The organism is Aeromicrobium phoceense (genome assembly GCF_013868155.1).
In the GTDB taxonomy this organism is placed as follows: domain Bacteria; phylum Actinomycetota; class Actinomycetes; order Propionibacteriales; family Nocardioidaceae; genus Aeromicrobium; species Aeromicrobium phoceense.
The window spans coordinates 1,132,970-1,189,902 of the sequence record NZ_JACEOG010000001.1 but is presented as its reverse complement, the minus strand read 5'-3'; the positions used below and the strand labels follow the sequence as shown (position 1 = coordinate 1,189,902).

Annotated in this window: 54 protein-coding genes and 4 tRNA genes (2 of these 58 running past the window's edge); 9 read left to right on the top strand and 49 right to left on the bottom strand. The window is 69.9% G+C overall.

What is annotated here, in order from left to right:
• Positions 1–806, bottom strand: partial view of an FAD-binding and (Fe-S)-binding domain-containing protein gene (locus H1W00_RS05655; RefSeq protein ID WP_181754426.1) — the 5' end (the start) only. The gene continues 2,029 nt to the left of window position 1, outside the view; the window shows 806 of its 2,835 coding nt (coding positions 1–806); its start codon is at positions 804–806; its stop codon lies off the left edge, out of view.
• Positions 803–1,552 (bottom strand): FCD domain-containing protein, encoded by a 750-nt coding sequence (locus tag H1W00_RS05650; protein WP_181754423.1) that lies wholly within the window; start codon positions 1,550–1,552, stop codon positions 803–805. The genes H1W00_RS05655 and H1W00_RS05650 overlap by 4 nt, the downstream gene beginning before the upstream one ends.
• A gap of 81 nt (positions 1,553–1,633) precedes the next feature.
• Here H1W00_RS05650 and H1W00_RS05645 point away from each other — a divergent pair, with 81 nt between their 5' ends.
• Together H1W00_RS05645 and H1W00_RS05640 are read left to right on the top strand one after the other, a co-directional pair.
• Positions 1,634–2,743: a hypothetical protein gene (locus H1W00_RS05645; protein ID WP_181754421.1), complete on the top strand. Its 1,110-nt coding sequence runs from the start codon at positions 1,634–1,636 to the stop codon at positions 2,741–2,743.
• A gap of 56 nt (positions 2,744–2,799) precedes the next feature.
• Positions 2,800–3,954, top strand: a complete 1,155-nt coding sequence (locus H1W00_RS05640; protein ID WP_181754418.1) for an acyltransferase family protein — start codon at positions 2,800–2,802, stop codon at positions 3,952–3,954.
• Positions 3,955–4,026: 72 nt separating this feature from the next.
• Here the strand turns inward: H1W00_RS05640 and H1W00_RS05635 are convergent, their stop codons facing one another.
• The 11 genes from H1W00_RS05635 to H1W00_RS05585 form a co-directional block, all read right to left on the bottom strand.
• Complete coding sequence (locus H1W00_RS05635; RefSeq protein WP_181754416.1) at positions 4,027–7,851, bottom strand: DNA-directed RNA polymerase subunit beta'; 3,825 nt, start codon at positions 7,849–7,851, stop codon at positions 4,027–4,029.
• Positions 7,852–7,910: 59 nt separating this feature from the next.
• Positions 7,911–11,453: a DNA-directed RNA polymerase subunit beta gene (rpoB, locus tag H1W00_RS05630; RefSeq protein ID WP_206679974.1), complete on the bottom strand. Its 3,543-nt coding sequence runs from the start codon at positions 11,451–11,453 to the stop codon at positions 7,911–7,913.
• Between the two features lie 365 nt (positions 11,454–11,818).
• Positions 11,819–12,211: a 50S ribosomal protein L7/L12 gene (gene rplL / locus H1W00_RS05625; protein WP_181754411.1), complete on the bottom strand. Its 393-nt coding sequence runs from the start codon at positions 12,209–12,211 to the stop codon at positions 11,819–11,821.
• Positions 12,212–12,269: 58 nt separating this feature from the next.
• Entirely contained in the window at positions 12,270–12,905 is a 636-nt protein-coding gene (gene rplJ, locus H1W00_RS05620; RefSeq protein WP_181754410.1) for a 50S ribosomal protein L10, read from the bottom strand.
• Between the two features lie 216 nt (positions 12,906–13,121).
• On the bottom strand, positions 13,122–13,943 hold the full coding sequence (locus H1W00_RS05615) for an SCO4651 family lipoprotein (RefSeq protein ID WP_181754408.1): 822 nt from the start codon (positions 13,941–13,943) through the stop codon (positions 13,122–13,124).
• A gap of 58 nt (positions 13,944–14,001) precedes the next feature.
• Positions 14,002–14,358 (bottom strand): YidH family protein, encoded by a 357-nt coding sequence (locus H1W00_RS05610; RefSeq protein ID WP_181754406.1) that lies wholly within the window; start codon positions 14,356–14,358, stop codon positions 14,002–14,004.
• A gap of 93 nt (positions 14,359–14,451) precedes the next feature.
• A complete protein-coding gene (gene rplA, locus H1W00_RS05605) occupies positions 14,452–15,168 on the bottom strand; it encodes a 50S ribosomal protein L1 (protein WP_181754404.1) in 717 nt (238 codons plus the stop codon).
• A gap of 109 nt (positions 15,169–15,277) precedes the next feature.
• Complete coding sequence (rplK, locus tag H1W00_RS05600; RefSeq protein WP_181754402.1) at positions 15,278–15,709, bottom strand: 50S ribosomal protein L11; 432 nt, start codon at positions 15,707–15,709, stop codon at positions 15,278–15,280.
• Positions 15,710–15,792: 83 nt separating this feature from the next.
• Positions 15,793–16,617, bottom strand: a complete 825-nt coding sequence (gene nusG, locus H1W00_RS05595; RefSeq protein WP_181754399.1) for a transcription termination/antitermination protein NusG — start codon at positions 16,615–16,617, stop codon at positions 15,793–15,795.
• 19 nt (positions 16,618–16,636) lie between these two features.
• A complete protein-coding gene (gene secE / locus H1W00_RS05590; protein WP_181754397.1) occupies positions 16,637–16,858 on the bottom strand; it encodes a preprotein translocase subunit SecE in 222 nt (73 codons plus the stop codon).
• 42 nt (positions 16,859–16,900) lie between these two features.
• Positions 16,901–16,973 (bottom strand) — tRNA-Trp (locus H1W00_RS05585).
• A gap of 137 nt (positions 16,974–17,110) precedes the next feature.
• Between H1W00_RS05585 and H1W00_RS05580 the strand changes: the two genes are divergently transcribed.
• Positions 17,111–18,142: an adenosine deaminase gene (locus tag H1W00_RS05580; RefSeq protein ID WP_181754395.1), complete on the top strand. Its 1,032-nt coding sequence runs from the start codon at positions 17,111–17,113 to the stop codon at positions 18,140–18,142.
• Positions 18,139–18,678 carry a DUF4190 domain-containing protein gene (locus H1W00_RS05575; protein ID WP_181754393.1) on the top strand — a complete coding sequence of 180 codons (540 nt, stop codon included), beginning with the start codon at positions 18,139–18,141 and terminating at the stop codon, positions 18,676–18,678. The genes H1W00_RS05580 and H1W00_RS05575 overlap by 4 nt, the downstream gene beginning before the upstream one ends.
• 18 nt (positions 18,679–18,696) lie before the next feature.
• On the opposite strand, the gene H1W00_RS05570 is transcribed toward H1W00_RS05575, so the two are convergent.
• From H1W00_RS05570 to H1W00_RS05525, 10 genes are all read right to left on the bottom strand, one after another.
• Entirely contained in the window at positions 18,697–19,722 is a 1,026-nt protein-coding gene (locus H1W00_RS05570) for a UDP-N-acetylmuramate dehydrogenase (RefSeq protein ID WP_181756185.1), read from the bottom strand.
• 89 nt (positions 19,723–19,811) lie between these two features.
• Complete coding sequence (gene rpmG, locus H1W00_RS05565; RefSeq protein ID WP_078699153.1) at positions 19,812–19,982, bottom strand: 50S ribosomal protein L33; 171 nt, start codon at positions 19,980–19,982, stop codon at positions 19,812–19,814.
• A gap of 67 nt (positions 19,983–20,049) precedes the next feature.
• Positions 20,050–20,126: transfer RNA gene (locus H1W00_RS05560), tRNA-Met, on the bottom strand.
• Between the two features lie 29 nt (positions 20,127–20,155).
• A tRNA-Thr gene (locus H1W00_RS05555) sits at positions 20,156–20,228 on the bottom strand.
• A gap of 86 nt (positions 20,229–20,314) precedes the next feature.
• The gene (locus H1W00_RS05550) at positions 20,315–21,340 is read right to left on the bottom strand and encodes a quinone-dependent dihydroorotate dehydrogenase (RefSeq protein ID WP_181754391.1); all 1,026 of its coding nucleotides are present in this window, start codon (positions 21,338–21,340) and stop codon (positions 20,315–20,317) included.
• Between the two features lie 39 nt (positions 21,341–21,379).
• Positions 21,380–21,901 carry a class III extradiol ring-cleavage dioxygenase family protein gene (locus H1W00_RS05545; RefSeq protein WP_338072837.1) on the bottom strand — a complete coding sequence of 174 codons (522 nt, stop codon included), beginning with the start codon at positions 21,899–21,901 and terminating at the stop codon, positions 21,380–21,382.
• Positions 21,898–22,761 carry a dihydropteroate synthase gene (folP, locus tag H1W00_RS05540; protein ID WP_181754389.1) on the bottom strand — a complete coding sequence of 288 codons (864 nt, stop codon included), beginning with the start codon at positions 22,759–22,761 and terminating at the stop codon, positions 21,898–21,900. Before folP ends, H1W00_RS05545 begins: the two co-directional genes overlap by 4 nt.
• Entirely contained in the window at positions 22,758–23,687 is a 930-nt protein-coding gene (locus H1W00_RS05535; protein WP_181754386.1) for a glucosyl-3-phosphoglycerate synthase, read from the bottom strand. Before H1W00_RS05535 ends, folP begins: the two co-directional genes overlap by 4 nt.
• Before the next feature lie 21 nt (positions 23,688–23,708).
• Positions 23,709–24,011, bottom strand: coding sequence for a hypothetical protein (locus H1W00_RS05530; RefSeq protein WP_181754384.1), 303 nt, complete (start codon positions 24,009–24,011; stop codon positions 23,709–23,711).
• Positions 24,012–24,101: 90 nt separating this feature from the next.
• A tRNA-Tyr gene (locus H1W00_RS05525) sits at positions 24,102–24,183 on the bottom strand.
• A gap of 66 nt (positions 24,184–24,249) precedes the next feature.
• Between H1W00_RS05525 and H1W00_RS05520 the strand changes: the two genes are divergently transcribed.
• Positions 24,250–24,741, top strand: coding sequence for a YajQ family cyclic di-GMP-binding protein (locus tag H1W00_RS05520; RefSeq protein ID WP_181754382.1), 492 nt, complete (start codon positions 24,250–24,252; stop codon positions 24,739–24,741).
• A gap of 34 nt (positions 24,742–24,775) precedes the next feature.
• Here the strand turns inward: H1W00_RS05520 and H1W00_RS05515 are convergent, their stop codons facing one another.
• The 4 genes from H1W00_RS05515 to H1W00_RS05500 form a co-directional block, all read right to left on the bottom strand.
• Positions 24,776–26,458, bottom strand: a complete 1,683-nt coding sequence (locus H1W00_RS05515) for an alpha-amylase family protein (RefSeq protein WP_181754380.1) — start codon at positions 26,456–26,458, stop codon at positions 24,776–24,778.
• Positions 26,459–26,485: 27 nt separating this feature from the next.
• Positions 26,486–27,448, bottom strand: coding sequence for a TIGR03885 family FMN-dependent LLM class oxidoreductase (locus H1W00_RS05510; RefSeq protein WP_181754378.1), 963 nt, complete (start codon positions 27,446–27,448; stop codon positions 26,486–26,488).
• Positions 27,449–27,628: 180 nt separating this feature from the next.
• The gene (locus H1W00_RS05505) at positions 27,629–28,840 is read right to left on the bottom strand and encodes an MFS transporter (protein WP_181754376.1); all 1,212 of its coding nucleotides are present in this window, start codon (positions 28,838–28,840) and stop codon (positions 27,629–27,631) included.
• A gap of 134 nt (positions 28,841–28,974) precedes the next feature.
• On the bottom strand, positions 28,975–29,709 hold the full coding sequence (locus H1W00_RS05500; RefSeq protein ID WP_181754374.1) for a hypothetical protein: 735 nt from the start codon (positions 29,707–29,709) through the stop codon (positions 28,975–28,977).
• A 194-nt stretch (positions 29,710–29,903) separates the two neighbouring features.
• Here H1W00_RS05500 and rarD point away from each other — a divergent pair, with 194 nt between their 5' ends.
• Positions 29,904–30,842 carry an EamA family transporter RarD gene (rarD, locus tag H1W00_RS05495; RefSeq protein WP_338072836.1) on the top strand — a complete coding sequence of 313 codons (939 nt, stop codon included), beginning with the start codon at positions 29,904–29,906 and terminating at the stop codon, positions 30,840–30,842.
• 104 nt (positions 30,843–30,946) lie between these two features.
• Here the strand turns inward: rarD and H1W00_RS05490 are convergent, their stop codons facing one another.
• The 17 genes from H1W00_RS05490 to H1W00_RS05415 all read right to left on the bottom strand — a co-directional run bounded on the left by H1W00_RS05490 (position 30,947) and on the right by H1W00_RS05415 (position 48,520).
• A complete protein-coding gene (locus tag H1W00_RS05490) occupies positions 30,947–31,933 on the bottom strand; it encodes a polyprenyl synthetase family protein (RefSeq protein ID WP_338072835.1) in 987 nt (328 codons plus the stop codon).
• 38 nt (positions 31,934–31,971) lie between these two features.
• Positions 31,972–33,603, bottom strand: coding sequence for an NADH-quinone oxidoreductase subunit NuoN (gene nuoN, locus H1W00_RS05485; protein ID WP_181754370.1), 1,632 nt, complete (start codon positions 33,601–33,603; stop codon positions 31,972–31,974).
• Positions 33,600–35,135, bottom strand: a complete 1,536-nt coding sequence (locus H1W00_RS05480) for an NADH-quinone oxidoreductase subunit M (protein WP_338072834.1) — start codon at positions 35,133–35,135, stop codon at positions 33,600–33,602. Before H1W00_RS05480 ends, nuoN begins: the two co-directional genes overlap by 4 nt.
• Complete coding sequence (gene nuoL, locus H1W00_RS05475) at positions 35,135–37,012, bottom strand: NADH-quinone oxidoreductase subunit L (RefSeq protein ID WP_181754366.1); 1,878 nt, start codon at positions 37,010–37,012, stop codon at positions 35,135–35,137. The genes H1W00_RS05480 and nuoL overlap by 1 nt, the downstream gene beginning before the upstream one ends.
• A 10-nt stretch (positions 37,013–37,022) precedes the next feature.
• Positions 37,023–37,316 (bottom strand): NADH-quinone oxidoreductase subunit NuoK, encoded by a 294-nt coding sequence (gene nuoK, locus H1W00_RS05470; protein ID WP_181754365.1) that lies wholly within the window; start codon positions 37,314–37,316, stop codon positions 37,023–37,025.
• Positions 37,313–38,164, bottom strand: coding sequence for an NADH-quinone oxidoreductase subunit J (locus H1W00_RS05465; protein ID WP_181754363.1), 852 nt, complete (start codon positions 38,162–38,164; stop codon positions 37,313–37,315). Before H1W00_RS05465 ends, nuoK begins: the two co-directional genes overlap by 4 nt.
• A complete protein-coding gene (gene nuoI, locus H1W00_RS05460; RefSeq protein ID WP_181754361.1) occupies positions 38,161–38,715 on the bottom strand; it encodes an NADH-quinone oxidoreductase subunit NuoI in 555 nt (184 codons plus the stop codon). The genes H1W00_RS05465 and nuoI overlap by 4 nt, the downstream gene beginning before the upstream one ends.
• Positions 38,712–39,980: an NADH-quinone oxidoreductase subunit NuoH gene (gene nuoH, locus H1W00_RS05455; RefSeq protein WP_181754359.1), complete on the bottom strand. Its 1,269-nt coding sequence runs from the start codon at positions 39,978–39,980 to the stop codon at positions 38,712–38,714. The genes nuoI and nuoH overlap by 4 nt, the downstream gene beginning before the upstream one ends.
• Positions 39,980–42,370, bottom strand: coding sequence for an NADH-quinone oxidoreductase subunit G (locus H1W00_RS05450; protein WP_181754357.1), 2,391 nt, complete (start codon positions 42,368–42,370; stop codon positions 39,980–39,982). Before H1W00_RS05450 ends, nuoH begins: the two co-directional genes overlap by 1 nt.
• Complete coding sequence (gene nuoF, locus H1W00_RS05445) at positions 42,367–43,677, bottom strand: NADH-quinone oxidoreductase subunit NuoF (protein WP_181754355.1); 1,311 nt, start codon at positions 43,675–43,677, stop codon at positions 42,367–42,369. The genes H1W00_RS05450 and nuoF overlap by 4 nt, the downstream gene beginning before the upstream one ends.
• Positions 43,670–44,482 carry an NADH-quinone oxidoreductase subunit NuoE gene (nuoE, locus tag H1W00_RS05440; RefSeq protein ID WP_181754353.1) on the bottom strand — a complete coding sequence of 271 codons (813 nt, stop codon included), beginning with the start codon at positions 44,480–44,482 and terminating at the stop codon, positions 43,670–43,672. The genes nuoF and nuoE overlap by 8 nt, the downstream gene beginning before the upstream one ends.
• Positions 44,479–45,810: an NADH-quinone oxidoreductase subunit D gene (locus H1W00_RS05435; protein WP_181754351.1), complete on the bottom strand. Its 1,332-nt coding sequence runs from the start codon at positions 45,808–45,810 to the stop codon at positions 44,479–44,481. The genes nuoE and H1W00_RS05435 overlap by 4 nt, the downstream gene beginning before the upstream one ends.
• Complete coding sequence (locus H1W00_RS16780) at positions 45,810–45,944, bottom strand: hypothetical protein (RefSeq protein WP_276568717.1); 135 nt, start codon at positions 45,942–45,944, stop codon at positions 45,810–45,812. Before H1W00_RS16780 ends, H1W00_RS05435 begins: the two co-directional genes overlap by 1 nt.
• A 127-nt stretch (positions 45,945–46,071) precedes the next feature.
• Positions 46,072–46,785, bottom strand: a complete 714-nt coding sequence (locus H1W00_RS05430; protein ID WP_181754349.1) for an NADH-quinone oxidoreductase subunit C — start codon at positions 46,783–46,785, stop codon at positions 46,072–46,074.
• Complete coding sequence (locus H1W00_RS05425) at positions 46,782–47,336, bottom strand: NuoB/complex I 20 kDa subunit family protein (RefSeq protein WP_181754347.1); 555 nt, start codon at positions 47,334–47,336, stop codon at positions 46,782–46,784. Before H1W00_RS05425 ends, H1W00_RS05430 begins: the two co-directional genes overlap by 4 nt.
• Complete coding sequence (locus H1W00_RS05420; RefSeq protein WP_078699174.1) at positions 47,336–47,695, bottom strand: NADH-quinone oxidoreductase subunit A; 360 nt, start codon at positions 47,693–47,695, stop codon at positions 47,336–47,338. Before H1W00_RS05420 ends, H1W00_RS05425 begins: the two co-directional genes overlap by 1 nt.
• 132 nt (positions 47,696–47,827) lie before the next feature.
• Complete coding sequence (locus H1W00_RS05415) at positions 47,828–48,520, bottom strand: demethylmenaquinone methyltransferase (RefSeq protein ID WP_181754345.1); 693 nt, start codon at positions 48,518–48,520, stop codon at positions 47,828–47,830.
• A 97-nt stretch (positions 48,521–48,617) separates the two neighbouring features.
• Between H1W00_RS05415 and H1W00_RS05410 the strand changes: the two genes are divergently transcribed.
• Positions 48,618–49,865, top strand: coding sequence for an isochorismate synthase (locus H1W00_RS05410; protein ID WP_338072833.1), 1,248 nt, complete (start codon positions 48,618–48,620; stop codon positions 49,863–49,865).
• 46 nt (positions 49,866–49,911) lie between these two features.
• Here H1W00_RS05410 and H1W00_RS05405 read toward each other — a convergent pair whose 3' ends face one another.
• Together H1W00_RS05405 and H1W00_RS05400 are read right to left on the bottom strand one after the other, a co-directional pair.
• On the bottom strand, positions 49,912–50,292 hold the full coding sequence (locus H1W00_RS05405; RefSeq protein WP_181754341.1) for a DUF3037 domain-containing protein: 381 nt from the start codon (positions 50,290–50,292) through the stop codon (positions 49,912–49,914).
• Entirely contained in the window at positions 50,289–51,038 is a 750-nt protein-coding gene (locus H1W00_RS05400; RefSeq protein ID WP_338072832.1) for a HipA family kinase, read from the bottom strand. Before H1W00_RS05400 ends, H1W00_RS05405 begins: the two co-directional genes overlap by 4 nt.
• Positions 51,039–51,250: 212 nt before the next feature.
• On the opposite strand from H1W00_RS05400, the gene H1W00_RS05395 reads away from it, so the two are divergent.
• Entirely contained in the window at positions 51,251–52,420 is a 1,170-nt protein-coding gene (locus H1W00_RS05395; protein ID WP_181754338.1) for a winged helix DNA-binding domain-containing protein, read from the top strand.
• On the opposite strand, the gene H1W00_RS05390 is transcribed toward H1W00_RS05395, so the two are convergent.
• The gene (locus tag H1W00_RS05390) at positions 52,409–53,185 is read right to left on the bottom strand and encodes a GDSL-type esterase/lipase family protein (RefSeq protein ID WP_181754336.1); all 777 of its coding nucleotides are present in this window, start codon (positions 53,183–53,185) and stop codon (positions 52,409–52,411) included. The genes H1W00_RS05395 and H1W00_RS05390 overlap by 12 nt on opposite strands.
• 89 nt (positions 53,186–53,274) lie before the next feature.
• Between H1W00_RS05390 and H1W00_RS05385 the strand changes: the two genes are divergently transcribed.
• A complete protein-coding gene (locus H1W00_RS05385) occupies positions 53,275–54,495 on the top strand; it encodes an NHL repeat-containing protein (protein ID WP_181754335.1) in 1,221 nt (406 codons plus the stop codon).
• Positions 54,496–54,564: 69 nt separating this feature from the next.
• Here the strand turns inward: H1W00_RS05385 and H1W00_RS05380 are convergent, their stop codons facing one another.
• Positions 54,565–56,094 (bottom strand): aldehyde dehydrogenase family protein, encoded by a 1,530-nt coding sequence (locus tag H1W00_RS05380; RefSeq protein ID WP_181754333.1) that lies wholly within the window; start codon positions 56,092–56,094, stop codon positions 54,565–54,567.
• Between the two features lies 1 nt (position 56,095).
• Positions 56,096–56,933 carry the 3' portion of a GMC family oxidoreductase gene (locus H1W00_RS05375; protein WP_181754331.1) on the bottom strand. It continues 743 nt past the right edge of the window, so 838 of the gene's 1,581 nt are visible here — the last part of the coding sequence; the start codon falls outside the window, past its right edge; the stop codon is at positions 56,096–56,098.

Sequence of the window (56,933 nt, the reverse complement as noted above, 5' to 3'; positions counted from 1 at the left end):
ACGACGAGGTGGCGGACCGGGGCGTCGGCGACGAGGTCGACCGTGGCGCCCAGCATCACCGCGAGCGTGCCCTCGGTGCCGGCCATGAAGGAGGCGACGTCGAAGCCCCGCTCGGGCAGGAGGTGCTCGAGGCTGTACCCCGACACCTGGCGGCCGAAGCGGCCGAACTCGGTGCGGACGGTGGAGAGGTTGGCGCCCACGAGCGAACGGAGCCGCTCGAGCCGGTCGGACGCCACCGTGACGTCGCGGCCCACCTGGAACCGCTCCCCCGACATCGTCAGCAGGTCGAGGGCGGCCACGTTGTCGGCGCTGCGCCCGTAGCCCAGCGCGCGGTTGCCGCAGGCGTTGTTGCCGATCATCCCGCCCACCGTGCAGCGCGTGTGGGTGGACGGGTCGGGCCCGTAGCGCAGTCCCACCGGCGCGGCCGCGCGCTGGAGCGTCGCGTGCACGACCCCCGGCTGGACCTGCGCGGTGCGCGTGGCCTCGTCGATGGCGTGGATGCGGTTCATGTGGCGCGAGAAGTCGAGCACGACGCCCGCGCCGATCGCGTTGCCGGCGATCGAGGTGCCGGCGCCGCGGGAGGTGAGCGGGGTACCGGTGGTGCGGCACGCCTCGACGACGGCGTGGACCTCGTCGATGTCGTGCGGGCGGACGACCACGGTGGGCTCGACCCGGTAGAGCGAGGCGTCGGAGCTGTAGAGCGCGCGCGCCAGCGACGAGGCGTCGACGTCGCGCACCCCGGCGCGGTCCAGCGCCGACAGGACGTCGCCGGCGGTGTGCGTGCGCTCGAGGGGAGGCGTGGTCATCGGTGTCCTTCGTCCGCGGATTCCTTCAGTAGCATGCTACTCCCCGCGGCCACGGTCGCGGCGCGGACGTCCTCAGCCCACCCCGGGTCGACGGTCTCCCCCGGTCCCGCCACCTGGCGCATCAGCAGCGTCCCGGTGCGCTCGAGGTGCGCCGACATCCGTGCGGCGGCGGCCTCGGGCTCGCGGGCCGCGCCCGCCTCCGCCACGGGAGCGTGCTCGGCGGCCACCTCGCCCAGCGGGCGCGAGCGCCCGAAGGTGGAGACGCCCCGCGCCTGGATCGAGTCGCGCAGGCGGGTGACCTCCGCCTCCAGCCGTGGATTGCGCACCGCGGACGCCACGAGCGAGTGGAAGTCGCGGTCGACCCGGGTGAAGTCGGTCCGGCGCCCGGCCTCCGCGTGGGCCCGGGTCGCCTCGACGTTGGCGGCCAGCTCGTCCAGCAGGGCGCGGTCGGCGAGGCGCGCCGCCGCCGCGGCGGCCGGCACCTCGAGCAGCAGCCTCAGCTCGAAGACCTCGCGGACGTCGGCCACGGTCACGCCGCGGATGCGCACCCCCCGGTTGCGCTCGATCTCGACCAGACCCAGGTCGGCCAGCCGCAGCACGGCCTCGCGGACCGGGGTCCGGGAGACGTCGAGCTGCTCGGACAGCCGGTAGATGGAGTGCTGCGATCCCGCCGCGAGCTCGCCGCCGACGATCTGCTCGCGCAGCAACGCGAAGACCCGGTCGGTGGCGGTCGTCCGTGCGGTCACGGTCGCCTCGGGACGATCATGGACAGAACCATACGGCGCCACCTTGTAACCTTGGGTGGTCCACATCTACCAAGGGATTCGATGCGCCGTCTGACTGCTGCCATCGCCGCGACGACGGCGCTCCTGACGTTGACCGGCTGCACGTCCGACGGGGGTGTGCCGAGCGCCGACCGCACCACCGTGCCGCCCGAGATCGACTCGCACGAGTCCGGTCCGGCGAGCCCGATCGCCTACGGGCTGAGCGTTCCCGCCGGCGCCACCCAGCTCGGTCCCCTGGTTCGCTACCGCAACGAGCGCCTGATCGACGCCTTCAAGCCCGAGCTCGACGCGGTGCGCGCGGAGCAGGCGCTGGAGGACGCGGAGGAGGCCGAGGAGGAGGGCACCGACACCACGCCCACCCCCACACCGACGCCCACCGTGGACACCCGCCCCGAGGGCGACCTCTTCGAGGACCTCGACGATCCGCCGAAGCCCGACACGTTCGTCTCGCTGATGCGCGTCGACGGCAACCCGACGCTCGTCGTGCGCCGGATGCTCGCCGAGCTCGACGTCCTGCTGCCCGAGTCCGACATCGTCACCGACGACCTGTCCGCGTACTGCCAGGCGAAGGACCGCCGCGTCACGGGCTGCGACCTCGACATCACCGGCACGAGCCCGGGCGGGCGCGACCTGCGCGTGCACCTGACCGTGGATCCCGGACGCGTCTCCACCCGCACCGGCAACTTCGCCTCGCTCGAGCGGCCCGTGATGCGCCTCGACCTCTCCTACGTCGGCGATCCCCGCACCGGCCAGGAGGATCGCACTCCCGAGGAGCTCGAGGACCCCGTCGAGGTCGAGGACACCACCGAGAAGACCGACTGGATCTGGCCCAAGATGGACGAGGACGCCCCGGCCACCGAGCCCGTCATCGACGGCTACCTGCCGCCGTCGAGCGCCACCGTCCTGCTGTCGGGACAGCGTCCGCCGTTCGCCACGATGACCACGCTGCGCGCCTCCATCGCCACGGAGGTCGCCGAGACCTTCACCAGCGAGCGCGTCGAGGGCGCCCTCGAGCGCGACGTCGTGGCCGACCTCAACGAGGTCATCATCACGACGTGGGGCACGAGGGCCGACGGCACCGGCGTGCGCACGGTGCACACGCTCTCCGCGCGGGGCAACTACCTCTCGCTCTTCCTGACGCCTCCGGCCTGATCCCACGCGGAATCGCACGGGCTGCGGCGTGGCCGGGAACTACTAGAGTCGAGGCGATGAGCCGCCTCGATCCGCTGCCGGTCAGCACCTCAGCGCCGAAGGAACGTGTCGCGTACCTCGACAACGCGCGGTACTGGGTCATGCTCCTGGTCGTGATCGGGCACTCGCTCACCGAGCTGGTGGTGATGGACTCCGCGCGGGGCGTCTACACGTGGATCTACTCGTTCCACATGCCGTTCTTCGTGCTGATCTCGGGCTACACCGCCCGGCACTACGTCGGCGACTTCCGCCAGATCCGCCGGATCGTCTCCACCCTGATCGTGCCGTACCTGATCGTCGAGACCGGACTGCAGCTGATCACCCGCCACTACGACGGCGAGCCCGAATACCTGATGATCCTGTCGCCGCAGTGGCTCGGCTGGTTCCTCGCGGCCCTGTTCATCTGGCGGCTCACCACGCCCATCTGGCGGGCGCTGAAGTACCCGATCACGACCGCTGTCCTGATCTCCCTGCTGGCCGGCCTGATCGAGATCCCCAACGTCCTCGCTCTGCCGAAGGTGCTGGGACTGCTGCCGTTCTACGTGATCGGCCTGCACTTCGACCGCGACATGTTCCTGCGACTCGGGCGCACCCGGATCCGCATCGTCTCGGTGGCGCTGCTGGTCGGTGCGTTCGTCGCCTGCCAGCTCTTCGCCCAGTCGTGGGCCGACCGCTGGCCCACCACGACCTGGCTGCTGTGGAAGGCGCGCTACGACGAGCTCGACGCGGCGCCGCTCGAGGGCGTCGCGATCCGCGCGCTGCTGATGGTCATCGCGCTGGTGCTGACCCTCGCGGCGCTGTCGCTCATCCCGCGGGGTCGCTCGTGGACCACGACGCTCGGCGGCCGCACCTTCTACTGCTACCTGCTGCACGGCTTCGTCATCCTGTGGCTCGATCGCCACTACGACCTGTGGGCCCGGATCGAGCCCTACGGCGCGACCGCCGTGCTCGGCTGCATCGTCACGGCGCTCATCGTGGCGAACCTGCTGATGACCAAGCCGGTGGCCACGGTGTTCCGGCCGGTCTTCGAGCCGCGACTGACCTGGATGTTCCGCGACCCCAGCGAGGACACCGACCACTTCCAGGGCGAGCACCCGGACGTGTGGGACCGCGGCCTCGAGCCGGCCTACCCGTCGCGGCACCACCGCCCGCTGGGACACCACCTCCGCTGACCCACCGCCCACCCCGAGCATGACGAAGGGGCCCTGCCGGATCGGCAGGGCCCCTTCGCGTGACTCAGTGACTCACTTGTCGAAGCTGAAGTCGTAGTCGTCCAACGCCACCGGCGCCGCGTCCGAGGCTCCGAACTGGTAGTCGAAGCTGTCGTAGCCGGTGACCGCGTAGGCGTTCTGACGCGCCTCCTCGGTCGGCTCGACCCGGATGTTGCGGTACCGCTCCAGGCCGGTGCCGGCCGGGATCAGCTTGCCGATGATGATGTTCTCCTTCAGACCGCGCAGCGAGTCCGACTTGCCCTGGATCGCGGCCTCGGTGAGGACGCGGGTCGTCTCCTGGAAGGAGGCGGCCGACAGCCAGGACTCGACGGCCAGCGAGGCCTTCGTGATGCCCATCAGGACCGGACGGCCGGAGGCGGGGGTGCCACCCTCGGCGACGACGCGACGGTTCTCCTCCTCGAAGATCGCGCGGTCCGCGAGATCGCCGGGGATCAGCTTCGCGTCACCCTGCTCGATGACCGTCACGCGACGGAGCATCTGGCGCACGATGATCTCGATGTGCTTGTCGTGGATCGCCACGCCCTGGCTGCGGTAGACCTCCTGGACCTCGTCCACGAGGTGCTCCTGCGCCTTGCGGACACCCAGGATGCGCAGGACCTCCTGCGGATCGGGCGTACCGTGCGTGAGCTGGTCGCCGACCTCGACCGAGTCGCCGTCCTGCACCTGCAGGCGCGCGCGCTTCGTGACGGGGTACTCCATCGGCTCGGCACCGTCGTCGGGCGTGACCACGATCTTGCGACCCTTGTCGGAGTCGTCGATCGTGACGCGACCGGCGGCCTCGGTGATCGGCGCCTTGCCCTTGGGCTGACGAGCCTCGAAGAGCTCGACGACGCGCGGCAGACCGTGCGTGATGTCGTCACCGGCCACACCACCGGTGTGGAAGGTACGCATCGTCAGCTGGGTACCGGGCTCACCGATCGACTGGGCCGCGATGGTGCCGACGGCCTCGCCGATGTCGACGAGCTTGCCGGTGGCCAGCGAACGGCCGTAGCACTTGGCGCACGTGCCGGTCTTGGCGTCGCAGGTCAGGACCGTGCGCACCTTGATCGACTCGACGCCGGCGGCGATGAGCTGGTGGATCTCGACGTCGCCGAGGTCCTCGCCCGCACCGACCAGCACCTCGCCCGACTCCGGGTGGACGATGTCCACCGCGGCGTTGCGGGCGTAGGCCGAGGTCTCGACGTTCTCGGCGGCCACGAGGGTGCCGTCGTCGAGGCGCGTCGCGATCACCTTGGGCAGACCACGCTCAGTGCCGCAGTCCTCCTCGCGGATGATGACGTCCTGGCTGACGTCGACCAGACGACGGGTCAGGTAACCCGAGTCGGCCGTACGCAGCGCGGTGTCGGCCAGGCCCTTACGAGCGCCGTGGGTCGCGATGAAGTACTCGACGACCGACAGGCCCTCGCGGTAGTTCGCCTTGATCGGGCGCGGGATGATCTCGCCCTTCGGGTTGGCGACCAGGCCTCGCATGGCGGCGATCTGACGCAGCTGCATCATGTTGCCTCGAGCACCGGAGTTGACCATCATCCAGATCGGGTTGTCCCCGCTGGCCTTGAACATCTCCTCCATCGTGCCCGCGACCTCGGCCGTGGCCTGGGTCCAGATCTCGATGAGCTCCTGGCGACGCTCGTCCTCGGTGATGAGACCGCGGTCGAACTGCTGCTGCACCTTGGCGGCCTGACCCTCGTACTTCTCGAGGATCTTGCCCTTCTCCTGCGGGCTGACCACGTCGTCCATCGAGATGGTGACGCCCGAGCGGGTCGCCCAGTGGAAGCCGGCGTCCTTCAGGTTGTCCAGCGCGACGGCCACGTCGACCTTGCTGTAGCGCTCGGCGAGGTCGTTGACGATGACGCCGAGCTCCTTCTTGCCGACCTGGAAGTTCACGAACGGGTAGTCGTCCGGGAGCGTGTCGTTGAAGATCGCCCGGCCGAGCGTCGTGTCGCGGATCTCGCCGTTGATGCGGATCTTGACCTTGCTCTGCAGCGTGATCTCGCCCCGCTCGAACGCCATCGTCGCCTCGGAGGGCGAGCTGAACGCACGGCCCTCGCCCACGTGACCGTCACGGTCGAGCGTGAGGAAGTACAGACCGATGATCATGTCCTGGGTGGGCATGGTGACCGGCCGGCCGTCCGACGGCTTGAGGATGTTGTTCGTCGAGAGCATCAGGACGCGGGCCTCGGCCTGCGCCTCGGCCGACAGCGGCAGGTGCACGGCCATCTGGTCACCGTCGAAGTCGGCGTTGAAGGCCGAGCAGACGAGCGGGTGGATCTGGATGGCCTTGCCCTCGATGAGCTGCGGCTCGAACGCCTGGATGCCCAGACGGTGCAGGGTGGGCGCGCGGTTCAGCAGCACGGGGTGCTCGGTGATGACCTCTTCGAGCACGTCCCACACGACCGGGCGAGCACGCTCGACCATGCGCTTCGCGCTCTTGATGTTCTGCGCGTGGTTCAGGTCGACCAGACGCTTCATCACGAACGGCTTGAACAGCTCGAGCGCCATCTGCTTGGGCAGACCGCACTGGTGCAGCTTGAGCTGCGGGCCGACGACGATGACCGAACGGCCCGAGTAGTCGACGCGCTTGCCGAGCAGGTTCTGACGGAAGCGACCCTGCTTGCCCTTGAGCATGTCAGAGATCGACTTCAGCGGGCGGTTGCCCGGACCCGTGACGGGACGGCCACGACGGCCGTTGTCGAACAGCGAGTCCACGGCCTCCTGCAGCATCCGCTTCTCGTTGTTGACGATGATCTCGGGCGCGCCGAGGTCGAGCAGTCGCTTGAGGCGGTTGTTGCGGTTGATGACGCGGCGGTACAGGTCGTTCAGGTCGGACGTCGCGAAACGGCCACCGTCGAGCTGGACCATCGGGCGCAGCTCCGGCGGGATCACCGGGACGGCGTCCAGGACCATGCCCGCCGGGTTGTTCTCGCTGCCCATGAAGGCCGAGACGACCTTGAGGCGCTTGAGGGCACGGGTCTTGCGCTGACCCTTGCCCGTGGCGATGATCTCGCGCAGCAGCTCGGCCTCGGCGTCGAGGTCGAAGTCCTGCAGGCGCTTCTGGATCGCCGCAGCGCCCATGTAGCCCTCGAAGTACTTGCCGAAGCGGTACTGCATCTCGCGGAACAGCAGCTCGTCACCCTCGAGGTCCTGGACCTTGAGGTTCTTGAACCGGTCCCAGACCTCCTGGATGCGCGCGATCTCACGGTCGTGGCGATCGCGCAGCTGGCCCATCTCACGCTCGGCCGCATCGCGGACCTTGCGCAGCTCGGCCGCCTTGGCCTCCTCCGCCTCGAGCGCCGCGACGTCCTCCTCGAGCTTGATCGCCCGGGCGTTGATCGCGCCGTTCTTGCGGTTCTCGATCTGGTCGATCTCCTGGCGGATCTTGCCCTCGAGGCTGTCGAGGTCACGATGACGCGCATCGTCGTCGACCGAGGTGATCATGTAGGCCGCGAAGTAGATGACCTTCTCCAGGTCCTTCGGCGCCAGGTCCAGCAGGTAGCCCAGCCGGCTCGGCACGCCCTTGAAGTACCAGATGTGCGTGACCGGGGCGGCGAGCTCGATGTGGCCCATCCGCTCACGGCGCACCTTGGAGCGGGTCACCTCGACGCCGCAGCGCTCACAGATGATGCCCTTGAAGCGCACGCGCTTGTACTTGCCGCAGTAGCACTCCCAGTCCCGGGTGGGACCGAAGATCTTCTCGCAGAAGAGTCCGTCACGCTCGGGCTTGAGCGTGCGGTAGTTGATCGTCTCCGGCTTCTTGACCTCGCCGAACGACCAGTTGCGGATGTCGTCGGCGGTCGCGAGACCGATCTTGAGCTGATCGAAGAAGTTCACGTCGAGCACGGTGTCTTCTTTCCCTTTCAAAGATGGAGCAGAGTCGAAGTGGTCGGTATCGGTGGTGCTCAGAGCTCGTCGACGGACGACGGCTCGCGGCGGGACAGGTCGATACCGAGCTCTTCGGCAGCGCGGAAGAACTCCTCCTCGGAGTCCTTCATCTCGACGGCGGAGCCGTCGGCGGAGAGCACTTCGACGTTGAGACACAGGGACTGCATCTCCTTGACGAGAACCTTGAACGACTCGGGGATACCCGGTTCGGGGACGTTCTCGCCCTTCACGATGGCTTCGTACACCTTGACGCGACCGACGATGTCGTCGGACTTGATCGTCAGCAGCTCCTGCAGCGCGTACGCGGCGCCGTAGGCCTCGAGGGCCCAGACCTCCATCTCACCGAAGCGCTGGCCACCGAACTGGGCCTTACCGCCGAGCGGCTGCTGGGTGATCATCGAGTACGGGCCGGTCGAGCGCGCGTGGATCTTGTCGTCGACCAGGTGGTGCAGCTTCAGCATGTACATGTAGCCGACGCTGATGGGATCGGGGAACCGCTCGCCGGTGCGACCGTCGAACAGACGCGCCTTGCCGTCCGGGCCGACCATGCGGTCGCCGTCGCGGTTCGGACGCGTGTTGGAGAGCAGACCGGAGATCTCGTCCTCGCGCGCACCGTCGAACACCGGGGTGGCGATGTTCGTGTTCGCGGGGGCCGTGTCGGCACCGATCTTGCGCAGGCGCTCGGCCCACTCCTCCTTGTTCTCGGCCGGAACTTCCCAGCCGGCCTTGGCGATCCACCCGAGGTGGTTCTCCAGGACCTGACCGACGTTCATTCGACCGGGCACGCCCAGCGGGTTGAGCACGATGTCGACCGCGGTGCCGTCCTCGAGGAACGGCATGTCCTCGACGGGCAGGATCTTCGCGATGACGCCCTTGTTGCCGTGACGGCCGGCGAGCTTGTCACCGTGGCTGATCTTGCGCTTCTGGGCCACGTAGACACGCACCAGCTGGTTCACGCCGGGGCTGAGCTCGTCACCCTCGGACGCGTCGAAGACGCGCACGCCGATGACGGTGCCGGACTCGCCGTGCGGGACCTTGAGCGAGGTGTCGCGCACCTCGCGCGCCTTCTCGCCGAAGATCGCGCGCAGCAGGCGCTCCTCGGGGGTCAGCTCGGTCTCGCCCTTGGGCGTGACCTTGCCGACGAGGATGTCGCCGTTGCCGACCTCGGCGCCGATGCGGATGATGCCGCGCTCGTCGAGGTTGGCGAGGGTCTCCTCGCTGACGTTCGGGACGTCGCGCGTGATCTCCTCCGGGCCCAGCTTCGTGTCGCGGGCGTCGACCTCGTGCTCCTCGATGTGGATCGAGGTCAGCAGGTCGTCCTGGACGACGCGCTGGGACAGGATGATCGCGTCCTCGTAGTTGTGGCCCTGCCAGGGCATGAAGGCGACGAGCAGGTTGGTGCCCAGCGCCATCTCGCCCTCGTCGGTGCAGGGACCGTCGGCCAGCGGCGTGCCGACCTCGACCCGCTGACCCTCACGGACCAGCGGGCGCTGGTTCGTGCAGGTGCCCTGGTTCGAGCGACGGAACTTCGCCAAGCGGTACGTGGTGTACGTGCCCTCGTCCTCCATGATCTCGACGGAGTCCGCCGAGACCTCCTTGACGACGCCGGGCTTCTTGGCGACGGTGACGTCACCGGCGTCGACGGCGGCACGGAACTCCATGCCGGTGCCGACGAGCGGGGCGTCGTTGCGGATCAGCGGGACGGCCTGACGCTGCATGTTGGCGCCCATGAGCGCGCGGTTCGCATCGTCGTGCTCGAGGAACGGGATCAGGGCGGTCGCGACCGACACCATCTGGCGCGGCGAGACGTCCATGTAGTCGACCTCTTCGGCCGGGCGGAGCTCGGCCTCGCCGCCACGCTGGCGCACCAGCACGGCGTCCTCGGCGAACGAGCCGTCCTCGTTGAGGATCGAGTTCGCCTGGGCGACGATGTAGCGGTCCTCATCCGTGGCGGTGAGGTAGTCGATCTGCGTGCTGACCTTGCCGTCGATGACGCGGCGGTACGGCGTCTCGACGAAGCCGAACGGGTTGATCCGTCCGAACGACGCGAGCGAGCCGATCAGGCCGATGTTCGGACCTTCCGGGGTCTCGATCGGGCACATGCGGCCGTAGTGCGACGGGTGGACGTCGCGGACCTCGTAGCCGGCGCGCTCACGCGACAGACCACCCGGGCCGAGGGCCGACAGACGACGCTTGTGCGTCAGGCCCGCGAGCGGGTTGTTCTGGTCCATGAACTGCGACAGCTGGCTGGTGCCGAAGAACTCCTTCAGCGCGGCCGTGATCGGACGGATGTTGATCAGGGTCTGCGGCGTGATGGCCTCGACGTCCTGGGTCGTCATCCGCTCGCGCACGACACGCTCCATGCGGGCCAGGCCGGTACGGAGCTGGTTCTGGATCAGCTCGCCGACCGTGCGCATACGACGGTTGCCGAAGTGGTCGATGTCGTCGGCCTCGACCGGGACGGTGCCGGCCGGGGTCTCGAGCTCGGTGGCGCCGTCGTGCAGTGCCACGACGTAGCGGATCGTGGCCACGACGTCGTCGAGCGTCAGCGTCTGCTGGTCGAACGCGGCGTCGGTGCCGAGCTTCTTGTTGATCTTGTGGCGACCGACCTTGGCCGTGTCGTACCGCTTCGGGTTGAAGTAGTAGTTCTCGAGCAGGGTCTGCGCGGCCTCGACCGACGGCGGCTCGCCCGGACGCAGCTTGCGGTAGATGTCGATGAGCGAGCGACGCGTGACCTCGGCGTCGACCGTCTCGGTGGTGACGGCGGCGTCGCGAGCCTTCTTCTCGAGCTCCTCGCGCACGATCTCGCTGCGGACCGAGTCCTTCTCCATCGTGATGCGGATGGACTCGTACTGGCCGAACTGCTCGAGGATCGCGTCCTCGGTGAAGCCCAGCGCCTTGAGCAGCATGGTGACGGACTGCTTGCGCTTGCGGTCGAGACGGACGCCGACGATGTCGCGCTTGTCGATCTCGAACTCCAGCCACGCACCGCGCGACGGGATGACGCGCGCCGTGAAGATGTCCTTGTCGGACGTCTTGTCGGGGGTGCGCTCGAAGTACACGCCCGGCGAGCGGACGAGCTGGGAGACGACGACACGCTCGGTGCCGTTGATGATGAAGGTGCCCTTGTCGGTCATGAGCGGGAACTCGCCCATGAAGACGGTCTGGCTCTTGATCTCGCCGGTCTCGTTGTTCATGAACTCGGCGGTGACGAACAGCGGGGCGGCGTAGGTGACGTCGCGGTCCTTGCAGTCCTCGACCGAGTACTTCGCCGGCTCGAACCGGTGGTCGCGGAAGGACAGGCTCATCGTCTCGGAGAAGTCCTCGATGGGGCTGATCTCCTCGAAGATCTCCTCCAGGCCGGACTTGGCCGAGACGTCGTTGCGTCCGGCGGCCAGATCGGCCTCGACGCGCTCGCGCCAGGCGTCGCTGCCGATCAGCCAGTCGAAGCTGTCGGTCTGCAGGGAGAGAAGTTCAGGAACCTCGAGCGGTTCTGCGATCTTCGCGAACGAGATGCGCGAGGTGGTGTTCGTGGGTGCGGCGGTACGCGAGGCGGCCAAGAGAAGTCCTTCCGAAGGAACTCGCATGCGATGAACGTGGCGGTTCTGTACTCTTCAGTTGTGTTGCGCGGCTCACGCCGCCCAACCCGCACGACAGGTGCCGTGCGCGCGCATGCTTCGGGGACCCCGTCAAGTCCTGCACACAGCGGGCAGGACCGTTCAAGGGCATGACAAAGTAGGCGCGAACCTTCATGCTATCGCGACGACACACCGAAATCAACCCCGGGTCTTGACATCGTCGCGATGATCGGGAACGATCGTTCGTTTCCCCTTTGCTCCCGGCGAATTCAGACTCCCCCGGAAACGGCGAAAGCGCCCGTCCCCCGAGGGGAACGAGCGCTCTCGCGCGAGCAGTCAGCCGTGGATCACTTGAGGGTGATCGTGGCGCCGGCGGCCTCGAGGGCCTCCTTGGCCTTCTCGGCAGCGTCCTTGTTGACGCCCTCCAGGACGGCCTTGGGGGCGCTCTCGACGAGATCCTTGGCCTCCTTGAGGCCCAGGCTCGTGAGGCCACGGACCTCCTTGATGACCTGGATCTTCTTGTCGCCGGCAGCCTCGAGGACGACGTCGAACTCGTCCTTCTCCTCGGCAGCGGCGGCGTCGCCGCCACCAGCGGCGGGGGCGCCCGCAGCGGCCACGGCGACCGGGGCAGCAGCGGTGACCTCGAAGGTGTCCTCGAACTGCTTCACGAACTCAGAGAGCTCGATCAGCGTCATCTCCTTGAAGGCGTCCAACAGTTCGTCGGTGCTCAGCTTCGCCATTTTTGGCGTCCTTTCTGCAATGAGACCCCGAGGGGGTCCCGATGGGAATCGGGGCGGTTCAGCCCTCGGTGACGTCGGTCTCGACGTTCTCGGTGGCCGACTCGGCCGCGGGGGCCTCGTCGGCGGGTGCCTGCTCGGCGGTCTCGGCGGCGGGAGCTCCCGCAGCCAGGACCGACGGATCGGCTTCGGCCTTCGCCTGCAGCGCCGCGAAGGTGCGGGCTGCCTGCGACAGCGGAGCGTTGAACAGCCCCGCGGCCTTGGCCAGGTTGGCCTTCAAGCCACCCGCGAGCTTGGCGAGGAGGACCTCGCGCGACTCGAGGTCGGCCAGCTTCGTGATCTCCTCGGCGTCGAGCTGCTTCCCATCGAGGAAGCCGCCCTTGACGACGAGAGAGGGGTTAGCCTTCGCGAAGTCGCGCAGACCCTTTGCCGCTTCGACCGCGTCGCCCGTGATGAAGGCGATCGCGGTGGGGCCGGTGAGCAACGACTCGTCGAGCTCGATTCCGGCGTCCTTGGCGGCGATCTTGGTCAGCGTGTTCTTGGCGACGGCATAGCTCGCGGCATCGCCAAGCGCGCGCCGCAGATCCTGCAGCTGCTTGACGTTGAGGCCGCGGTACTCGGTGAGCACCGCGCCGTTGGACTCGCGGAAGCTCTCCGCGAGATCGGCGACGGCTGCTGCCTTGTCCGGGCGTGCCATGGGTCTCCTTCACTGTCATGCGAAGAACGCCTGCACGAGAAAAGCGCCCCGTGCGTGGGCACAGGACGCTCATGTGAACGCAGGGACGAACCCTGATCTGCACCTGCGCGGGTCGCCCTGACGGGCACTTCGGGTGACTCGTGGGAGACACCACCGGCGGTCTTCGGTTCCGCCAGTCTAGGTGGCGGCCCGCCGTTCCTCCAAATCGGGCCCGGATCAGCTCTTCCGGGAGCCCTCCATGAGGCGCCCCAGGTCGCCCAGCCGGCTGCTGTCGGTGACCTGGTCGGCCGGCGGGGCCTTCACCTCGACGGGCTCGCCCCACTTGGACCAGTCCATCGTCTTCGTGGAGCCCGCGATGTCCATCGTCAGCCGGCGCAGCAGGTCGTCCGAGCCGACGTAGAGGGTGTACTCGAGCTGCTTCGGGGCCTTGGCGCCGAGGCCGGGGCCGCCCGCCTCGTGGTCCTGGAGCGCCTTGGAGGCGTCGAGCACGAGCCGCAGCTTCGTGGTCTCGACGCCGTCGATCTCGCCGCCGGGTCCCTGGTCGTCGAACTCGACGAGCGCGTCGCTGAACACCTTCAGCTGCTTCGTGGGATCGACCTGCCCGGCCATGGATCCGAAGTGCTGGCCGACGGGGTCCTTCGGATCGTTCAGGTCCACCCGGATGAACTTGCCACCGCTGAGCTCGCCCAGCTTGAGGTAGACGATGCCGTCGACGACCCGCAGGTCCATCAGCATCGGTCCGGCGCCCATCGTGACCCGCGCCTCCGTGCCCTCGAGGTCCTCGGCCAGACGGACGTCGCCGCGCATGTCGACCCCGTCGTCCATCTCGACGTGGGCACTGCCGGCGGCGAGCTGGGCCGCCGTGAGCCGCTCGACGAAGTTCTCCTGCGTGAGCGGATCGGCAGCGGCCGCGGCCGCTGCTGCCTTCGCCGGGCTCGACGTGCCGTCGGCGGCGGTGAGATCGGCACCACCGGCACCGCAGGCGGAGGTGAGCGCCAGGATCGTGGCGGCGAGCGAGACCTTGAGCGACTTCCTCATGCCTGCGACAGTACTCGCCGTTTCCTCACCGAGAGGGCGTTCGCCGTGCTCCGCTCGCTCAGACGACGACCACGAAGGCCAGGACGATGGCCATGAGAACGAGCGCGAGCGCGACCACCGGCGCGGACGTGAAGGCCGGCAAGGGCTCGCGTCGGCGCATGGCGCGCTCGACCTTCGCCCAGCGCAGCCACGACATCACCGCGCACCCGGCGGCAAGGGTGAGCAGGAGCACGAGCACGACGGTGCGGGGGCCGTCGGGCCCGGGCAGCTCGAGGCTGTACAGCGCGACGGCACCGGCCATGATCCCGATCGACGTCCGGACCCAGGCCAGGAACGTCCGCTCGTTGGCCAGGCTGAAGCGCGGGTCGGGCTCGTCGCCGGCCTCGTAGACCCAGCGGGGGCGTCGATCGGTCATCGCCCCATCATGCCCGGCCCGCGGGCCCGGGCCCGGGAAAGACGCGACGCCGCCCTCCGTGCGGAGGGCGGCGTCGTCGGCTGAACTGCTGGCTCAGGCCTCGTCGTCGGACGCGAAGTTGCGCGCGCGCGTCGGGTCGACCGGGATGCCGGGGCCGTTCGTGGTGGAGATGGTGGCCCGCTTGATGTAGCGGCCCTTCGAGCTGGCCGGCTTGAGACGCAGGATCTCCTCGATCGCCGTGCCGTAGTTCTCGGCGAGCTGCTCGGCGGTGAACGACGCCTTGCCCACCACGAAGTGCACGTTGGCGTGACGATCGACGCGGAACTCGATCTTGCCGCCCTTGATGTCGCCGACGGCCTTGGCGACGTCGGTGGTGACGGTGCCGGTCTTCGGGTTCGGCATCAGGTTGCGCGGACCGAGGACGCGGCCCAGGCGGCCGACCTTGCCCATCATGTCGGGCGTGGCGACGACGGCGTCGAAGTCGAGCCAGCCGCCGTTGATCTTGTCGACGAGCTCGTCGGCACCGACGAAGTCGGCGCCGGCCTCACGAGCGGCATCGGCGTTGGCGCCGGTGGCGAAGACCAGGACCCGGGCGGTCTTGCCGGTCCCGTGCGGCAGGTTGACGGTGCCGCGCACCATCTGGTCGGCCTTACGGGGATCGACGCCGAGACGCACGACGGCGTCGACGGTCGAGTCGTACTTCTTGGAGCCGGACTCCTTGGCCAGGGTGGTGGCCTGCAGGGGCGTGTACAGGGCGTCGCGGTCGATCTTCTCGGCGACGGCGCGGTACGCCTTGCTGTGCTGTGTCATGACTGGTTTCCTTCATTTCCAAGACATTGCTGTCTGTTGCTACCAGGTGTGGTGCGGGCCCAGCTGGCCCTCCCACGGGGATCGGCGGTCGGAGGACCGCCGAGGGTGATCACTTCTCGACGGTGACGCCCATGGAGCGGGCGGTTCCCTCGACGATCTTCATCGCGCCATCGATGTCGTTGGCGTTGATGTCGGGCATCTTGGTCTGGGCGATCTCGCGCACCTGATCCTTGGTCAGCTTGCCGACCTTGTCGGTGTTCGGCACGGACGAGCCCTTGGAGAGGCCGGCGGCCTTCTTGATCAGCTCGGCGGCCGGGGGCGTCTTGGTGACGAACGTGAACGAGCGATCTTCGTAGATCGTGATCTCGACGGGGATGACGTTGCCGGCCATGGACTCGGTCTGGGCGTTGTACGCCTTGCAGAAGTCCATGATGTTGACGCCGTGCGGGCCGAGCGCGGTGCCGACGGGCGGCGCCGGGTTGGCCTTGCCGGCCTGCAGCTGCACCTTGACGACAGCCGCGACCTTCTTCTTGGGAGGCATTTCGGGTCCTTCTAACTGGTTGTTCGTTCTGAGTCCGTCACCGCTCGTTCAGTGCGGTGACCTGACCTTTGATCGCGGGGCGATCAAACCTTCTGGATGTAGTCGAACGGGAGCTCGACCGAGGTCTCGCGCCCGAAGATCTCGACGAGGCCCTTGACCTTCTGGCCGTCGATGTTGATCTCGGTGATCGTGGCGTGCAGCGTGGCGAACGGGCCGTCGATGACGAGCACCGAGTCGCCCGCGGCGAAGTCGCTGAACTCGACCTTGGCGGCGGCAGCCTGCTGGGTCTTCTCGGCGCTCTCGGTGGCCTCGGCGGCGACCTCGGCCTCGACCGCGGGGGCCAGCATCTTCTCGACCTCGCTGAGGCTGAGCGGCACCGGCTGGTGGGCGTTGCCGACGAAGCCGGTGACCGACGGGGTGTGGCGCACGACGCCCCAGGAGTCGTCGGTCAGGTCCATGCGCACGAGCACGTAGCCCGGGAGCACGGTGCGGCGCACGAGCTTGCGCTGGCCGTTCTTGATCTCGGCGACCTCTTCGGTGGGGACGACGATCTCGTGGATGAAGTCCTCGGCGTTGAGGGCGACCTTGCGGTTCTCGAGGTTCTGCTGGACGCGCTTCTCCATGCCGGCGTACGTGTGGATCACGTACCAGTCGCCGGGCTGGCTCCAGAGGCGGTCGCGGAACTCCTGCAGCGGGTCGGCGGCGGCCTCGTCCTCGGCCGCGGGGGCCTCGGCGGTGTCGTCGTCGCCCTCGGTCTCGTCGGCCGGGGTGTCGTCGGAGTCGGTGGCGTCGGTGTCGACGTCAGCGACCTCGTCCACGCCGTCGGCGGCGGGGGTCTCGTCGACCGACGCCTCCTCGGTGGACGTCTGGTCCACGGGCGCGTCGTTCTCGTCGAATTCGGAGGTCACAGAGGTTTCAGTCCTTGGTCTAGGCGAAGATGGCGAAGGCGGCCTTGCCGAACCCGTAGTCCAGCGCGGCGACGAACGCCATCATGATCAGCACGAAGACGAGCACGACGAAGAAGTAGTTGACGACCTGCGGACGGGTCGGCCACACCACCTTGCGCAGCTCGGCGACCACCTGGCGGTAGAACGTCAGCGGGGACGTGCGCTTGGTGCGCGTCCCTGCCAGTTCGTGATTCTCGCTCACGGTGCTCCTTCGTCGAACGGTGCCGGCTCGGGGCCGACCTTGCAGGGCACGAGGGACTTGAACCCCCAACCTTCGGTTTTGGAGACCGATGCGCTACCAGTTGCGCCAGTGCCCTCCGCCCGATTCCGGGCATGACGAAACAGGGTAGTTTCGCCGGTTTCGTCAAGTGTACGCACCTCGCCCACGAAAGCGAAACCGGGCGTCCCCGGCGCTGCCCGAACCCCCGTCCGGGCCGCGTGGCACGATGGCCGCGTGCGGCCGCTGACGACTCTCCCCAAGGCACATCTGCACCTGCACTTCACCGGCTCGATGCGCCACGGCACGCTGATCGAGCTGGCCGAGCGCGACGGCGTGCACCTGCCCTCGGCCCTCGTCGAGGAGTGGCCGCCGCAGCTCTCCGCGGCCGACGAGAAGGGCTGGTTCCGCTTCCAGCGGCTCTACGACGTGGCCCGCTCCGTGCTGCGCACCGAGGGCGACGTGCGCCGGCTCGTCCGCGAGGCCGCCGAGGACGATCGCGCCGACGGCTGCGTCTGGACCGAGATCCAGGTCGACCCCTCAGGGTACGCCGCGAAGTTCGGCGGGATCACCGCGTTCACCGACCTGGTCATCGACGCGGTCCGCGACGCCTCCGCCTCGACGGGCCTCGGGATGAGCGTGATCATCGCGGCGAACCGCACGCGCCACCCCCTCGACGCCCGCACCCTCGCCCGGCTCGCCGGCCAGTACGCGGGGCGCGGCGTCCACGGCTTCGGGCTGTCGAACGACGAGCGGCGCGGCGACACCTCGGCCTTCGGCCCTGCGTTCCGCATCGCCGACCGGGCGGGACTGGTGCTGGTGCCCCACGGCGGTGAGCTCCGCGGCCCCGAGCACGTACGCCAGTGCCTCACCCACCTCGCCCCGCACCGGCTCGGCCACGGCGTGCGCGCCGCGGAGGACCCGCGCCTGCTCGAGTCGATCGCGAACGCCGGCATCGGGCTCGAGGTCTGTCCGGCCTCCAACGTGTCGCTCGGCGTCTACGCCACGATCGACGAGGTGCCGGTGCGCGAGCTGATGGCGGCCGGGGTCGACGTGGCCCTCGGGGCCGACGACCCGCTGCTGTTCGGCACCCGGCTGGCCGGCCAGTACGCCCTGCTGCGCGCGGCCCAGAACTTCAGCGACGAGGAGCTCGCGGAGCTGGCGCGTCGCTCGCTGCGCGCCTCACAGGCGCCCGAGGACCTGAGGACGTCGGCACTCGCGGGTGTCGAGGCCTGGCTGGCCGACGAACGTGGAACGATGACCCCATGAGCGAGAACCAGCCGCCGTCGTACCCGGGCGACCCCTCCGGCCAGCAGCCGAACGACCCGACGGGTCCCGAGCAGTCCTCCCAGCCTCCGCAGCAGCAGCCGTACCCCGGGCAGCAGCAGCCGTACCCGGGCCAGCAGCAGCCGTACCCCGGCCAGCAGCCCTACGGCGCGCAGCCTCCCGGCCCCGGCCAGCCCTACGCCGGCCAGCCGCAGTGGGGCGGTCCCCCGCCGAAGCACCCGAAGGCCACCCTGGTGCTGATCCTGGGCATCCTCGGCCTCATCGTCTGCAGCGTCCTCGCGCCCTTCGCGTGGGTCATGGGCAACCGCGCCGTGGCCGAGATCGACGCCAACCCGGGCGTCTACGACGGTCGCGGCGAGGCGCAGGCCGGACGCATCCTGGGCATCATCGGCACGGTGCTGCTGATCCTGGGCATCGTCGCGTTCGCGTTCTTCATCGTGCTGATCATCGCCGGCGTCGCGTCCTCGGACACCAGCTCGGACTACTCCGAGCTCTCGCTCATCTCGCTGTTCGCCTGAGCGCCGTCGGCGGCGGCCCTAGAGCCGGTCGCCGCCGACGAGCACCGGCTCGTTGACCAGCCGGATCCCGAACTCGCGCTCGACTCCGTCGCGGACCTCGCGCGCCAGTGCCAGCAGGTCGGCCGTGGTGGCACCGCCGCGGTTCGTCAGGGCGAGCACGTGCTTGCCGGAGAGCGCCACGGGCCCCCGGCCGAAGCCCTTCTCGAAGCCCGCGTGGTCGATCAGCCACGCCGCGCTCGTCTTGACCGAGCCGTCGGCCTGCTCGAACCGGGGTGCCCCGGACGGCAGCTTCGCGGCCTCGTCGGCCGTGAGGATCGGGTTCGTGAAGAACGACCCCGCGCTCCACGTGTCGTGGTCCTGGGGGTCGAGCACCATGCCCTTGCCGCGCCGCAGCGCCAGCACCGTCTCGCGCACCTGCGCCAGGCGCGCGCGGGCGCCGACCTCCACGCCCAGGTGCCGGGCGAGCTCGGCGTAGCGCACGGGCGCGCTCAGCGCTCCGGCGAAGCGCAGCTGGAACGCCACGGTGAGGACCACGAACCGATCCGGCTCGTCCTTGAAGCGGCTGTGGCGGTAGCCGAACCCGAGGTCGGTGAACATCAGCGTGCGGACCCGCTTCTCGGCACGGTCCCACGTGCGGACGCTGACGATCGTGTCGGCGACCTCCTGGCCGTAGGCGCCGACGTTCTGGATCGGGGTGGCACCGACCGAGCCGGGGATCCCGGCGAGCGCCTCGACGCCCTCCCAGTCGTGGGCGACGGCGTGGGCGACGAAGTCGTCCCAGCTCTCCCCGGCCGCCACGGTGACCATCGCGCCGCTGCAGGCGTCGGCCGAGACGTCGATGCCGCGCGTGCGGACGAGCACCACGGTGCCCTCGAAGCCTGCGTCGGAGACCACGAGGTTGCTGCCGCCGCCGACCAGCAGGACGGGCTCCGCGGCCTCGTCCGCGGCGCGTACGGCGGCGATCAGCTCGTCCTCGGTGGTCGCCTCGACGACCGAGCGGGCCGGGCCGCCCAGACGGAGCGTGGTGACCTCGGACAGGAGCATGTCGGCGACGCTAGCAGGCACGATCGGGACCTCCACAGAACGCCGACGACCCCCGCGCCGGTCGGCACGGGGGTCGTCGCAAGACGGGTTCAGCGCGTTTCGCGGTGCGCCTGGTGGGCGTTGCAGCGCGCGCAGTACTTCTTGACCTCGAGGCGATCGGGGTCGTTGCGACGGTTCTTCTTGGTGATGTAGTTGCGTTCCTTGCACTCGGTGCAGGCCAAGGTGATCTTGGGACGAACGTCGGAGCTCTTGCTGGCCACGGTGTGCCTCTTCTGGTCGGTGCCCCACCCGTTGCCGGGCGGGAGGTTTGCTGCTGACTTGCCGGTCTGGTAGCTGGGGCGGGGCTCGAACCCGCGACCTCACGATTATGAGTCGTGCGCTCTGACCAACTGAGCTACCCAGCCACGGAGTTGCGAGTCACCTCGCTCCTCAGAGCCCCTTTACGGAATCGAACCGTAGACCTTTTCCTTACCATGGAAACGCTCTGCCGACTGAGCTAAAGGGGCAAGCCGACAAGTAAAGATACCGGGTCAGGTGCCGGGTTCCCAAATCGGGGTGGGCACGATGTCGATCCGCCTTGGTATCGCAGCGTTCATCGTGCTGCGACGGCGAGCCGGGAGGGCCACTTCGGGCCCCCGTAGATGAAGCCCGTGTACCCCTGGACGAGGTCGGCACCGGCCTCGATCCGGGCCCTCACGTCGGCCTCGTCGGTCACCCCGCCGACGCCGATCACGGTGAGCCCTGTGCCGGCGCGGTCGCGGATGCGGCGCAGCACCTCGACGGCGCGGTCGGCCAGGATCGGGCCGGACAGCCCACCGGCCCCGGCGGCGTCGACGACGTCGCGCGACGTGAGCAGCTCGGCAGGCCGGGCGATCGTGGTGTTGGTGGCGCTGACCCCGTCGAGACCCAGCTCGAGGACGAGGTCGGTGACCTGGTCGACGTCCTCGTCGGCGAGGTCGGGGGCGATCTTGACCACGAGCGGGACGCGGCGACCGTGGCTGCCGTCGGCGACGCCCTTGACCGCCGCGAGGATCGGCTCGAGTGACTCCACCGCCTGGAGGTCGCGCAGGCCCGGGGTGTTGGGGCTCGAGACGTTGACGACAAGGTAGTCGGCGTGCGGCGCGAGCAGGCGGGCGCTCTCGACGTAGTCCTCGGCCGCGCGCTCGGCCGGGACCACCTTGGTCTTGCCGATGTTCACCCCGATGACGGCCCGTCGGCCCGCTGCCGTGCCGCGCAGGCGGTGCAGGCGGGAGGCCACGACGGCGGCACCGTCGTTGTTGAAGCCCATGCGGTTGACGATGGCGCGGTCGTCGACGAGCCGGAACAGCCGTGGACGGTCGTTGCCGGGCTGGGGCCGCGCCGTGACCGTGCCGATCTCGACGTGCCCGAAGCCGAGGGCGAGCAGACCGAGCACTCCGCGGGCGTTCTTGTCGAAGCCCGCCGCGAGGCCGAAGCGGTGCGGGAACTCGATGCCCATCACCTCGACCGGTGACGGGTCGACCCGGTACGCGAGCCGGGACACGGGACGGCCCAGGCGGATCGCAGCGAAGGCGCGTTCGTGGATGCGCTCGGGATCCATGCGGGCGAACACGGAGTCGAAGAGCGCGTCGTAGGCCACGGCGACCAGCCTAGGACACGGCCTCCGTCGCGCCTCCGGTCAGGCTCGGAGCCAGGCGGCGACCCACCAGAGCACGCCGTGAGGGGCGTCGGCGTAGGGCACCGAGACCTGCCAGCGCCCGTCCAGGCCCTCCCCCAGCGCCGTGAGCGTCTTGATGCCCGAGGCCCACAGATCGGCGCCGAGCGTGGCGTCCAGGGCGGCCAGGCGGGCGCCGTCACCCGAGCGCAGCGCGAGGTCGACGGTGTCGTCGAAGTCCAGCGCGCGCTCGTCGAAGTGGCCCGGCGCCTTCTCGCTGCGCTTCGCGCTGCCGTTGGCCATGACGAGCAGGACCTCGGCGTCGGCGTCGACCGCGCCGTCGAAGCCGGCGGCGGCGAGCACGGCGCGGGCCACCGGCTCGGCGAAGGGGTCGTCGCCGACGACGGCCACGGAGTCGGCCCCCGTGACGACCGCGCGCACCGCCGCCACCGCGGAGACCCGCAGGTCGGCCACCGGGTCCTCCAGGCTCGCGTACCGCGGCAGGAGGGCCGGGACGGGCGGCACGACCACGAACCGGCGGATCACGCGAGGCCCCGGATCGCGCGCGCGGGCGGGCGCCGGCCCGCGATCGTCCAGGCCATGTCGACGACCTGACGGGTCTCGGGGACCTGGTGGACGCGGTAGACCCGCGCGCCGGCCGTGGCGGCGACGGCCGTGGCCGCGAGCGTGCCCAGCAGGCGCTCGCCCACCGGGCGGTCGAGGGTCTCGCCGACGAAGTCCTTGTTCGACAGTGACACCAGCACCGGCCATCCGGTGTCGACCATCTCGCCCAGGCGACGGGTCACCTCGAGCGAGTGGAACGTGTTCTTGCCGAAGTCGTGCGCCGGATCGATCAGGAGGCTCTCGCGCGCCACGCCCAGCGAGAGCGCGCGCTCGGCCTGCGCCACGGTGGACGCGATCGCGTCGGCCACCACGTCGTCGTACTCGATGCGGTGCGGCCGCGTGCGCGGCGTGATGCCACCGGTGTGCGTGCAGACCATCGCGACGCCGAACTCGGCCGCGACCTCGGCCAGCGCCGGGTCAGCACCGCCCCAGGCGTCGTTGAGCAGGTCGGCACCGGCCTCGCAGACGGCGCGGGCCACCTCGGAGCGCCACGTGTCGACGCTGATCACCACGTCGGGGAAGGCCGACCGCACGCGCTCGACGAACCCGACCACGCGGCGCTTCTCCTCGTCGGCGTCGATCTCGGCACCGGGGGCCGCCTTGATGCCGCCGATGTCGACGATCTCGGCCCCCTCTGCGACGACCTGCTGCACGCGCGCGAACGCCGAGTCCTCGGCCCACGTGGCGCCCCGGTCGAAGAACGAGTCGGGCGTGCGGTTGACGATCGCCATCATCAGCGTGCGGTCGTCGGCGAAGCGGTGGCGTCCGAGGCGCAGGGTCATCGGGCCACCTCGGCGAACGGCGGGCGCTCGGTGAGGTCGACGTCCTGGTGCATCGCCACGAACGCCCCCTCGAACGACCGGAACTGGCGCAGGGTGGCCTCGTCGGCGTCGGGCGCGCGACCGGCGCGCGACATCATCGCGGCCAGCAGCTGCACGGACATCGCTCCGAGGGCGCGCAGGGGCTGGTGGGAGTGCGCGCGCCGGCCGAGATCGACCTGGGCGATGGCACCAATCCCCTCGGCGTCGCTCACGTCGACGAGCGCGGCGAGGTCGACGCCGTACCCGACGGGCACGCTGAGGGAGGCCAGCGCGGTGCGGCGCACGGCCCACTCCCCCGCGAGCGGCTGGACCACGTGGGTGAGCTCGGGCCGCAGCAGCGCCAGCGCCGGACGGGCGACGAGCTCGGTGGCCCGGCCGCCGCCGTCGGGATCGTCGAGGGCGCCCTCGCGGTAGGGGCGCTCGTAGAAGCCCTTCACGAGCGTCACCGAGGGATCGGTCACCAGCGGCCCGAGCAGCCCGGTGACGAAGTGCGTGCCCCACTCGGTGAGGTCGGCGTCGACGAACACGAGCACGTCGCCCGTGGCCACGAACTGCGCCTTCCAGATCGCCTCACCCTTGCCCCGGTGGCTGCCGAGGTCGGGACGGATGTCGGCGAGGTGGTGGACGGTGGCGCCGGCCTGCGCGGCGAGGCGCGCGGTGTCGTCGGTCGAGCCGCTGTCAATCACCAGCAGCTCGTCGACGAGGCCCGCGTCACCGACGAACGCGTCGTGGATCCGGCCGGCGACGTCGCCCACGGTGGCGGCCTCGTCCAGCGCGGGGATCACGACAGTGACCCGGACGCCGGCGTCACGCTTCGCCCGCAGGAGTGCAGCGGGGTCCCACTGGTCCCAGCGGTAGGTCCTGCGATCGAACCACGTGTCAGCCACGCGCTCACCGTACCCGCGGGCTCAGCGGAGGTCGTCGTCGACGACCACGCCGCCCAGCAGCCGCTCAACCAGGAAGCGAGCCTGCGTGACGCTGGGCGCGGCGGCCTCGGCCAGAGGCTGCGGCTCGGGCTCGTCGTACCCCAGCCCCGCGACCGCGGCGTCCCACGCGGCGGAGAGCTCGGTCATCAGCGCGACCACCTGGTCCTCGTGGCGCTGGTGACGCGCCTCCTCGAGGAGGTCGAGCTCGTAGGCGTCGGGCACGAGCTCGTAGAGCCCGTGCAGGGTCGAGGCTTCACCGGGACGGCGATCGTCGGCGTGGCTCATGCCTCGACGATAGGGGCCCGGACCGACACTCGGCCACGCCGCGGCAACGAACGAGCCCCCGACCGTCTCCGGTCGGGGGCTCGCGTCACGTGGCAGGTAGAGGATTCGAACCTCTGTAGGCAATGCCGGCTGATTTACAGTCAGCTCCCTTTGGCCGCTCGGGCAACCTGCCGCGACAGTCTGCAAGATTACCCCAGCGTCCGGTGGACCTCGAAATCAGGGCGGCTAGGGTGGACTCATGGCCGATTCCTCGTTCGACATCGTCAGCAAGATCGACCGCCAGGAGGCGGACAACGCGCTCAACCAGGCGGTCAAGGAGATCGCGACGCGGTACGACTTCAAGAACACCAACGCCTCCATCGAGTGGAAGGGCGAGTGGGGCGTCGAGATCACCGCGAACGCCGAGGAGCGCGCGCTGGCCATCCTCGACGTCTTCCAGACGAAGCTCGTCAAGCGCGGCATCAGCCTCAAGACGTTCGAGGCCGACGACCCGCGCCAGTCGGGCAAGGACGTGAAGATCAACGGCACCTTCACCGAGGGCATCAGCACCGAGCAGGCCAAGAAGGTCAGCAAGTTGATCCGCGACGAGGGCCCCAAGGGCGCGAAGGTGCAGATCCAGGGCGACGAGCTCCGGGTCACCAGCAAGTCGCGCGACGACCTGCAGGAGGTCATCGCCCTGGTCAAGGGCGCCGACCTCGACTTCGCGGTGCAGTTCACGAACTACCGCTGAACCGCTGCGGTTGCCCGGTCGGGGCCCGTGTAGCTCAGGCCAGCCGGCGACCCTCCGGCGGCACGACACGAAGCCACCGGTAGCCGTAGCCGTCCATCGCGACCTCCGCCCGTCCGTCCGCGTCGAGCTCGGTGGCACCCGGCTGGAGCAGGTCGACCAAGCGGCAGCCGGCCTCGCATCCGGTGAGCTGGAGCGGGACGGTGCAGCGGTCCGGCGAGAAGTTGTGCACGGCGAGCATCCGCCGGTCGTCCCACCGGGACTCGTGAGCCAGCACGTTGCGGTGTGGCTGTTCGAGGATCGTGAAGTCGGACCAGCCGAGCTCGGGAGACTCGCGGTACCTGCGGATCAACAGCGCCACGAAGTTCAGGAGGGAGTCAGGGTCGGAGCGCTGGTCGGCGACGTTGACGTGCTCGGGGCTGAAGGGCCCCTCGACCACGGGCCATCGCAGGCGGGAGGGCGCCGCGCTGCTGAAGCCGCCGTTGCGGTCGGGGGACCACTGCATGGGTGAGCGGACCGCCATCCGTCCCTCGATCTCGAGGTTCTCACCCATCCCGATCTCCTCCCCGTAGAACAGGGAGGGTGTGCCGGGGAGCGAGAACATCAGGCTGTAGGCCATCCTGATCCGCCGTGGGTCGCCGTCGAGCATGGGCGGCAACCGCCGCCGCAGTCCGCGGCCGAAGAGCTGCAGCTCGGGGTCCGGGCCGAAGGCGGCGAAGACCTCCTGGCGCTCACTCTCACTGAGCTTGTCGAGCGTGAGCTCGTCGTGGTTGCGCAGGAACGACGCCCACTGGGCATCGGCGTGGATGGCCGGTCGTCGTTTCAGCGTGCGGGCCAGGGGTCGGGCGTCCTCGCGCGCCAGCGAGAGGTACAGGTTCTGCATGCCGACGAAGTCGAACATCATCGTCAGCTCGTCCCCGTCACGGCCGCCGAAGAACTTCTTCTGCTCCGGGTAGGGCAGGTTGACCTCTCCGAGCAGGATGCCGTCGCCCGTGCGCCGCCCGAGGAACGACCGCAACGAGGCCAGGTAGTCGTGAGGGTCGGCGAAGTCCTGCGCCTGGCTGTCCGAGACCCCCTCCAGACCGAGGAGGAATGGCACGGCGTCGACCCGGAAGCCGGAGATGCCGAGCTCGAGCCAGAAGCCCATCACCTTCGCGATCTCGTCGCGGACCTTCGGGTTGGCCACGTTGAGGTCGGGCTGGTGCTTGTAGAACCGGTGCAGGTAGTACTCTCCGGTGCGCGCGTCCAGCTCCCAGATGCTGTCCTCCTGGTCGGGGAACACCACCTGGTCGGAGGTGTCCTGCTCCGGTGCCTCTGCGCGCCACACGTAGAAGTCCCGGAAGGGCGAGCGCTTGCTCGACCGCGCCGCCTTGAACCAAGGGTGCTTGTCGGAGGTGTGGTTCACCACCAGGTCGACGATGACCCGGATGCCGCGGTCCCGGGCGGTCCGCACCAACTCCACCACGTCGCCGTGCGTTCCCAGCCGGGCGTCGACGCCGTAGAAGTCGGTGATGTCGTAACCGTCGTCGCGGTTGGCCGTCGGGTAGAACGGCATCAACCACAAGCAGGTGATGCCCAGCTCGGCGAGATAGTCGATCCGCTCGGTGACGCCGACGAAGTCACCGACTCCGTCACCGTTCCAGTCGAGGAAGGTCTCGACGTCCAGGCAGTAGACGACAGCCGTCTTCCACCACAGGTCTGCCGTGTCACTGATCCTCATCCGTGCCTCCCGGTGCGACTTACGTGTTCAGTGTCCCTGCAGCTGCGGGAGCACACGGTCCGCGAACGCCTCCTGGAAGACCTGCTGCTCCTGGCCGACGTGGTGCAGGTACAGCTCGTCGAACCCCAGCTCGACGTACTCGGCGAGCCAGGCGGCGTGCCGGTGGAGGTCGTCGGAGACGAGCACGACCTGCTTCACCTGCTCGAGTGGGACGTGCTCGGAGGTGATGTCGAAGGTCTCGGCGGAGTCGATGTCCCAGGATGCCGGCGGAGGAAAGGTGTTGGTGCGCCACTGGTCGTGGGCGATCGCCTCCGCACGGTGCATCGAAGGGTCCCAGGACAGGTGCACCTGCAGGCGCAGCGGTCCTTGGCCCCCGGCGTCGCGGTAGGCGTCGATCATCTGGCGCAGCTTGTCGTGGGGCTGGTTCACGGTGATCAGCCCGTCGGCCCACGCCGCGGCCTCGCCCGCGGTGGTCACGCTGACCGCAGGGCCGACCAGGTGTGGCAACGGGTCGGGCAAGGACCAGAGCCGCGCTCGGTCCACGGTGACGAGTCCCTGGTGGGTGACCTCCTCACCGGCGAGGAGGCGGCGGATGACCTCGACGCACTCCCGCACTCTGGCGTTGCGGACCTCCTTGGGTGGCCACGGGTCCCCGGTGATGTGCTCGTTCGAGGCCTCCCCCGAGCCCAGTGCGGCCCAGATCCGTCCGGGGAACATGGCCCCGAGCGTGCCGAGCGCCTGAGCGACGATCGCCGGGTGGTATCGCTGTCCCGGGGCGTTCACGACTCCGAAGGGCAGACGCGTCGTGGCCAGTGCGGCGCCGAGCCAGGCCCAGGCGAAGCCTGACTGGCCCTGGCGTTCGCTCCACGGCGAGAAATGGTCGGAGGACATCGCAGCGTCGAAGCCGAGCTGCTCAGCGCGCTGCACGTCCTGGAGCAGTTGTGCTGGGTGGATCTGCTCGTGCGAGCAGTGGACTCCGATGGTTGTCATGTCCGTGCTGGCCCCTACCGGTGTGGTCGAATCGACAGCGTGTGCAGCTCCTGCCGAGGGAACTCCTGCCTACCTGCGTATCAGATGCGACGCGCGAAGACGAGCGTCCGCTCGTCAGTCGCGGCTGGCGCGTCTCGCCACACCGTGTGGGCCGACGGACCGTGCAGCAGACTGCACCCACTACCGCTGAACGGTGACGCCTCGCTGGCGGGCCGCTCCGGCGACCAGGACCGCGGCCAGGAGCATGACCGCGGCCGACCCCGCCAGGGCCCACGCCGCGCTGAGCTCCTCGGCGGCGATCCCGAGCGCCACTCCCCCGGCCGATGCCGAGCCCAGGAACGCCATCGACGTGACCGACAGGGCGGTGGCCCGGTGCGCCTCGGTGACCCGGTCGTGCACGAGCGCGTTGTAGGCCGCGCCGAACGACGTGTGCACGAGGTAGCAGAGCCAGAACCCGGCCACGAGCGCGACGGGACCGCCGGCGATCGCCATCACGGCCAGACCCAGCCCCTCGGCCACCGCGAGGATCGGCGCCACCACGCCGGGGCCCACCTCGCGCAGGACGCGCGAAGCGACGGCGGCCCCGAGCGCTGCCAGGCCCCACGCGATCGACGAGACGACGCCGAGGACGCTGCCGGCGGCGGAGGTGTCGGTGGAGAACTCGGCAAGCCGGACCGGCATCAGCATCTCCAGGCCGGCCACGGCCACGCCGCACAGCAGCATCGCCGCGGTCAGCAGACGCAGACGGCGGCCGAAGGCCACGCGCACACCGGTCGCGAGGGTGTGCCGCCATGCGGCGGCGGTGGTGGGCTCGGTACGGGCGACCGGCTCCATCAGCAGCCGGGCGGCGACGACCTGGACCACGACGATCCCGATCGCCAGGACGTAGGGCACCGCGAGGGAGTCGCCGGCCGACCACGGTGACACGTACAGGAGCCCGGCGGACAGCAGCGAGCCGATCGCGATCGCCGCGCTGATCACGCCGCCGGCCGTGGCCAGCGCCGAGGGCACCTCGTCGGCGGCGCCGCGCGCGTTCTCGGCGTCGACGAACCACGACTCCAGCGCGCCGCTGTCGAGCGCGCGGAAGAGCCCGCTGACGCCCCAGGCGAGAGCGAACGCCAGCACCGACTGCGCGGCGAGCGTGAGCGCGTAGGCGGCGATCGCCGCGACACCCGACGCGATGAACACCGGCCGGCGGCCCCAGGAGTCGGCCAGCGCGCCGCTGGGGACCTCCATGACGATCACGACGATCCCCTGGGCCGCCATCGCGATACCGATCTCGGCGATCGTCAGGCTGCGCTCGAGCGGCAGCAGCAGCGCGACCGGCATGAGCAGGCCCGTGGCGAGCCAGCGCAGGCCGAGCAGCAGCAGGAACCGTCCGCGCACCCCCATGCCCCGACTCTAGGGGCCACCCAGCGGGTGCATGGCCCTTCGCGGGACGTTGACGCACCGTGCGGCGCGCAGGTAGAGCGACTTCAGATCCGGGCTCTGCGCAGCAACCGCCGCTGTGCCGGCACTGGGACCACTCAGACGATCTCCTTGTAGATGGCCTCGTCCACGGGGACACTGTCGAACCGGGTGTAGCTCACGTAGAGCACCGACACCCGCCGGCTCGATGCGCACATCTTGTAGTCGACCGTCTCCATCGCCGCGCTCTCGCCGTAGACCTCCTGCAGGTGCAGGACGTAGTCGGCGGTCTCGTCATCGCCTTCGAAGTAGAAGAACCAGTACATGTCCTCGAGACTGATGGAACCGTCACTCGCGCCCACCTGGGCCATGAGCGCCTCGACCTCGGGCTTGAATGAGCCGAAGGCCGTGTCCGTTCCGACGACGATGGCGTTGTAGTCGGCCATCGTGGCGCAGTTCTTGGCACGCTCCCGGACGCTGTACGTGAACGTCGCGGACTTCGCCTTCTTGCCCGACCACTTCTTGGTCTTCTTAGTCTTCTTGACCTTGAAGACCACCTTGGTCGTGACCTTGTACTTGCCTGCTGTCACCCGCACCGAGCGGCCGGAACTGCGAACGGATCGGCCCGCCTTCGTGGTGCCCTGGACCGTCACCTTGGACGAGATGATCTTCGTCCGTGGTCCTTTGCGGTACTTCGGCTTGATCACCGTCGATGCGTCAAACGCGGGGATGGCGACAGACGACTTCGAGATCGAGACGCCCGGCTTCTTGGCTGCGGCTTGGGCGGGGCTGCCCAGTCCCACCAGTCCGACGGTGACGAAAACGACGATCAGGGCATGAAAGAGACGACGCACTGCGAGCACTCCCGAGAAGTTGCGGGCCAGGTCCGGCCGTTGAGCGATGGTGGCCGGAACTTTACATATTCGCCGGTGCCCATTCAGGCGATTGGCAGAACGTGCCGCCAGTCTGTCCATCGCGGGTGTGCGTCCAACCTGGGAACGTCCCGAAACGACCCGCTGGAATCAGAAGTCGGACCAAGGTGTTGGGTGTGACTGTGGCGACCTCGAACACCGACTCCAAGGCCGGGCTGATCTACGGCACGGCGGCGTACCTTTGCTGGGGATTCTTCCCGCTCTACTGGCCCCTGCTGGAGCCGGCGTCGCCCTACGAGGTGCTCGCCCACCGCATCGTGTGGACCCTCGTGTTCTGTGTGGGCCTGCTGACGATCACCCACAAGTGGGCGGCCTACCGGTCGATCCTGGGCCAGCGCCGCCTCATGATGCCGCTCGCGCTGGCCTCGGTCGTCATCACGCTCAACTGGGGCGGCTTCATCTACGGCGTGACGAACGGCCACGTGATCGAGACGAGCCTCGGGTACTTCATCAACCCCCTCATGACCGTGCTGCTGGGCGTCTTCCTGCTGGGCGAGAACCTGCGAAGGCTGCAGTGGGTGGCCGTCGGCCTGGGCATCCTCGCGGTGGTCGTCCTCACCGTCGACTACGGCCGGCCGCCGTGGATCGCGCTGCTGCTGGCCACCAGCTTCGCCACCTACGGGTTCCTGAAGAAGCGCGCCAATCTCGGCACGATCGAGGCGCTCTCGGTGGAGACGACGATCCTCACGCCGTTCGCGATCGCCTACCTCGTCTTCCTCGCGATGACCGGAACGCTGGCCTTCGGCCACGAGGGCACCCTGAACACGCTGCTGCTGATGGGCACGGGCGTGGTCACCGGGATCCCGCTGCTGATGTTCGGCGCCGCCGCGACCCGGCTGACCCTGACCACCATCGGCATCCTGCAGTACCTCGGGCCGATCCTGCAGTTCATCTTCGGCCTGACGATCTTCGGCGAGGAGATGGGCGCGGCACGGTGGGTCGGCTTCGTGATGGTGTGGTCCGCGCTGGTGATCTTCACGTACGACGCGATCAGCACGCGGCGCCGCGCCAAGCGGACGGTCGACGAGTGCGCCGCGGAGTCCACCGCGATCTGAGGATCCGTCAGCTGGTCGTCACCATGGCGAGGAGCGAAGCGACGAGGGGGTCGGCCCGGCGGAGCCGGGAGTGAGCGCGACGCGGAGCGAGCGCGTCCGACCCATCAGCCCAGGCGCTGGGTGGAGCGGGTGCAGATGTCGTCGAGCGCGTCGCGGGCGGGGCCCGCGGGCAGCTTGTCGAGGAGGGCACGGGCCGCGTCGGCCTCGGCGCGGACGTAGGCGCGCGCCTCGTCCATGGCCGGGTGCTCCCGCAGCGCGCGGATGACCCACTGGACGTCGTCCTCGTCCTCGATGGGGCCCGAGAGCAGGTCGCGCAGGCGCTCGTCACCGGCGACGGGGTTCGACTGCACCAGCAGCGTGGGCAGGGTGGGCACGCCCTCGCGCAGGTCGGTGCCGGGCACCTTGCCCGAGTCGTCGGCGTCGCTGGCGACGTCGATGATGTCGTCGGCCAGCTGGAAGGCCACGCCGATCCGCTCGCCGAACTCCAGCAGCGTGGACTCGACGTCCTCGCCGGCACCGGACATCATGGCGCCGAAGCGCGCGGCGGTGGCGATCAGCGAGCCGGTCTTGTCGGCCACGACCGAGAGGTAGTGCTCGAGCGGGTCGTCGCCCGGGCCGGGACCCAGGGTCTCGCGGAGCTGGCCGTGCACCAGGCGGGCGAACGTCTCGGCCTGGATGCGCACCGCATCGGGGCCGAGGTCGGCCACCAGCGAGGACGCCCGCGCGAAGAGGAAGTCACCGACGAGGATCGCGACGGAGTTGTTCCAGCGCGCGTTGGCGCTGGGCGCCCCGCGGCGCATGGACGCCTCGTCCATCACGTCGTCGTGGTACAGCGTGGCGAGGTGGGTCAGCTCGACCACGACGGCGGCGGGGACGATGTCCTCGCGCGTGGGGTCGCCGAACTCGGCGCACAGCACCGTGAGCAGCGGCCGGAAGCGCTTGCCACCGGCCTGCAGCAGGTGCGAGGACGCCTCGGCGACGAGCGGCTCCGGGCTGTGGGCGGACGTGATCAGCAGGTCCTCGACCTGCTGCACCCCCGCGGAGACACGCTGCTCCAACGCGTCATCCGCGAACGACCCGACGCTGGCCACGTCCCACTTCCTTCCCACGACCGCCGACGACATGCCCGCTAGCGCACGAAGGCGCCGGCGTTCTGGGCCAGATCCAGCATCGGGCCCGGCAGGAGGCCGAGCACGACCGTCGTGATCACGGCCAAGGCAATGACCACGGTAGTCGGCACGCCCGCGACGGCCACGGTCGGCCCGTCACCGACGGGGTCGGTGAAGAACATCAGCACGATGACACGGACGTAGAAGTAGGCCGCGATCGCGCTGCAGAGGACGCCGATGACGACCAGCACCCAGGCTCCGCCGCCCCACGCGGCGCTGAACACGGCCCACTTGCCGATGAAGCCGGCGGTGAGCGGGATGCCCGCGAACGACAGCATGAAGATCGCGAACGAGCCGGCCAGGAACGGCGACTCCTTGCCCAGGCCCGCCCACTTCGACAGGTGGGTGGTCTCGCCGGCCGAGTCGCGCACGACCGTGACGATCGCGAACGCACCGATCGTGGCCACGCCGTAGGCGAGCAGGTAGAAGAGCACGGACGACACCGACGTGATCGCCAGTCCGTCCTCCTGGCCCAGGTACGCACCCGACAGGCCCACGGTGAGGAAGCCGGCGTGGGCGATCGAGGAGTACGCCAGCATGCGCTTGACGTCGGTCTGGCTGATCGCCACGACCGAGCCCACGATCATCGTCAGCACGGCGACGACCCACAGCACCGGGCGCCAGTCCCACGACGCACCACCGAAGGCCACGAACAGCACGCGCATCATCGCGATGAACGCGGCCGCCTTGGTGGCGGCGGCCATGAAGGCGGTGACCGGCGTCGGGGCGCCCTGGTAGACGTCGGGCGTCCAGCTGTGGAACGGCACGGCGCCCACCTTGAACAGCAGGCCCACCAGCAGCAGGCCGATGGCGGCCAGCAGGATCGGCGTCTCGTCGCTGCGGGCCGAGATCGCGGTGTCGATCTCGGTGAGGTTCAGGCTGCCGGCGTACCCGTAGGCCAGCGCGGCACCGTAGAGGAAGAACGCCGAGGCGAACGCGCCCAGCAGGAAGTACTTCATCGCAGCTTCCTGGCTGAGCAGGCGACGGCGACGCGCCACGCCGCACAGCACGTACAGCGGCAGGCTCAGGACCTCGAGGGCCACGAACATCGTGATGAGGTCGTTGGAGACCGAGAACAGCATCATGCCCGAGAGCGCGAACACCGCGAGCGGGAAGACCTCGGTGTGCTCCAGGCGTGCCGTCGTGGCCTCCGCCTCGCCGGGCGAGCCCGGGGCGTCGGCCGCACGGCCGATGAAGTCGCTCAGGCCGCGCTCGTGCGAGCGCTCGGCGAACATGAGGAACGACAGGACCGCGAACAGCAGCAGGAGCGCCCACGTCAGGACGCCGGGGCCGTCGACCGCGACGGCGCCCTCCGCACCGGTGCCGCCGAGCGCGGCCCAGCGGGCCTCGGGGACCTCCTCGAGACCGAGGTAGACCCACACGGTGAGGCCGAGCGCGACCAGCGAGCCGAGGACGGCCACGACGGCCTGCGTGAGGAACCGCGCGCGCCGGGGCACGGCGATCTCGATGACGAGCCCGATCATCGCGAGCGCGCCGACCGCGATGAGCGGCGACAGCTGCGCGTAGTCCAGGTCGGCAGCGGGGATGTCGGGCCCGCCGGTGGCCAGGACGGAGGAGACTGCGCCGATCATTCGTGGGCTCCTTCCGTCTGGTCTGCGAGGTCGATGGGCGCGCGCTGCGGCGGGTCGCCGCCCCCCACGGTGGCCGCGGTGGGCTCGCCGGCCGGGTCGATGACCGCCAGCAGCGGCTGCGGCACGAAGCCGAGGCCGATGATCAGCACGAGGGCGGGGGTCAGCGAGCCGACCTCACGACGCGTCAGGTCGGTGAACCCTGCGGTGCCCTCGTTCAGCGGGCCGGTCATGGTGCGCTGGTACATCAGCAGGATGTAGACGGCGGCCAGGACGATGCCGAGGGTCGCGGCGGTGGCGATCGGGATCGAGCGCGTGAACGTGCCGGCGAGCACGAGGAACTCCGAGACGAACGGCGCGAGTCCCGGTAGCGAGAGGCTGGAGAGGCCGCCGACGAGCAGCACTCCCGACAGCACCGGGGCGACCTTCTGGACGCCGCCGAAGTCGCTGATGCGGGCCGAGCCGCGGCGCGTGATCATCATGCCGGCGACGAGGAACAGCACGGCCGTGGAGAGGCCGTGGTTGAACATGTAGAGCACCGAGCCCGTCATCGACACCGACGTGAACGCGAAGATGCCCATGATGATGAAGCCGAAGTGCGAGACCGAGGTCAGCGCGATGAGGCGGCGCAGGTCGTCCTGGCCGATCGCGAGCAGCGCTCCGTAGAGGATGCTGATCACCGCGAGGACGAGCACGACCGGGCTGGCCCACTCCGAGGCACCGGGGAACAGCTCCAGGCACCAGCGGATCATGCCGAACGTGCCGATCTTGTCGATCACGCTGACCATCAGCACCGAGGTGCCCGGAGTCGCCGAGCCCGCGGCGTCGGGCAGCCACGTGTGGAACGGCCACAGCGGCGCCTTGATCGCGAACGCGATGAAGAAGCCCAGGAAGAGCAGCCGCTCGGTGGTCTGGGACATCTCCAGGCCCATCAGGTCGGCGTGCAGGAACGTCGCGCCGCCCTGCTGCGTGGACAGCACGTACAGGCCCACGACCGACGCGAGCATGAGCAGGCCGCCGACCAGGTTGTAGACCAGGAACTTGACCGCCGCGTAGCTGCGCTGTCCGGTGCCGTGGCCGCCGATCAGGAAGTAGATCGGGATCAGCGTGGCCTCGAAGAGGACGTAGAAGGTGAAGACGTCGGTGGCGGCGAACACGCCGATCGCGAGCGCCTCGAGCACGAGCATCAGTGCAAAGTAGGAGTTCGTCCCCGCGGGGTCGTGCTCCTTGTCGCGCCACGACGCGGCCAGGACGATCGGGACCAGCACCGTGGTCAGGAAGATCATCGTGAGGCCGATGCCGTTGACGCCGAGCGCCCAGTGGGCCCCGATCGCACCGATCCACTCGTAGTCCTCGGTCAGCTGGTAGCCGCCGCTCTCGATGTCGAAGCGGCTCAGCAGCGCGAGCGACATGACGAGCGTCAGGATCGACACGCCGAAGGCGACGTACCGCGGCAGCAGGCCGTCGGCCGACCGCGGTAGGAGCGCGACCACGAGCGACCCCAGGAGGGGAACGGCGATCAGCAGGGACAGCATCATGCGAGCGTCACCGCCAGCAGGCCCAGCAGGACCACGAGAGCACCTCCGAGCACCATCAGTGCATAGGAACGGACATAGCCGGTCTGCGGCTTGCGCAGCTCGCCGGAGACTTCACCGATGCGGTCGGCCGACCCGGACACGAGGCCGTCGATGACCTTCGCGTCGGCCCACACCAGGGCGCGGGTCAGGTGGATCGTGGGACGAACCACGAGCGCATCGTTCACGTTGTTGCCGTAGAGCTCGGCGCGACCGGCCCGGGTGAAGACCGAGACCTCGGAGTCGGCAGGGGCGGTGTCGGCGATCTCGCGGCGGCCGTAGAGGACCCAGGCGAGCGCGACACCGGCGGCCACGACGATCAGCACGATCACGGTGACGACCCAGATCGGGACCGCTAGCTCGTGGTGCACCGGGTGGCCGGTGGCCGGCTCGAGCCACTCCTCGATCCAGTCGCCGAGCGCCATCACGCCGGCGAACAGCGAGAGGGCCGCCAGGATCATGAGCGGGACGGTCATCACGGCGGGCGACTCGTGCGGGTGCACGTCCTCGCGCCAGCGCCGCTCGCCGAAGAACGTCATCAGCATGAGGCGCGTCATGTAGAACGCGGTGATGCCCGCGCCGATGAGCGCGGCCAGGCCGACCCAGATGTTGTGGCCCAGCGCCGCCTCGATGATCTTGTCCTTGGAGAAGAAGCCCGAGGTGCCGGGGAAGCCCAGGATCGCCAGGTAGCCGATGCCGAACGTGTAGAAGGTGATCGGCATGGCCTTGCTCAGGCCGCCGTAGTGGCGCATGTCGACGTCGTCGTTCATGCCGTGCATGACCGAGCCGGCGCCGAGGAACATGTTGGCCTTGAAGAAGCCGTGGGTCAGCAGGTGGAAGATCGCGAAGGCGTAGCCGGCCGGGCCGAGGCCCGCGGCGAGCATCATGTAGCCGATCTGGCTCATGGTGGAGCCGGCGAGCGCCTTCTTGATGTCGTCCTTCGTGCAGCCGATCCAGGCGCCGGCCAGCAGCGTGACGAAGCCGACCGCGATGACGAAGTTCCTGGCCGTGGGCGAGGCGTCGAAGATGTCGTGCGAGCGCACGACGAGGTAGACGCCCGCGGTGACCATGGTGGCCGCGTGGATGAGCGCCGAGACCGGCGTGGGGCCCTCCATCGCGTCGAGCAGCCAGGCCTGCAGCGGCACCTGCGCGGACTTGCCGCACGCGCCGAGCAGCAGCAGCAGGCCCAGCGCGGTGGCGACGTTGCCCGAGACCGAGCCGACCTGGTCGTTGACCGCGGCGATCGAGGTGGTGCCGAACCAGGCGAACATCGTCATGATCGCCAGCGCCATGCCGAGGTCGCCGACGCGGTTGAGCACGAAGGCCTTCTTGGCGGCGGCGGCCGCCGAGGGCTTGTGCTGCCAGAACCCGATCAGCAGGTAGGACGCCAGGCCGACGCCCTCCCAGCCGAGGAACAGCACGAGGTAGTCGGCCGCGAGGACGAGCGTCAGCATCGCGGCGATGAAGAGGTTCAGGTAGGCGAAGAACCGGCGACGGCGCGGGTCGTGCGCCATGTACCCGATCGAGTACACGTGGATCAGCGTGCCGACGCCGGTGATGAGCAGCACGAACAGGCTCGAGAGCGTGTCGAACGTGAACGAGAAGTCCACGTGGAACGCCCCGGCGTCGATCCAGGTGCCGAGGGTCTCGGTGACCGAGCGGTCCTCGGGATCGCGTCCAGCCAGCTGGATGAACATGATGAGGCCGAGCACGAACGACGCGGCCGAGCACGCGGTGGCGATCAGGTGTCCGAAGCGGTCGGACTCCTTGCCCCACGTGAGCAGGAGCGCGGCACCCGCCAGCGGGATGGCGATGAGCAGCCAGGACAGTTCCAGCACGACGTCTCCCTCAGGCCTTCAGCAGGTTCGCCTCGTCGACCGAAGTCGTCCGACGCGTGCGGTAGATGGACACGATGATGGCCAGTCCGATGGTGACCTCGGCGGCGGCGACGACCATGACGAAGAACGCCGCGACCTGACCGTCGAGGTTGCCGTGCTGGCGCGCGAACGAGACGAACGCGAGGTTGGTGGCGTTCAGCATGAGCTCGACGCACATGAACACGACGATCGCGTTGCGGCGCACGAGGACGCCGACCGCGCCGATCGAGAAGAGCAGCATCGACAGGGTGAGGTACTCGGTCATGCGCGGTCCTCCTCGTCGGTGGTCCCGCCGGTGGCCTCACCGGTGGTCGGGTTGGCGACGTCGGGGCGCTCGGTGGTGAGCGGCCGCGCGTCGGGATCGATGTCGCTGGCCGAGATCTGGCCCACCACGCGGGTGACGTCCTCGCCGTCGTGCACCTCGAACTGGTGGCGCGACACGAGGGTGCCGGGCACCGACTCGGGCAGCGGGGTGCCGTCGGGCAGCAGGGCCGGGGTGTCGACGGCGTTGTGCCGAGCGAAGACGCCGGGCGTCGGCGCGTTGCCCGGGTGCTTGCCGGTCTCGGCGTAGTCGCGCATGCGGCGCGCCTGGAGCTCGGCCTGGGTGGGCGGGTCGACGAGGCGCTCGCGGTGGGCCAGCACCATGGCGCCGAGCACCGCGACGATCATCAGCGCGGCGGTGAACTCGAACGCCAGCACGTACTTGGTGAACAGCAGCGAGGCGAGGCCGTGGACGTTGCCGTTCGCGTTGGCCTCGCCGAGGCCGACGACGGCGGCGGACACCGACTGCGCGATCGCGGTGGTCAGCACCAGCGCGAACAGGATGCCCACGATCGCCGCCGCGGCACGGTGGCCCTTGATGGTCTCCACGACCGAGTCGGAGGTCTCGACGCCCACGAGCATCAGCACGAAGAGGAACAGCATCATGATGGCGCCGGTGTAGACGATGATCTGCACCGCGAACAGGAACGGGGCGCCCTGCGCCGCGTAGAGCATCGCGAGGCAGATCATCACGACCGCCAGGCACAGCGCCGCGTGCACCGCCTTGCGGGCGAAGATGAGCCCCATCGCCGCCAGCACCATCACCGGGGCGAGGATCCAGAACGCGGTCACGCCGTGGCCTCCGGCCCGCTCGTGGTCTCCACGATCGGCAGCGACTTCCCGCGGTAGTAGTCCGTGTGGTCGTCGCTGATGAGCATCTCGTGCGGCGGCTCGACCATGCCCGGCAGCAGCGGCGCCAGCAGGTCGGACTTCTCGTAGATCAGGTCGGCGCGGTTGTCGTCGGCCAGCTCGTACTCGTTGGTCATCGTGAGCGCGCGGGTGGGGCACGCCTCGATGCACAGGCCGCACAGGATGCAGCGCAGGTAGTTGATCTGGTAGACGCGGCCGTACCGCTCACCGGGGCTGAAGCGCTCGTCCTCGGTGTTGCTGGCGCCCTCGACGTAGATGGCGTCGGCGGGGCAGGCCCACGCGCACAGTTCGCAGCCGACGCACTTCTCCAGGCCGTCGGGCCAGCGGTTCAGCTGGTGCCGACCGTGGAAGCGCGGCGCCGTGGGCACCTTCTCGAACGGGTACTTCTCGGTGACCGGCTTCTTGAACATCGTCCGGAACGTCACGCCGAAGCCGGCGATCGGGTCCCAGAGGGTCTCCTTGAGTGTCGTCATCGCGCTTCTCCCCCATCAGTGGGCTGCGAGGTGGTGGTCGGTGCGGCGGCCATGGCGTCGCGCTGCGAGGGCAGCGGCGGCACCGGGTAGCCACCGGCGAAGGCGTCGAACTCCTGCGGTTCGGGCTCGAGCTCCTCGTCCTCCTCGTCCCGCGTGGGCAGGAAGAAGGTGATGAGCAGCAGCGCGCCGGCGACTCCGGCGGCCACGAGCATGGCGTTCTGGTCGAGCATGTCCTCGACCTGGAGCTTGCGGATGAACGCCAGGGCGACGATCCAGCCGAGCGCGATCGGGATGAGCCACTTCCAGCCGAAGTGCATGAACTGGTCGTAGCGCATGCGGGGCAGGGTGCCGCGCAGCCAGATGTACATGAAGATGAAGCCGAGCGTCTTGAGGAAGAACCACAGGACGGGCCAGTAGCCCTCGTTGGCGCCCTCCCAGATCTGGGCGATGCCGAACGGCGCGCGCCAGCCGCCGAGGAACATCGTGGTCGCCAGCGCCGCGACGGTGACCATGTTGATGTACTCGGCCAGGAAGAACATCGCGAACTTGAACGACGAGTACTCGGTGTGGAAGCCGCCCACGAGCTCGCCCTCGGCCTCGGGGAGGTCGAACGGGGCGCGGTTGGTCTCGCCGACCATCGCGATGACGTAGATGATGAACGACGGCAGCAGCGGGATGAAGAACCAGATGTCCTCCTGCGCCGCGACGATCTCCGACGTCGACATGGAGCCGGCGTAGATGAAGACCGTGACCAGCGCCAGGCCCATCGCGACCTCGTAGCTGATCACCTGGGCGCTGGAGCGCAGGCCGCCCAGCAGGGCGTAGATCGAGCCGGAGGACCAGCCGGCCAGGACGATCCCGTACACGCCGACCGAGGTGACCGCGAGGATGTAGAGCACCGCGACGGGCAGGTCGGTCAGCTGCAGGGGCGTCTCGTGGCCGAAGAAGTTGACCACCGGGCCGAACGGGATGACCGCCCAGGCCAGGAACGACGGCACGACCGCGATGATCGGCGCGATGTAGTAGACGACCTTGTCGGCGGCCTTCGGGAAGATCTCCTCCTTCAGGCCCAGCTTCACGCCGTCGGCGAGGCTCTGCAGCAGGCCGAACGGGCCGTTGACGTTGGGGCCGATGCGGTGCTGCATCCGCGCCACGACACGACGCTCGAACCAGATGTTGAAGAGCGTGTAGAGGACGAGGAAGACGAAGATCAGCAGCGCCTTGAGCGCCACCACCCACCAGGGATCGTTGCCGAAGAGCTCCATCAGGAAACCCCTCCCGACAGGACGACGCGGGCGCCGTGACCGGCTCCGGTGGCGGCGCCGAGGTTCACGCCGGAGTTGGTGGGCGCCCACACGACCCCGTCGGGCATGAAGGCCGCCTCGGCCACGAACGTGGCCGATCCGGTGGGTCCGGTCAGCGTGGCGGGGCCGCCCGGCTGCACGCCGGCGGCGAGCAGTGTGGCCTCGCTGGCGCGCAGGACGGGCTGGCGAGCGGTCTGGCGGTAGAAGTCGGCGCCGTCCTGGAGGCGGCCGTCGTCGACGAGAAGCTTCCAGGTGTCGAGGACGACCTTCTTCGCGGCCGACCGGGGCGCGGCCTGCTTGCGGGCGCGGAACGCAGCGCGCTTGCCGTCCCAAGGGCCGAGCTCACGCCACTCGGCGCCGGCCTCGTCGACCGTGCGGATGCCGATCGGGCGGCCGAGCTCCTCGGCGATGCCGGCGAGCACGCGCACGTCGGGCAGGGAAGGAGCGTCGAAGAGGACCTTGGCGAACGGCCGCGGGCGACCCTCCCAGTTCACGAACGTGCCGGCCTTCTCCACCGGGGGCGCGACGGGCAGGACCACGTCGGCCAACTCGGTGACGGCGGACTCGCGCACCTCGAGGCTCACCAGGAAGCCGACGGCGCGCAGGGCCTCGCGTGCGGCCGCGGGATCGGCCAGGTCGTCGAGGTCGACACCGCCAACCACGAGTGCTCCCAGCTCACCGGACGCCGCCGCCGCGATGATCGCGTCGGTGTCGAGGCCGGCCTCGTCGGGCAGGCTCGCGACGCCCCAGTCGGCGGCCACGTCGGCGCGCGCCTCGGCGGACGCCACGGGGCGGCCACCGGGCAGGACGGTGGGCAGGCAGCCCGCGTCAAGGGCGCTGCGGTCGCCGGCACGGCGCGGGACCCACGCCCAGCGGGCACCGGTCTCATCGGCCTTGGCGGCCACGGCGGACAGGCCACCGGGCACCGCGGCCAGGCGCTCGCCGGCCAGGATGACGCTGCCTGCGGGAAGCTCGAGGGCGGCCAGCGCCTCGGGCTCGCTCCCGGGCACCGTGGGCACGAGGGTGCCGTTCATCTTCGTCAGGCCGCGCGTGGCGTGCGTGCCGAGAGCGATGACGTTCACGCCCTTGCGGCTCGCCTTGCGCAGACGCAGGAACAGAGTGCCGGCCTCGTCCTCGGGCTCGAGGCCCACGAGGACCACGGTGGAGGCGCGCTCGAGGTCGGCGAAGCGGACGCCGACCGGCGTGCCGGCGACCTTCGCCGCGAGGAACTCGGTCTCCTCCTTGGCCGTGGCCCGGGTGCGGAAGTCGATGTTGTTGGTGCCGAGGGCCACGCGGGCGAACTTGGCGTAGGCGTAGGCGTCCTCGACCGTGAGGCGACCGCCGGTCAGCACGCCCTTGCCGGCCGCGGCGGCCAGACCCCGCGCCGCGACGGCGAGCGCACCGGGCCACGAGGTGGGCTCGAGCTCACCGGTCTGCGGGTTGCGCACGAGCGGCGTCGTCAGGCGGTCGGCCTGGCGCGACCAGGTGAACGCGAAGCGGTCCTTGTCGGTGATCCACTCCTCGTTGACCTCGGGGTCGTCGCCGGCGAGCCGGCGCATGACCTTGCCGCGGCGGTGGTCGACACGGATCGCCGCACCGCAGGCGTCGTGCTCGGAGACCGAGGGGACGCTGATCAGGTCGAACGGGCGCGAGCGGAAGCGGTAGTCGGCGCTGGTGAGCGCGCCCACGGGGCAGATCTGGATCGTGTTGCCGCTGAAGTACGACCCGAACGGGACGTCCTCGGCGATGCCGATCTGCTGATGGGCCCCGCGCTCGAGCAGGGCGATGAACGGGTCGCCGGCGATCTCGGACTGGAAGCGCGTGCAGCGCTGGCACAGGACGCAGCGCTCGCGGTCGAGCAGCACGTTGCTCGAGAGCGGGAGCGGCTTGGGGAACAGGCGCTTGGTCTCGATGAAGCGCGACTCGGACGCGCCGTGCGAGAGGGCCTGGTTCTGCAGCGGGCACTCGCCGCCCTTGTCGCAGACGGGGCAGTCGAGCGGGTGGTTCGCGAGCAGGAACTCGAGGATGCCCTCCTGGGCCTTCTCGGCGACCGGCGACGTGACCTGCGTGCGCACGACCATGCCGGGGGCGACCTCGAGGGTGCACGAGGCCTGGGGCTTCGGCATCGGCCGGCCGTTGCCGGCGTCGGGGATCTCGACGAGGCACTGACGGCAGGCGCCCGCGGGGGCGAGCAGCGGGTGGTCGCAGAAGCGCGGGATCTCGGTGCCGATCAGCTCGGCGGCGCGGATCACCAGCGTGCCCTTGGGGACGCTGACGTCGACGTCGTCGATCGACAGCGTGACCAGGTCGACGGGCGTCGTGTCGGTGGGGTTCGGCTCGGTGACGGTCACCGGACGGCCTCCTTCGCGAACAGGGTCGAGGCGGCGGGCGGGAAGAGGTCGCGGCTCGCCGTGGTCATGCCGGCCTCGAACTCCTCGCGGAAGTACTGGATGGCCGAGGTGATCGGGCTGGTCGCGCCGTCGCCCAGGGCGCAGAACGCGCGACCGAGGATGTTGTCGCACAGGTCGAGCAGCAGCGCGATGTCGCCCGGCTGGCCCTGGCCCTCGTCGATCCGGCGCAGGGTCTGGACGAGCCACCACGTGCCCTCGCGGCACGGGGTGCACTTGCCGCAGGACTCGTGCTTGTAGAACTCGGTCCAGCGCAGGACGCACCGCACGACCGAGGTGGTCTGGTCGAAGATCTGCAGGGCGCGGGTGCCCAGCATCGAGCCCGCGGCACCGACGCCCTCGAAGTCGAGCGGGACGTCGAGGTGCTCGGCCGTGAGCAGCGGGGTGGACGAGCCGCCCGGGGTCCAGAACTTCAGCTCGGAGCCCTCGCGCATGCCGCCGCCGAGCTCGAGCAGCTCGCGCAGCGTGATGCCCAGGGGGGCCTCGTACTGACCGGGCCTGGCGACGTGGCCCGAGAGGCTGAAGATGCCGTGGCCCTTCGACTTCTCGGTGCCCATCGAGGCGAACCAGTCGGCGCCGCCGGCGATGATGCCCGGGACGGACGCGACCGACTCGACGTTGTTGACGACGGTGGGCGAGGCGTACAGGCCCGCGACGGCGGGGAACGGCGGACGCAGGCGGGGCTGGCCGCGGCGGCCCTCGAGGGAGTCGAGCAGCGCCGTCTCCTCCCCGCAGATGTACGCGCCGGCGCCGGCGTGCACGATCAGGTCGAGGTCGTAGCCGGTGCCGTGGATGTCGCGTCCCAGGTGTCCGGCCTCGTAGGCCTCGCGCACGGCGGCGCGGAGGCGGCGGATGACGTGCAGGACCTCGCCGCGCACGTAGATGAACGCCGTGTTCGCCCGGATCGCGCGCGAGGAGATGATGACGCCCTCGACCAGCACGTGCGGGTTGGCCATCATGAGCGGGATGTCCTTGCAGGTGCCCGGCTCGGACTCGTCGGCGTTGACAACGAGGTACTTCGGGTTCGGGTTGTCCTGCGGGATGAAGCCCCACTTCATGCCGGTCGGGAAGCCGGCGCCGCCGCGACCGCGCAGGCCGGCGTCCTTGACCTCCTCGATGATGGCGTCGGGGTCCATCGTGAGGGCCTTCTCCAGGCCTCGGTAGCCGCCGCGCGCCGTGTAGGCGTCGAGCGTCCAGGCGCGGTCGTCGGCCCAGTTGGCGGTCAGGACCGGGGTCAGCGTGTCAGTCATCGACGCCCTCGCTCTCCTGCAGGTCGGCGCCACCCTCGACGTCGGTGTCGGTCTGCTCGGCCACGGTCTCGGACTCCGCCCGGCTCGTGTCGGCCTCGGCGACCGCCTCGGTGGTCGACTCGGGTCGAGCCTCGGTTCCCGAGGCGTCCAGCGGCGGGGCGGCCCAGCCACGCTGGTCGGCGATCTCCAGGCCCACGAGCGACGCGGGGCCGGCGGCCGGTCCCTCGTCGACCAGGCCATCCTCGAAGCCGCCGATGACCCGCTCGGCCTCGCGCCACGAGGTGATCGTGGCGCCGCGAGTGGACTGGACCGTCTCACCGGAGCGGAGCTTGTCGACGACGTCGATCGCGGACTCGGGGGTCTGGTTGTCGAAGAACTCCCAGTTGACCATCATCACCGGCGCGAAGTCGCAGGCCGCGTTGCACTCGACGCGCTCCAGCGTGATCCGGCCGTCCTCGGTGGTCTCGTCGTTGCCGACGTCGAGGTGACCGCACAGGCGCTCGAAGATCTCGTCGCCACCCATCACGGCGCACAGGGTGTTGGTGCAGACGCCGACGTGGTGCGTGCCCATGGGGCGCCGCTTGTACATCGTGTAGAAGGTGGCGACGGCGCTGACCTCGGCCTCGGTGAGGCCCAGGATCTGCCCGCACACCTCGATGCCCTCGGCCGTCACGCGGCCCTGCTCCGACTGCACGATGTGCAGCATCGGCAGCAGCGCGCTGCGCGCCTGGGGGTACCGGGCCGCGAGCTCGCGCAGCTCGGCCACCGTGGTCTCCGAAAGGCCTTCAGAAATCTGCTCGGTCATCGATCAACGCCTCCCATGACGGGGTCGATGGATGCCACCGCGACGATGACGTCGGACAGCATGCCGCCCTCGCTCATCGCGGAGACGCCCTGCAGGTTCACGAACGACGGCTCGCGGAAGTGGACGCGGAACGGGCGGGTGCCGCCGTCGGAGACCGCGTGGCACGCGATCTCGCCCTTGGGCGACTCGATCGGGAAGTAGACCTGCCCGGCCGGCACCCGGAAGCCCTCGGTGACCAGCTTGAAGTGGTGGATCAGCGCCTCCATGGACTCGCCCATGATGTGGCGGATGTGCTCGGGCGAGTTGCCCTGGCCGTCCGCACCCACCGAGAGCTGCGCGGGCCAGGCGATCTTGCGGTCGGCGATCATCACGGGCTGGCCCTCGGTGGCGTCGAGGCGCTCGATGCACTGCTCGACGATGCGCAGCGACTCCCACATCTCCAGCTGGCGGATCATGAAGCGGCCGTAGGCGTCGGGCTCGTCGCGGGTGATCACGTCGAACTCGTAGGAGTCGTAGCCCCAGTACGGCTGCGTGCGGCGCAGGTCCCAGTCCAGACCCGTCGAGCGCAGGATCGGCCCGGTGATGCCCAGGGCCAGCACGCCGGCGAGGTCGAGGTGGCCGACGTTCTTGAGCCGGCCCTTGAAGATGGGGTTGGCGTTGCAGAGGGCGGCGTACTCGGGGAGGCGCTTCTTCAGCAGGGCGACGAGGTCGCGCAGCTCGCCCGTGGTGCCCTCCGGGAGGTCCTGGGCCACGCCACCCGGGCGGAAGTACGCATGGTTCATGCGCAGGCCGGTGATGAGCTCGAACGCCTTGAGGATCTCCTCGCGGTCGCGGAAGCCGCACGTCATCACGGTGAGCGCGCCGATCTCCATGCCGCCGGTGGCGATCGCCACGAGGTGGCTGGAGATGCGGTTGAGCTCGAGCAGCATCACGCGGATGATCTGGGCGCGCTCGGTGATCTGGTCCTCCACGCCGAGCAGGCGCTCGACGGCGCCGACGTACGCGGCCTCCGTGGAGAACGGCGCGACGTAGTCCATGCGGGTGCAGAAGGTCACGCCCTGGGTCCAGGTGCGGAACTCCATGTTCTTCTCGATGCCGGTGTGCAGGTAGCCGATGCCGGCGCGGGCGTCGTGCACCTGCTCGCCGTCGATCTCCAGGATGAGGCGCAGCACGCCGTGCGTGGACGGGTGCTGCGGGCCCATGTTGATGACGAGGCGGTCGCCCTCGAGGGCGTCGGCCTCGATCGTGTCCCAGTCGCCGCCGGTGACGTTGAAGACCTGGCCGGAGGTGGACTCGGAGGTGCCCGCGTACGGGTCGGTGGTGACCATCAGGAGTAGCTCCTTCGGTTGTCCGGGGCGGGGATGAAGCCGCCCTTGAACTCCACGTCGATGCCGCCCAGCACTGCGAGCGGAGCGAGCGATTCAACGGAGCGTCCCGGGGCTACCCGCTGGGCGGCTCTCATGAGTAGCTCCTTCGGTTGTCCGGGGCGGGGATGAAGCCGCCCTTGAACTCCACGTCGATGCCGCCCAGCACTGCGAGCGGAGCGAGCGATTCAACGGAGCGTCCCGGGGCTACCCGCTGGGCGGCTCTCATGAGTAGCTCCTTCGGTTGTCCGGGGCGGGGATGAAGCCGCCCTTGAACTCCACGTCGATGCCGCCCAGCGGATAGTCCTTGCGCTGGGGGTGGCCCGGCCAGTCGTCGGGCATGAGGATGCGGGTCAGGTGCGGGTGCCCGTCGAACTGGAGCCCGAACATGTCCCACACCTCGCGCTCGTGCCAGTCGGCGGTGGGGTAGACGCCCACGACGCTCGGCACGTGCGGGTCCTCGTCGGGGCACACGACCTCGAGCCGGATCCGGCGGTTGTGGGTCATCGAGAGCAGGTGGTAGACCGCGTGCAGCTCACGGCCCGTCTCGTTCGGGTAGTGCACGCCGCTGACGCCGCTGAAGAGCTCGAAGCGCAGGCCCGCGTCGTCGCGCAGGTGCTGCGCCGCTTGGAGCAGCTTCTCGCGGCGGATGAAGAAGGTGATCTCGCCGCGGTCGACGACGACCTGCTCGATCGCGTCGGCCAGGCCCTCACCGCCGGCGAGCCGCTCAGCGACCTCGTCGAACCAGCCGCCGTAGGGCGGAAGCGATGCGCCCGGCATGACCACCGGGCGGCGCAGGCCGCCGAAGCCGCTGGTGTCGCCGGTGCCGTGGACGCCGAAGGCGCCCTCGCGGACCTCGATGACCTCGAGCTCGGTGGCGTCGCTCTTCTTCAGCTCGGCCCGCGTCTCGTGCGACGCGTCCTGGGTCTCGTCGCTCATCGAAGCAACCCAGTCTGTGCGGAGGTGGGCAGGGCGGCCAGGGCGGCGGCCTCCTGCTCGCGGATCTCGGCGGTGCGGTCGGCGCCCAGCTGCGTGTGCTGGATCGAGTCGCGGAGCTTGAAGATCGCGTCGATCAGCATCTCGGGGCGCGGCGGGCAGCCGGGCAGGTACATGTCGACCGGGACGACGTGGTCGACACCCTGGACGATCGCGTAGTTGTTGAACATGCCGCCCGAGCTGGCGCAGACGCCCATCGCGAGCACCCACTTGGGGCCGGGCATCTGGTCGTAGATCTGGCGCAGGACGGGCGCCATCTTCTGGCTGACGCGGCCCGCGACGATCATCAGGTCGGCCTGGCGGGGCGACGGCCGGAAGACCTCCATGCCGAACCGGCCGGAGTCGTAGCGCGGCGCGCCGAACGTCATCATCTCGATGGCGCAGCAGGCCAGGCCGAACGTGGCCGGCCAGAACGACGCCTTGCGGAAGTAGCCGGCCAGGCCCTCGACGGTCGAGAGCAGGACGCCACTGGGGAGTTTTTCCTCGAGGCCCATCAGGTCCAGTCCATTCCCCCGCGCCGCCACTCATAGACGTACGCGATCGTGATGTTGAGCAGGAAGAGCATGACGGCGAAGAACGCGAACCAGCTGAGCTCGTCGAAGACGACGGCGAACGGGTAGAGGAACACGATCTCGATGTCGAAGACGATGAACATCATCGCCGTGAAGAAGTACTTGATCGAGACCTTGCCGCCACCCTCGGGCAGCGGGCTCGGCTCGATGCCGGACTCGTAGCGGTCCATCTTGGCCCGGTTGTACCGGGCGGGTCCGGTGAACGGCGCGATGCCGACGCTGAACAGCGCGAATGCCAACGCGAGTCCGCCCAGCACCAAGATCGGGATGTACTCGTTCACGGCACCTCCATCACCCTCGGACGATCACCCTCGGACGAACCTTGTGAAGATCTTCACAGGCTCACTGCGATCACTCTAGTAACCGCGTGGACCACGCGTGTGAGTTAGGTAACACTTAGTGTGACGCGCGCCTCAGAGGGGGCGCTCGGCGCGGTGCACGGCGACGATCCCGCCGGACAGGTTCTGCCACGTGACCGGGCCCCAGCCGGCCTCGGACATGCGGATCGCGAGGCCGCGCTGGTCGGGCCAGGAGCGGATTGACTCGGCGAGGTAGACGTAGGACTCGGGGTTCGACGAGACGCGGCGGGCGATCGTCGGCAGCGCCCGCATGAGGTAGTTGGAGTAGATCGTCTCGAAGGGCTTCCACGTGGGCGTGGAGAACTCGCACACCACGATCCGGCCGCCGGGACGGGTGACGCGGAGCATCTCGCGCAGGCCCTGGAGCGGGTCGTGGATGTTGCGCAGCCCGAAGGAGATCGTGACGGCGTCGAACACGCCGTCCGCGAAGGGCAGCGCCATCCCGTCGCCCGCCGTGAAGTTCAGCCCCGGGTACTGCTGCTTGCCGACCTCGAGCATGCCGATCGAGAAGTCGCACGGAACGACGTGGGCGCCCGCCTCGGCGAACGGCGCGCTGGACGTGCCGGTGCCGGCCGCCAGGTCGAGGATCCGCTCGCCGCGCTGCGGGTCGACGGTGGCGACGACCTTGGTGCGCCAGCGGCGGTCCTGACCGAGGGAGAGGACGTCGTTCGTGAGGTCGTACCGCGCCGCGACCGTGTCGAACATGCGCGCGACGTCGCGGGGATCCTTGTCCAGCCCTGCTCTCATGGCGCCACCTTCTCACGCTCGCCCCCACGGCCCCCACGTCCGGCCCGTTCCGCCGGTCCACCACGTGCCTTCTCGCTGCGCTAGTAAGGTGGAGCGGGTGAGCACGCTGGCGACCGACGGACGCGCCGAACCGCTCGTCGCACGGTCCCGCGAGATCGCCGATCCGGGTGAGCTGCTCGCCCTCCTTCCCTCCTCCCCCGACGCGCTGGCGTGGGTGCACGGCGGCGACGGCATCGTCGGATGGGGCCGAGCGGCGTCGTTCGCGCCCGACGGCGACGACCGCTTCGACGCCGCCGACGACTGGTGGGCCGAGGTCGTCGACGCCTCGGTCGTCCGCGACGAGGTCGAGCTGCCCGGCAGTGGCCTCGTGGCCTTCGGCAGCTTCACGTTCGCCGACCGCCCGGGCTCGCTGCTCACCGTTCCCGAGATCGTCGTGGGCCGCCGCGACGGGCGCTGCTGGGTCACCACCATCGGTCGCTCGCTCGGCCCCGTGCCCGAACTCTCCGCCTCGACGCCACGGGATCCGGCCGGTGTGCGGTTCGCCGATGACCCCGCTCGCCGCGAGGCGTGGTCGGCCACCGTCGAGAAGGCCGTGCGCCGGATCCAGGCCGACGAGCTCGACAAGGTGGTCCTGGCGCGGTCCGTCGACGCCCGCTTCGACGAGCCCCTCGACGTGCGCGCGCCGCTCGGCCGGCTCGCCTCGACCTACCCCAGCTGCTGGACGTTCCACGTCGACGGCTTCTTCGGCTCCACGCCCGAGATGCTCGTGCGCCTGCAGGGCGGCCTGGTCACCTCGCGCGTGCTCGCCGGGACGATCCGCCGGACTGGCGACGACGCGCGCGACCTCGGCCTGGCCGCATCGCTCGCCCGCTCCAGCAAGGACCTCGAGGAGCACGAGTACGCCGTGCGCTCGGTGGCCGACGCCCTGGCCCCGCACTGCACCGGCATGAACGTGCCCGAGTCGCCCTTCGTGCTGCACCTGCCCAACGTCATGCACCTGGCGACCGACGTCACGGGCGTGCTGCGCGACGACGCGGGCGTCCTGTCGCTCGTGGCCTCCCTGCATCCGTCGGCGGCCGTGGGCGGCACGCCGACTGCCGAGGCCGTCCGGGTCATCGCCGAGATCGAGCGGCTGGACCGGGGCCGGTACGCCGGTCCCGTCGGCTGGATCGGCGCCTCGGGCGACGGCGAGTGGGGCATCGGCCTGCGCTCGGCCCAGGTGCGCGCCGACGGCCGCGGCGCCCGGCTCTTCGCCGGCTGCGGGATCGTCGCCGACTCCTCCCCCGCCGACGAGCTGGCCGAGGCCGACGCCAAGCTGATCCCGGTCCGCGACGCCCTGCGCTGACGGCCCGCCCGCGAGGGCCACGGCGACCGTCCCGCCTGCGACCGGGTCAGCCGACCAGCAGCGACTTCAGGCGGGACAGCTCCGCAGCGGGGTCCTCGGCGACTCCCCCGTGCACGGGTCCCGGCTGCACGACGGTCGACTTCGGCGACTTCAGGAAGCCGAATCGCTGGCCCAACGGACGAGACGCGGCCTCGCCGCCCCGGGCGTCACCGGCGCACACGCCGCTCACGAACTCCAGGGCGGCGCAGACACGGTCCGGGTCCAGGTCGGGGGCGAACGCGGCGATGCGCTGCCGGTCCACCCTCCACTCGACGGCCAGGAGATCGGCCTCCTGGCAGTAGAGGACGACGCCGACGTTCACGAACTCCTCCCGCTCCGGGCGTGGCACGCATCGCAGGACGACGTACTGGTAGGCGTACGTGCTCATGCCGTCACCTCCGGGAGCCAGGCGGTGCTGCCCAGCCGCGCGGCGAGGAATTCGACGTACGCCTCGCGCAGCGCCCGGGGCGTCACATCGGGGGTCGTGGTCAACCACTCGTCCGGGACCTCGGCCACGACCTCCTCGAAGACCTCGCGGGAGAGGATGCCTCGGGCCCGGACGTCCGCCGAGGCCACCTCGGCGAGGTGCGAACGCAGCACGTGGTCGGAAGAGTCCCAGGGCTGGGCGGCGAAACGCGCGGGGTCGGTGATGCCCCGGCTCCACGCGTGGTGGAAGTAGAGCGAGGCGCCGTGGTCGATGACCCACACGTCGCCGTGCCACACCAGGAGGTTGGGATTGCGCCAGCTGCGGTCCACGTTCGCGCAGAACGCGTCGAGCCACAGGATCATGCCTCGGTCGTCGGCACTCGCGTCGACGTGGCCGTCGAACCCGAAGGATCCGGGAAGGAAGTCGACTCCGAGATTGAGGCCGATGCTGGCGTTGAGCAGGTCCTGCACCTCCTCGTCCGCCTCGTAGCGCGCGATGGCAGGATCGAGCTCGAGGGCGACGAGGCGAGGCGTGCGCAGCCCCAGCCGGGTGGCCAGCTCGCTCACGATGACCTCCGCGACGAGCACCCGGGGCCCCTGACCTGCTCCGGAGAACTTGCAGACGTAGGTCCCGAGGTCGTCGGCCTCCACCACGCCGGGCAGGCTGCCGCCCTCGCGCAGGGGAGTGACGTACCTGACGACCGTCACCCGCGGGATCACGTGATCTCGTCCGACTCGTGTGCCATGGCCCCATCATGGCTGTCGAGATGCAGTGCAGATCGCAGGCTCACGCGGTGACGTTGGCACAGATCGTGTCGGCGTGGTGGACACAGGCGCGAAACCTGTCGATCGCGGTTCACCGAGGGTCCGTGACCGGCCACCGGGCGCGTCCCGTCGGTGCCGACCGCTAGCGTCGCCCCATGCGGATCGACGTGGCGGAGCGACGCCGGCGGCTCGGGGTCAGGCACGCCCTCGCGGCGCCGGTCACCAGCGCCGAGGAGGTTGCGTCCTCCGTGACCGCCCTGCACAGCACCGACCCGGCCTCGATGGTGCTGTCGGCGATGGCCCGGCTCGCCCGTCCGGAGGTCGCCGAGGTCGAGCGCGCGCTCTACGCCGACCGCTCCCTCGTCCGGGTGCTGGCCATGCGGCGCACCGTCTTCGCCGTTCCCGCGCAGGACTGCGGCGCGTACCTCGCCTCGGTGCAGCACTCCGTCGCCGGGCCCGAGTACCGCAAGCTGCGCGGCATGATCGCCGACTCGGGCATCGCCGAGCCCGACACGTGGCTCGCGTCGGCGCACGCGGCGGCGCTGGCCGCCTTCGACCGGCTCGAGGAGTTCAGCAGCGCCGAGCTGGCCGCCGCCGACCCGCTGCTGGGCACCCGCATCGAGGTCGGCGCCGGCACGAAGTACGCCACCTCGCAGTCGATCGCCAGCCGGTTGCTCACGGTGATGTCGGCCGAGGGCCACGTGGTGCGCGCTCGACCTGCGGGCTCTTGGGCGTCCACCCAGTTCCGCTGGGCCGCGATGCACCGGTGGCTGCCGGCGCTCGGTCCCCTGCCCGATGCCGCCGAGGCGCGGGCGACCGTCGCTCGACGCTGGCTCGCCCGCTTCGGCCCGGCCCGGCCCGAGGACCTGCAGTGGTGGACCGGGTGGACGAAGGGCCACACCACGGCTGCGCTCGCCACCCTCGACCTCGCCGAGGTCACGCTCGACGGGGCACCCGGCATCGCGCTGGCCGACGACCTCGAGCCCACGCCGGACCCCGGCCCGTGGGTGGCGCTGCTGCCGGCACTCGACCCCACCACGATGGGCTGGAAGCAGCGCGACTGGTATCTCGGCCCGCACGCGGAGCGAGTCTTCGACACCACCGGCAACGCCGGGCCCACCGTCTGGAAGGACGGCGAGATCGTGGGCGGCTGGGCGATCCGCGACGACGGCACCGTGGCGGTGCGCCTGCTCGCCGACGTGGGCGCCGAGGCCGGCGCTGCGATCGATGCCGAGGCGGCCGCGCTCGAGCAGCGCCTCGGCGGCACGGTGGTCAAGGCCCGTGGCCGCCGCTGGACGCCCGTCGAGAAGGAGTTACGCGGCTGAGCCGCCGAGCGGCGTCAGCTCGCGGTAGCGGGGGTCGAGTCCGTCCCCGCTGGAGCGGCCGGTGACGCGGCGCTTGATCCACGGTCCGAGGTACTCGACGGCCCACTGGACCTGCGCCTTGACTCGATCGAGGACGCTCAACGGCGTGGCGTCCGCGAGCACCAGCGGCTCGAGGTCGTGCTGCACGCCGAGGGCGTCGAGCACGGCGATCGCCATGCGCTGGTGACCGGCCGGCGACATGTGCATGCGGTCGGTGTCCCACAGTCGCGGGTCCCGGTAGTCGGTGATCTGCCAGTAGTCCACGAGCGTCGCGCCGTGACGGGCCGCGATCTCGCGCACGGCGTTGCAGTAGCGGTCGAAGCGGGCACGGACCAGCGCGTAGATGCGCGAGCCGCCCGGGTCGGCGGGGGTGAACATCACCACGTGGGCGCCCGACGCCGCGAGGCGCCCGATGACCCGGTCGTACTCCCCGAGCAGCCAGTCGAGGTCGACCTTGGGCCGCATGATGTCGTTCGCGCCGGCGTAGATCGTGACGAGGTCGGGCTGCAGCGCGAGCGCCGGGTCGATCTGCTCGGCCGCGATCGGCCCGAGCTTGCGACCGCGGATCGCCAGGTTGGCGTAGGACAGGCCGCCGCCCTGCGCGCGGTCGAGCGCCGCGGCGAACCGGTCGGCCCACCCCCGCACGCCGTTCGGCAGGCTCGGGTCGTCGTCGCCGACGCCCTCGGTGAAGGAGTCGCCCAGGGCCACGTAGCGCGCGAAAGTCACCCCCCGAGATTACGCGCCGTCTCAACCCGGGCGACGACTGCTCTCCACCGTCATGGGAACGCCGCTTCCCGTCCAGATTGGAGAAATCGATGACCCCCCTCGTCAAGACCACCTCCCGGGCGTTCGCGCTCGGCACCACCGGCGCGCTCGTCGCCGGGCTGATCGCCGCCGCACCCGCGACCGCCGCGGTGAACGTGGACGTACCGCCCACCAAGACCGTCAGCGGAGAGCTGTCCGGCCCCATCGGCATCGAGGACGACGCAGCCGGGAACGTCTACGTGGCGTCCCAGGGCAACGACGCGATCGTCGTCCACCGCAAGAACGCCTCGGGCGCCTCGGCCCCGCTGCGCCGGATCAGCGGCGCCTCGACCCAGCTGGCCACCCCGCGCGACGTGGCGCTGGACAGCAACGGCTTCCTCTACGTCGCCAACATCGGCGGCACGGTGCTCGTCTTCGCCCCGAACGCCTCGGGCAACGTGGCTCCGGTCAAGACGTTCGGCACCGGGGCCGGATCGACCTACGGGATCGACATCGCCGGTGGTGAGATCTACGTCCGCAAGGCCAGCGGGTACAACGTCTACTCGCCCTCCGCGACGGGCAACCCGGCACCGACCGAGCGGGCCGTGACCGGACTCGGCAACGGCAGGTCCATCGTGGTCTCCGGACCGCGGGTGTGGACGGCCAGCGGCACCCAGCTGCGGGCGTACTCGCGCACCGTGGACGGCTTCGCCACGCCGATCCAGTCGATCAACAACGCCCTGCCGAACACCGAGATCAACGGCCTGGACGCCGACTCGGCCGGCCGGATCCACGTCGCCACGTTCAGTCCCTCGACGGTGCGGGTGTTCGCGCCGAACGCCAACGGGAACGACGGCCCGCTCAAGGTGCTCGGCGGACCCGCGTCGGACCTGAACCTCCCGACGGGCCTCACGATCCTGAGCGGCGGCTCGTTCGCGGTCGCCAACTTCAACCAGGGCCGGTATCTCGTGTTCAAGAGCCTCTTCGTGAAGCCGGCCACCCGGCCCGGGAAGGTCCGGGCCCTCAAGGTCGGCGGCAAGAAGACCTCGAAGGTGCGCAAGGTCGTCTGGAAGGCCCCCGCGTCCAACGGTGGCGCCAAGATCACCTCGTACCGGATCGTGGTGAAGAAGGGCGGCAAGACGCTGCTCAAGCGCAACGTGAGCGGGTCCAAGCGAGCGATGGTGATCAAGCGCTCCAAGCTCCGCAACGGCGTGAACACCGTCTTCGTGCAGGCGAGGAACAGCAAGGGCCTCGGCCCCGTGGCCAAGAAGCACTTCCGCGTGAGGAAGTGACGGGCACCCACCGACAGAGCGCCCCGAGTCCCTCAGGGACCCGGGGCGCTCTGGTGCGTCAGCGGCGTGTCAGCGCTTCTTCGGCAGGGTGCTAGACCCGCCGTGCATGACGGTGAGGAGCTGCTGGAAGCGGCTCTCGGTCTTCTCGTCGCGGGTCATCGACTGCAGCATCAGCAGCGGCTTCATCCGCTGCTTCGTGATGGCCTTCGGGTACGTGAACTCGCGCAGGCCGTCGGGGCCGTGGATGCGGCCGAATCCCGAGTCGCCGACGCCACCGAACGGCAGGCCGGGGATGGCGGCGAAGGAGATTACCGAGTTCACCGACGTCATGCCCGAGCGGATGCGCGAGGCGACGTCGAGTGCGCGCTTCTTGCCGAACACGGCACCGGCCAGGCCGTACTTCGTGGCGTTGGTGAGCTCGACGGCCTCGTCCATGTCCTTGACGGGGTTCACCACGAGGGTGGGCCCGAACGTCTCCTCCGTGACGGCCAGGGAGTCCTCGGGGACGTGCGTGAGGATCGTGGGCTGCACGTACTTCTCGCCCACGGCTCCGGCGCCACCCAGCACCGCCCGGCCGCCGCGCGCGAGCGCGTCGTCGATGTGGCTGCGGATCACGTCGAGCTGCTTGGGCATCGTCGCGGGGCCGTAGACGCCGCCGTCGTCGTAGCCCGGGCGGATGCCCTCGGCCTGCTTCAGCAGCTCGGCCATGAACGGGTCGAACACCCGCTCGTGCACGTAGACGCGCTCGGTGCCGATGCAGGTCTGGCCCGCGTTGGACATCCCGGCCCACAGGGCCGCCTCGGCCGCGGCCTGGAGGTCGGCGTCCTCGTCGACGATGAGCGAGTCCTTGCCGCCGGCCTCGATCACCACGGGCGTCAGGTTCTCGGCGCACGCCGCCATGACCTTCTTGCCGGTGGCGGCCGATCCCGTGAACGCGATCTTGTCGACCGCGGCGGTGCACAGGTGGTTGCCGGTCTCGCCCAGGCCGGTGACGAGGTTCAGCACGGGGCGGCCGTGGACGACCTCGGTGAAGGTGTCGACGAGGAAGCGCCCGACGCCGGGCGTGTACTCGCTGGGCTTGAAGACCACCGCGTTGCCGGCCGCGAGGGCGTAGGCGATCGAGCCCATGGGCGTGAACGTGGGGTAGTTCCACGGGCCGATGACGCCCACCACGCCGAGCGGCTTGTACTCGACGTACGCCGTCTGGTTCGACATCAGCAGGCCGGTGCTCACCTTGTGGCGACCGAGCACCTTGCCCGCGCTCTTGGCCGCCCACGCGATGTGGTCGATCGCCAGACCCGCCTCCAGCAGGGCGTCGCCGTGCGGCTTGCCGCCCTCGCGGTGCACCTGGTCGGAGAGCTGGTTGAGCCGGCGGGTCAGGACGCTGCGCCACTGCAGCAGGTACTCCTTGCGGCCGTCGAAGCCCAGGGCGCGCCACCACGCGGACGCCTCGCGCGCGGCGGCCACGGCAGCGTCGACCCCGGCCCGGCCGTCGATCGGGGGGGTGCCGACGACGTCGCCCGTGGCGGGGTTGAACGAGTCGAACGTGGGCGTGGGGCCTTCGGCCGCGTCGACGCCGGATTCGATGGTGGCGGTCATGTCAGGCTCCTCGGATGAGATCGGCGAGCTTCTCGCCGATCATGATGGTGGGTGCGTTGGTGTTGCCGCGCGGGACGCGTGGCATGACGGAGGCATCGGCGACGCGCAGGCCCTCGACCCCGTGCACGCGCAGCTCGGGATCGACGACGCTGCCCTCCACGGTACCCATCGCGCACGTCGAGGTCGGGTGGTAGAGCGTCTGGCCCAGCCGGGCGATGACGTCGAGGATCTGGTCGTCCGTGGGGTTGCGCACGGCCGGCTCCCACGGCTCGTCGAGCATCCGAGCCATGGGGCCCTGCCAGACCATCTCGAGCATGCGCCGGTAGCCGCCGAGCATCGCGTCGAGGTCGGCCGGGTCGTCGAAGTAGGCCGGGTCGATCTCGGGGTGCCACGACGGGTCGGCCGAGCGCAGCCGGATCCGGCCGCGGCTCTGCACGTTCACCAGGGTGGGCGCCACCGTGACGGACCGGCGGACGGGCTCGTGCAGGCCGTTGTCGTAGAAGCCGCTCGGTGCCACGTGGATCTGGATGTCGGGCAGGTCGAGGTCGTCGCGCGAGGCGTAGAACGCCCCACCCTCGCCGATGTTGGACACCAGCGGGCCGGTCTTGGTGGCCTTCCACCGCATGATGTTGCCCAGCGTGATCGCGTCGGCCAGGTCGGTGGTGTTGCGCGTGTAGACGAGGGTCCCGGCGACGGGATGGTCCTGCAGGCCCTGACCCACGCCGGGCGAGTCGACCACGACGTCGATGCCCATCTCGCGCAGGTGCGCCCCCGGACCGACACCGGAGAGCATGAGGAGCTGCGGGCTGTTGATCGCGCCGCCGCTGAGGATGACCTCG

Bases quoted from the DNA above. Each gene is read 5' to 3' on its own strand.
- H1W00_RS05645 (WP_181754421.1), top strand. From the start codon at position 1,634: ATGCGCCGTCTGACTGCTGCCATCGCCGCGACGACGGCGCTCCTGACG.
- H1W00_RS05640 (WP_181754418.1), top strand. From the start codon at position 2,800: ATGAGCCGCCTCGATCCGCTGCCGGTCAGCACCTCAGCGCCGAAGGAA.
- rplL (WP_181754411.1), bottom strand. From the start codon at position 12,211: ATGGCGAAGCTGAGCACCGACGAACTGTTGGACGCCTTCAAGGAGATG.
- rplJ (WP_181754410.1), bottom strand. From the start codon at position 12,905: ATGGCACGCCCGGACAAGGCAGCAGCCGTCGCCGATCTCGCGGAGAGC.
- H1W00_RS05615 (WP_181754408.1), bottom strand. From the start codon at position 13,943: ATGAGGAAGTCGCTCAAGGTCTCGCTCGCCGCCACGATCCTGGCGCTC.
- H1W00_RS05610 (WP_181754406.1), bottom strand. From the start codon at position 14,358: ATGACCGATCGACGCCCCCGCTGGGTCTACGAGGCCGGCGACGAGCCC.
- rplA (WP_181754404.1), bottom strand. From the start codon at position 15,168: ATGACACAGCACAGCAAGGCGTACCGCGCCGTCGCCGAGAAGATCGAC.
- rplK (WP_181754402.1), bottom strand. From the start codon at position 15,709: ATGCCTCCCAAGAAGAAGGTCGCGGCTGTCGTCAAGGTGCAGCTGCAG.
- H1W00_RS05575 (WP_181754393.1), top strand. From the start codon at position 18,139: ATGAGCGAGAACCAGCCGCCGTCGTACCCGGGCGACCCCTCCGGCCAG.
- H1W00_RS05570 (WP_181756185.1), bottom strand. From the start codon at position 19,722: ATGCTCCTGTCCGAGGTCACCACGCTCCGTCTGGGCGGCCCGGCCCGC.
- folP (WP_181754389.1), bottom strand. From the start codon at position 22,761: ATGACCCTGCGCCTCGGACGCCACCGCTTCGCCGACGACCGCACGCTG.
- H1W00_RS05530 (WP_181754384.1), bottom strand. From the start codon at position 24,011: ATGAGCCACGCCGACGATCGCCGTCCCGGTGAAGCCTCGACCCTGCAC.
- H1W00_RS05520 (WP_181754382.1), top strand. From the start codon at position 24,250: ATGGCCGATTCCTCGTTCGACATCGTCAGCAAGATCGACCGCCAGGAG.
- H1W00_RS05515 (WP_181754380.1), bottom strand. From the start codon at position 26,458: ATGAGGATCAGTGACACGGCAGACCTGTGGTGGAAGACGGCTGTCGTC.
- H1W00_RS05510 (WP_181754378.1), bottom strand. From the start codon at position 27,448: ATGACAACCATCGGAGTCCACTGCTCGCACGAGCAGATCCACCCAGCA.
- H1W00_RS05505 (WP_181754376.1), bottom strand. From the start codon at position 28,840: ATGGGGGTGCGCGGACGGTTCCTGCTGCTGCTCGGCCTGCGCTGGCTC.
- nuoN (WP_181754370.1), bottom strand. From the start codon at position 33,603: ATGATCGGCGCAGTCTCCTCCGTCCTGGCCACCGGCGGGCCCGACATC.
- H1W00_RS05480 (WP_338072834.1), bottom strand. From the start codon at position 35,135: ATGCTGTCCCTGCTGATCGCCGTTCCCCTCCTGGGGTCGCTCGTGGTC.
- nuoK (WP_181754365.1), bottom strand. From the start codon at position 37,316: ATGACCGAGTACCTCACCCTGTCGATGCTGCTCTTCTCGATCGGCGCG.
- nuoI (WP_181754361.1), bottom strand. From the start codon at position 38,715: ATGACGACACTCAAGGAGACCCTCTGGGACCCGATCGCCGGCTTCGGC.
- nuoH (WP_181754359.1), bottom strand. From the start codon at position 39,980: ATGGAGCTCTTCGGCAACGATCCCTGGTGGGTGGTGGCGCTCAAGGCG.
- nuoF (WP_181754355.1), bottom strand. From the start codon at position 43,677: ATGACTGACACGCTGACCCCGGTCCTGACCGCCAACTGGGCCGACGAC.
- nuoE (WP_181754353.1), bottom strand. From the start codon at position 44,482: ATGACCGAGCAGATTTCTGAAGGCCTTTCGGAGACCACGGTGGCCGAG.
- H1W00_RS05435 (WP_181754351.1), bottom strand. From the start codon at position 45,810: ATGGTCACCACCGACCCGTACGCGGGCACCTCCGAGTCCACCTCCGGC.
- H1W00_RS16780 (WP_276568717.1), bottom strand. From the start codon at position 45,944: ATGAGAGCCGCCCAGCGGGTAGCCCCGGGACGCTCCGTTGAATCGCTC.
- H1W00_RS05430 (WP_181754349.1), bottom strand. From the start codon at position 46,785: ATGAGCGACGAGACCCAGGACGCGTCGCACGAGACGCGGGCCGAGCTG.
- H1W00_RS05425 (WP_181754347.1), bottom strand. From the start codon at position 47,336: ATGGGCCTCGAGGAAAAACTCCCCAGTGGCGTCCTGCTCTCGACCGTC.
- H1W00_RS05415 (WP_181754345.1), bottom strand. From the start codon at position 48,520: ATGAGAGCAGGGCTGGACAAGGATCCCCGCGACGTCGCGCGCATGTTC.
- H1W00_RS05405 (WP_181754341.1), bottom strand. From the start codon at position 50,292: ATGAGCACGTACGCCTACCAGTACGTCGTCCTGCGATGCGTGCCACGC.
- H1W00_RS05395 (WP_181754338.1), top strand. From the start codon at position 51,251: ATGCGGATCGACGTGGCGGAGCGACGCCGGCGGCTCGGGGTCAGGCAC.
- H1W00_RS05385 (WP_181754335.1), top strand. From the start codon at position 53,275: ATGACCCCCCTCGTCAAGACCACCTCCCGGGCGTTCGCGCTCGGCACC.
- H1W00_RS05380 (WP_181754333.1), bottom strand. From the start codon at position 56,094: ATGACCGCCACCATCGAATCCGGCGTCGACGCGGCCGAAGGCCCCACG.